The sequence below is a fragment of the Yersinia frederiksenii ATCC 33641 genome (assembly GCF_000754805.1).
Taxonomy (GTDB): Bacteria; Pseudomonadota; Gammaproteobacteria; order Enterobacterales; family Enterobacteriaceae; genus Yersinia; species Yersinia frederiksenii.
On the sequence record NZ_KN150731.1, the window covers coordinates 574,763 to 632,433 of the forward strand.

Consider the following 57,671-nt stretch of genomic DNA (forward strand, 5'->3'; position numbering starts at 1 on the left):
AATATTTCGGTACTAGTCGCTTGATATACTTCACCACGAAATTAACCAGCGTTCCTTTGGCCGTCGATAATTGATCACCCATGCGCGTCAAAATGACGTGCTTAACCTGGGTTTTGAACACGACTTTTTCCAGTGTGTGAGCAAAATTGGAGACAATAACAATGGCGGCGGCCCCACTGTCATTCAGCTGATGCTCCAGTTCTCGCGGGGTATACAGTGGGTTAACATTCACCACCACCATACCCGCGCGCAAAATACCAAACAGAGCGATAGGATATTGCAGCAGATTAGGCATCATCAAGGCTACCCGGTCGCCTTTTTGCAGCCCTAAACCTTGTTGCAAATAGGCGGCAAAAGCACGGCTACGCTCTTCCAGCTTACGGAAGGTCATCACCTCCCCCATATTGATGAACGCAGGTTGGTCCGCATAACGCAATGCCGCATTCTCAAACATTTCCACCAAAGAAGAATAGCGGTCCGGGTCAATCTCTGCGGGAACGTCCGCCGGATAGCGCTTTAGCCATACTTTTTCCAAGGTAGCACTCCTGAAATTATTATTGGTCGCCAGAGTAAGACTCAAATTCACATCATAACTTTAACAATATTTTAACTCAGCTTACCAGTTTGCTTTTAAACAATTTTGAGGTTGGGATATGCGTCACTATTTTCCGACTCTGAGATAACATAAATAAGCAAAACAGCGAATATGTCGGAGTCAATATCAATAAAATCAAATACTTTGATAAAATCGTGATGCTAATCTCCATAACCAATTGATTATAATGCAAAAAAGGCGCTAAATTTAGCGCCTTTCTCTTTTTTAATGCTGTACCGGTTATGCAACCAACTCGCTACTCCGTAACAATAGTCTGTATTGATGCGGGTCCAGGATTATACCAGCCGCCCCACCCTGGCCCCCACATTCCGGGGTTGCGATAACCCCATGGGCCCATAGTTGGCGGCATTATCACTTGTTGTGCAAGATTCCAGCGTTTGTAACCCGTGGCATTGATCACCACAAAGTCATACGGCGTCATACCAATTTTACCGGCCTCAACGCCGATAATCGGGCCGACGACGGTAACAAGATGCCCTCGGAAATCAACAGGTTCAAGGAAACCATTCACATAAGCAATCACTCGGCCTTGTGACGGTTCGCCCAAAATAGGTCTGGCCCCTGAATCCAAAGGGACGCTAGCAATTTCTAGCCGGGTACGGCTCTGTTCGTTGGTCACATTAATGACCGTGCCACCAAAGCGCGCTTCCTGGCCGACAAACACCTGCGGTGACGTTCTGACCAAATTCAGATTTTGCTGCGGTGTCGCGGTAGTACCTTGAATGACAGGTGGCACCGTGACACAACCAGAAAGTAGTAGCGCACCTAACCCCAGCCAGCCACACATCCATTTATGGCTGCTCTTTTGTCTAGATCGAGTTATTGTCATCGTTTGCTACTCCTTATTATTTCACAGCTATCCTGACATTTTAGACGCTAATCACGATAACAAGTTGCTAAGTTCTAGCGGCCAGGCAGTTTTTTCCACGTCACTTCATTGCGCAGATACACCGGCTCGGCATTTTCGACACTGACAACCAGCCCATTGCCCCATGATGATAAAGCCAATGGCAGCATATCTTCGGCGTGCGGCAAGGTAATTTCCCCGTCAGCCAGCACCACATTGCTGCCATTAATCATATCTGGATAAGTCTGCCAGCCAGTACCCACGGTGGCCCAATGACCACTCAGTGATTGAGCTCGCAGCAGTGTTTGTGCGGGGGTCATTACCGCCTCGGTTCCCTCACCAAACCAATGCTCTTGTGCATCGCGCTCAAACTCGCCCCAATAGACTTCCCCCATCCGCGCATCAATTGCCGCCAAGACTCGAGATGCCCCAGTCAGGCGAAATGCACCCTGAGCCATAGTTTGCAAGGTAGAAACACCGATCATCGGCAAATCCGCACCCAGTGCCAGCCCCTGACCAATACCAATACCAATGCGCACACCGGTAAAACTCCCCGGACCACGGCCAAAAGCCAAGGCATCAAGTTGTTGCAGTGTCAGGCCCGACTCAGCCAAAACTTGCTGCACCATCGGTAAGATTCGTTGGGTGTGTTCCCGTGGGCACAGTTCAAACAAAGCTTGAACTTCGCCGTTATTCCAGAGTGCGACAGAACAAGCTTCTGTTGCGGTATCGATCGCTAAAATTCGCGTGGACATGCCAACCTCGGCAGGAAAAGAGTATGAATTCAAACAGGGCGCGCATGATAGCACACCCCTCCTCACTTTTCCCTCAATCGCGCTGCTTGAGAAAAGCGATGGCTTTCGCCAGATCCCGGGTGCGGGGTGCTGGCGGCAGGCTATTGAGGAACATTGCGCCATAAGGGCGCATCACTAACCGGTTATCACAGATGACCAGCACACCGCGATCGTCAATATCACGAATCAGACGACCCACCCCTTGCTTCAGGGTAATGACGGCATCAGGTAATTGCACATCATTGAAAGGATCCCCACCACGCAACCGGCAATCTTCAATGCGTGCTTTTAGCAAAGGATCGTCAGGAGAAGTGAATGGCAGTTTGTCGATAATCACGCATGAAAGTGCGTCACCGCGCACATCCACGCCTTCCCAGAAACTGCTGGTAGCCACTAATAGTGCATTGCCCGCCGCCACAAACTGCGACAATAGCTGCCCTTTACTGGTTTCACCTTGAACTAATACCGGCAACGTCATACTGGCGCGGAATTCTTCTGCCAGGCCACGCATCATCTGGTGCGAGGTACAGAGGAAAAAACAGCGCCCTTGGTTCGCATCAATTAGTGGCTTTAGCATGGCGGCTAGTTTGCGCGCCGCACCCGGTTCATTCGCAGAGGGCAAATTACGTGGCACACACAACAATGCCTGATTGGCGTAGTCAAACGGACTGGGCAGCAGTAATGTTTTGGCGTTGGTCAGCCCCAGCCGCGCGGTAAAATGCGATAATTGGTCATTAACAGATAGCGTAGCTGACGTGAAGATCCAGGTTCCCGGTTTTTCTTCAATTAATTCACGGAAACGGTCAGATACTGAAAGTGGTGTGAGTGCCAATACAAAATGGCGCGAGTTACATTCATACCAATAGCTATAACCCGGAGTATTAACATCCTTTAAGCGTTTGAGGCGGTTACGATACACCGTCGCCCGCTCAAAAGCTGCATCGAGCATCGCCGAGCGCCCCAGTGACAGCTTCATCACGTCGTAGCAAAGCTCCAGTGCATCATCGAGCAACAATAATGCCCGCTGGATTGCCGGTTGCTCCATGACATCGCGCAAATTACCGCGATAGCCTGGGTCACCCAGTACTAAACGAAAATCTTGAGTGCTTTGTGTCAGCCGATCGGCACTCTTTTGCAATTGTGCAGCATCACGAACTTCAGTGCGATAAGCAATAATGATGTCTTTCGCCAGATCCATCAGTTGTCTGCTGGTCAGTTGTTGGCCGAAGTATTGGCTGGCAATATCGGGGATCTGATGGGCTTCATCGAAAATCATCACATCGGCGGTGGGGATTAATTCAGCAAACCCGCTCTCTTTCACCACCATATCAGCCAAAAACAGATGATGGTTAACCACCACTACATCAGCATCCATTGCCTTACGGCGCGCTTTCACCACAAAACAATCTTTATACAGTGGGCAATCACTACCCAGACAATTATCATTGGTGCTGGTCACCAACGGCCAGACAAAGCTATCTTCTGCCACCTGACCACAGGTGCTGATATCACCATCAACGGTTTCAGCTGACCAACCACGCAGGCGCACCAAATCAACCAACGTCTCACTGGCCAACTCCCCCCCCGCCAGTGATTGCTGTTCAAGCCGCTCCAAACAGAGGTAATTCGAACGCCCTTTGAGTAAGGCCAGCTTCCCTTTGTATTTTAAGGCGGTGGCAACTGTGGGCAGATCACGGGAATAGAGTTGGTCCTGTAATGCCTTGGAGCCAGTCGAGATAATCACTTTGCAGTCGGCCCGTAAAGCGGGTGCCAAATAGGCAAATGTTTTACCGGTCCCGGTGCCAGCCTCAACCACCAATTGCTGTTTGGCATCAATAGATTCACTGATGGCCGCAGCCATCTGACGCTGGGATTCGCGGGGGTTAAAACCTGTAATGGCCTGCGCTAGGGCGCCGTCTGTTGCAAAATCGTCTGTCACGCTTTCTCTTCCGGATGAAATCAGCAGTGATTATGCCAAGCCTCGCGCCTCGCGACCACACATTCTCGCCGCAAGCTATGTTACTCTAACGGCGAAACTGACATTGACATTCACACAAGGGAGTGAAAATGAGTATTGAGCGAATTAATCCAGAAAAACGATGGTCCGATGCAGTGGTATTCAACAACACTATTTATTATACCAGCGTACCGGAAAATCTGGATGCAGACGCCACGGCCCAGACCGCAAATACATTGGCGGCGATTGATATGATGTTGAATCAGCTCGGTTCTGATAAAAGCCGGATTTTGGATGCCACGATATTTCTGGCCGATAAAGCAGATTTCGCTGCAATGAATGCTGCCTGGGATGCCTGGGTGGTCGAAGGTAATGCCCCTGTGCGCTGCACTGTCGAGGCCAAGTTGATGAATCCAAAATATAAAGTTGAAATCAAAATCATTGCGGCGCTGTAGTTATAAGATAGAAAGTTATTCACCGCCCCTAATGATAAGGGTAGCCACTTGGCTACCCTTAAATTGATGTACTCGATACTGTTTATACCCGAAGTTGCTGGTTTTACACCAAAAACTAACAGAATCAGGACAGTTTGATCATCACCATGCCCGCCAGTAGCAAAATCAGGCCAATCCAGCCTTTATAGTTCAGCCGTTGGTTGAATAAAATCCAACCGGCAGCCACCGTCGCGGCAATACCAAACCCACCCCATAGTGCATAAGCCACTGATAATTCAATGCCTTTAACTGCCTGAGCCAAAGCGCTAAATGCCGCTAAAACTGACAGTAACGACAAGATACCCAACCATACACGGCGAAAACCATCTGACATTTTCAGCAAGATATTGGCAATGATCTCTAGAATGACGGCCAAAATCAGAAAAGCAATGTGATATAACTCAAGCTGTTGCATGATGCTCACCTGACTTGGTACTTATCTTGCTACTACCCGGTTTCTTTGGCTTACGGGTACCCGATTTCACTAACATGATGCCGCCGACCAAGGTGACTAAACCGGCTATTTTCAGTGGTGATAAACTTTCGTCAAACCACAGTACACTGAAGACGGTAATAATCAGGATGCCAATTCCTTCCCACAATGCATACGCCACCCCTAAAGCCACTTTTTTAACGGCCAGAGCCAGCAGAATGTAAGAACCGGTTATCATAAAATACATCACGATATGCCCGGTCATGTCCCCACTGACACTCGCGTATTTCATTGATAAGGTGCCGATAATTTCAGCAACGATAGCTAAGCCTAAAAATATCCAATAAATCATAATTCTTCTCCTAACATCCCTATACCCTATGGCTTTTAAGGTGTAGGAAGGCGGCAAGCGAGTGAATCCCGATGAGCTTACACAAGTAAGTAATTCGGATGAACAACCGTAGCCAACACACCTACAATTTAAAAGATGACGGGTAGAACGCACGCTAAGGTCTATTTGTTACGGTTTCCAATTCACTTGATATATACCCACAGACTTTGCGTTGCAGGTAGGCAGCAAGCGAACTCATCCCGATGAGCGAACGATGGTAAGTCATTCGGGTGAGTGAACGTAGCGAAAACCCCTGAAATATCAAATATGAAGGGCGTGCGCAGACCGTAAGAAATAGAAACTCACTTGGCGTATAAACTTTACTGAAGACGGAAGAAGAAAGACGCTATAGCTCGCTGCACCAGTGATGCTCACTGGCCAGAATGGCTGACAGGAAGAGTTGGCATGTAGAGTGTTTGAAAGTAATTCCATTAATTTTGATCATAATATATCTCTTTTTTTTAGCCACACCCGCTTTAGCCACATACTTGTTTGCCAAATCTAGTGTGATTCGCCTAAAACCCTCATCAAATTGGAATAATTAACTGCTGTATTTTTACCACAGTCAATTTTATAAAGCAAACCCTCTATTTGATAAATAGTTTAAAAAAAGAGTTTAAAAAATAATAAGTTAGTAAATATGAAAAAACAAAACCTCTGCATTGCAGAGGTTTTCTATTTGGCATGAATCTGCGCTTCTCTCATCAGTTCAGAGAGTTAGAGCAATTTATGCTGTGGCGCCCGCGACCGCTTGTTTCGCTAATTCAGTAATGCGAGCGTAGTCACCTTTTTCCAGCGCGTCAGCAGGCACCAACCATGAGCCGCCAATGCACAACACGCTTTTCAGCGCCAGATAATCGCGGTAGTTGTTCGGGGTAATCCCCCCGGTTGGGCAGAAGCGCACTTGCGAGAATGGGCCGCCAATAGCTTGTAATGCTTTAACCCCGCCGTTAGCTTCAGCCGGGAAGAATTTAAACTCACGCAGGCCATAGCTCATGCCAAGCATCAGTTCTGAAACTGTGCTGATCCCAGGGATCAATGGAATAGAACCTGCTGTCGCTGCTTTAAGAAGCTCATCAGTTAACCCTGGGCTAATAGCGAATTGCGCGCCAGCCTCAACAACTTCGGCCAACTGCTGTGGATTAAGCACAGTTCCTGCACCAATAATGGCTTCTGGGACTTCTTTGGCAATGGCACGGATAGCCTCAACAGCACAAGGGGTACGTAACGTCACTTCCAGCACCCGAACACCACCAGCCACTAAGGCTTTTGCCAGCGGTACCGCTTGCTCGAGTTTATTAATCACAATCACCGGGACAACTGGGCCTGCAGTCAAAACCTGTTCTGCGCTCGTTTTCCAGCTTTTCATCAGTTGTTATCTCCACTTATGCCGATTGGCATGTACTCACCCGAAGGTGTCAGTTGAAATATGGCTGGCGGAATACTCAGCTTTCCACCAGCCATAAAGGATCATGATGCGAGCTTGCTAACAGCTCTTTATTATTTACCGGCTTCCTGCCTCTAGCTGCCCGCCGATTTCCCTGACGGAAGTACGCCGCCAAAATATTATCTGGCAGCGCGTGCAACAATTAATCTTCGCAGATGAGCACGTTACTCGAACTCATTCCATGAACGGCCATCACGGGTGATCATGGCAACAGAGGCAACTGGCCCCCATGTCCCTGATTGATAAGGTTTTGGTGCCTCATTATCAGCAGCCCATGCATCCATAATGGAATCAACCCATTTCCAGGCTTCTTCAACCTCATCACGGCGCACAAACAGCGCCTGAATGCCACGCATGGTCTCCAGTAACAGACGTTCGTAGGCATCAGCAATATGTTGCTCGTTAAAGGTTTTAGAGAAACTGAGGTCAAGCTTGGTCGTTTGCAGGCGGTGCTTGTGCTCCAGACCAGGGACTTTATTCAGCACTTCAATTTCAATACCTTCATCGGGTTGCAGACGAATGGTCAGCTTGTTTTGCGGCAATTGCTGATAGGATTCGCGGAACAAGTTCAGTGCAGGGTTTTTAAAGTACACCACTACTTCAGAGCATTTACTCGGCAAGCGTTTACCGGTTCTTAGATAGAACGGCACCCCCGCCCAACGCCAGTCATCAATATCCACACGGATAGAAACGAAGGTTTCGGTATTACTGCTCTTGTTCGCCCCTTCCTCTTCCAGATAGCCTGGGACTTTATGACCCTGAACAAATCCAGCCGTGTACTGACCACGCACCGTGGTTTCTCGCACATTGGTGTGATCGATACGACGCAGCGAGCGCAGCACTTTCACTTTCTCATCACGGATACGGTCGGTACTCAAGTCTGCCGGTGGCGACATCGCAATCATGGTCAAGATTTGCAGCAAGTGGTTTTGGATCATGTCGCGCATTTGGCCGGCTTGATCAAAATAGCCCCACCGCCCTTCAATACCCACTTCTTCAGCCACAGTGATTTGCACGTGATCAATGGTGCGATTATCCCAGTTGGAGGCAAACAGTGAGTTAGCGAACCGCAATGCCAACAGGTTCAGTACCGTCTCTTTACCTAAGTAGTGGTCGATACGGTAAACCTGACACTCATTGAAATATTCCGCGACTTGATCGTTGATAACCCGCGAAGAGGCCAAATCTTTCCCCAGCGGTTTTTCCATCACCACCCGGCTTGGCTCTTTATTCAGCCCTGCCTCACCCAATCCTTTGCAAATAGCGCCAAAGGTATTCGGTGGCATGGCGAAGTAGTTAATGGTGGTGCGATTTTTTTGATCCAGCATTTTGCCCAACTTGGCAAAATGTTTGCTGTCGTTTACGTCCAGATTACAAAAGTCGAGACGAGAACTGAGCTTTTGCCACAATTCATCATCCAGCTTCTCTTTCATAAAGGTATCGAGGGCTTCCTTTACCACGGCTGTGTACGCGTCTTTATCCCAGTCGGCACGGCCTACGCCGATGATCCGAGTTTCAGGGTGGATGTGACCCGCTTTCTCTAATTGGTAAAGGGAAGGCAGCAGTTTACGGCGAGCCAAGTCTCCCTTAGCGCCGAAAATCACCAGATCACACGCCTGGGCTGCCTGGGCTGTATTAGTTACCGCCATGTTATTCTCCTCGTTGCAGGATATTTGTAATTTTCTTACATTACTAATGTACTCTCTTTGACTATAGCCAGTAAACCCAGATAAAAGTGGACCAAAAAAGGTTAAATAACACTCAATAGAACCGCAGACCGCGTCAAATCAGGCCGCGTAACTTTAAAATGTAATTTTATGACGTTTTTGACAACTATTTACCATTATGAAAATTAGACACAGGTCATATTCTGGTGAAAAAGTGTGACTTACCACCAGATGCCACTGCCAACGGGTCCCAGCACGTAGTATATTTTCATTAAACCGGCATAGATTTCTCCTTTAAATGAAATCGGTAAAACCCATGGGTGACTCTCGTTATATGAATACGCTGGAAAATATCCAAAATAATCTGGACCTCCTGAGCAAATCGGAAAGGAAAGTCGCCGAGGTGATCCTTGCTTCCCCACAAACTGCCATCCACTCAAGTATCGCCACACTCGCCAAAATGGCGAACGTCAGCGAACCCACGGTCAACCGTTTTTGCCGTCGATTAGACACCAAAGGTTTTCCTGATTTTAAACTTCATTTGGCACAAAGTCTGGCTAATGGCACACCTTATGTGAATCGAAATGTCGAAGAGGATGATAGTGTATCCGCTTACACTGGAAAAATTTTCGAATCGACCATGGCTAGCCTGGATATGGCGAAAAACAATTTAGATATTGCTGCGATTAATCGGGCGGTAGATTTATTGACCCAAGCGAAGAAGATTTCATTCTTCGGCCTTGGTGCATCGGCTGCCGTGGCTCATGATGCGATGAATAAATTCTTCCGCTTCAATATCCCAGTTATTTATTTTGATGACATTGTTATGCAACGTATGAGTTGTATGAATTCCAGTGAAGGTGATGTGGTGGTATTGATATCTCATACTGGGCGGACAAAAAGCCTGGTAGAACTGGCCCATTTAGCCCGTGAAAACGATGCCACTGTCATCGCGATTACCTCACGTGACACCCCGCTGGCGAACGAAGCAACATTGCCTCTGCTGCTGGATGTGCCAGAAGATACCGATGTCTATATGCCGATGGTGTCGCGCATTGCCCAACTGACATTAATTGATGTATTAGCCACCGGCTTTACACTACGCCGAGGGGCAAAATTCAGGGACAACTTGAAACGGGTCAAAGACGCCTTGAAAGAATCTCGCTTTGATAAAGGTTCACCCCGGGTCAATAATGGCGAATAATGTGAAAGCATGAATTGTATCAAAAAGTAAATGACATCTGCGGCAGAAGTCGCTTTGTTTTGTGTTAGCGCATCTTCTGCGATGAAAGATTGACGTATTATTGAAAAGTAATGCTCTTGATGGCTCAAATATTTATTGAGCAAATAAGTGGTAAATAGCTCGCTTTTGTAATGTTGTCATTGATGTAGAGACGATCTCCAGGAGGAGGCATCTTATGCATCAATCGTTTTACATCCGCAAGCGGATAACAGGTAAGACACTATGCTTTTGATAATGTCATGTTTTTGATAAGACTGTGTTTGCGACAAGATTATGTTTTATTTGCTAACTCTATTTTTCGTCAACATGTCGCCGTAAAATTTGTAGCTTAGTTACATTTTACTATCGGATTCATTATCCGCTGTTTTAACAACACCATGCTTCATCAGTCAACGGAGTAAGAGATGTCCAGACGGCTCAGAAGGACCAAGATTGTTACTACACTGGGGCCGGCTACTGACCGCGACAATAATCTGGAAAAGATTATTGCTGCGGGTGCTAACGTAGTCCGCCTGAATTTTTCCCATGGTAGCGCCGAAGATCATGAATTACGGGCCAATAAAGTCCGTGAAATTGCCGCCAGATTGGGGCGTCATGTTGCGATTCTTGGCGATTTGCAAGGTCCGAAAATCCGGGTATCTACTTTTAAGGAAGGTAAAGTTTTCCTTAACGTGCACGATAAATTCTTGCTGGATGCCAATATGGCAAAAGGCGAAGGTGATAAAGACAAAGTTGGTATCGATTATAAAGGCCTGCCTGCGGATGTGGTTCCCGGTGATATCCTGTTACTGGACGATGGCCGAGTACAACTGAAAGTGATTGAAGTTCAGGGGATGAAAGTATTCACCGAAGTAACGGTGGGTGGCCCTCTTTCCAATAATAAAGGCATCAATAAGCTGGGCGGTGGCCTGTCAGCCGAAGCGTTGACGGAAAAAGACAAAGCCGACATTGTGACCGCGGCTAAAATTGGTGTCGATTTCTTGGCAGTCTCTTTCCCACGTACCGGTGAAGATTTGCATTATGCGCGCCGTTTGGCTCGTGATGCAGGCTGTAATGCTCAGATCGTGGCAAAAGTTGAACGCGCTGAAGCCGTCGCAACCGATGAAGCGATGGATGATATCATTCTGGCCTCTGATGTGGTGATGGTGGCTCGTGGCGATCTGGGTGTTGAAATTGGCGACCCTGAGTTGGTCGGGATCCAGAAAAAACTGATTCGCCGTGCTCGTCAGCTTAACCGGGCGGTCATCACTGCAACCCAGATGATGGAGTCAATGATTACCAATCCAATGCCAACGCGGGCAGAAGTGATGGACGTGGCTAACGCGGTGTTGGATGGTACTGACGCAGTAATGTTATCGGCAGAAACCGCCGCTGGGCAGTATCCGGCAGAAACCGTGGCAGCAATGGCGCGAGTTTGTCTGGGTGCTGAAAAAATCCCAAGTATTAATGTGTCTAAGCACCGTCTTGATGTGCAATTCGACAATGTCGAAGAAGCGATTGCCATGTCAACCATGTATGCAGCCAACCATCTGAAAGGCATCACCGCCATTATCGCGATGACCGAATCGGGCCGCACGGCTCTGATGATGTCCCGTATCAGTTCTGGTTTGCCAATCTTTGCCATGTCACGTCACGACCATACTTTGAACCTGACGGCTATCTATCGTGGTGTTACCCCGGTTTACTGTGATACTCATACCGATGGCGTGATGGCGGCGAATGAAGCAGTCAATCGCCTGAAAGACAAAGGTTTCTTGGTATCTGGCGACTTGGTTATTGTGACCCAAGGCGATGTGATGGGAACGATTGGGACAACCAATACCAGCCGTATCGTTCGAGTTGAGTAATTGGTTTTAATTAACTCAAAGCAAAAGCCCGCTCATTAGAAGCGGGCTTTTTTTATGCTCAACAACATCAGCGCTTAATAAATATCCTTGCGGACATAAGGCTCTATCTCACCTTCTTTACGGGTTTTCAGCAGCTTAAGAATCCAGGTATATTGCTCTGGATTCGGTTTTACCAGCAGCTCAACTTCTTCATTCATCCGGCGAGCAATATAGGCATCATCGGCATCCGCTAAATCATCCATTGGTGGGCGAATATAAATATCAAGGCGATGCTCGCGATAATTGTAGACTGGGAACATCGGGACAATGGCCGCGCGACACACTTTCATCAACCGCCCTACTGCTGGCAATGTCGCTTTATAAGTGGCAAAGAAATCGACAAACTCACTTTGCTCAGGGCCATAATCTTCATCAGGTAAATAGTATCCCCAAAAACCCTGACGCACTGAGCTAATAAATGGCTTAATGCCACTCTCGCGTGCATGAATACGCCCACCAAAACGCAAGCGAGCGCTATTCCATAAATAATCAACCAATGGGTTACGTTGGTGATGGAACATCCCTGCAACGGGCTTACCCTGCTCGGCTAATAACATGGCTGGAATATCAATCGACCAAGCATGAGGGACTAACAAAATAACATTGCGTTCCTGTTGTTGCAGTTGGTCCAGAACCTCCAGGCCATGCCAGTGAACACGAGATAACACCTTCTTCGGATCGCGAAAACAGAGCTCCGCCATCATCATTAAAGGCTGTGCCGCAGTAGCAAACATTTGATCAATGATATGCTCGCGCTCTGCTTCTGGCAGTTCAGGCATGCAATAGAGAAGATTAATTCGAGCACGACGTCGAGCACTTTTGGCTAATTTCCCAGCGAAACGACCGATTCCAGCCAACAGTGGATCACGGAATTTCGGTGGAACATAAGCCATCGCCGCCATTGCTCCGGTTCCTAGCCATACCCCCCAAAAACGTGGATGTAGGAAAGATTTTTTGAATACTGGAATAAAACCAGCAGCGTCATTTTTCTCTTTTTGCATGGGGGAACTCTTAGAATTGGCAATGGACTAATAATAATGGCAGTCGATATATTTTGCAGACAATCTTTTAAAAAATAATCTGTTACGAAAGCGACTCTTTGCTGTTAACGTCCGGAAAAACACAGGCATCAGCGAAATAGCCAAACTAACCGACTAAAACTGAGCCGCCAGAGTGTCACCGCTGGCGGCTCAGAGATAATCAATCCGCTAGAAATAGCGACGGATAGCGGTTAATCCAGTTGCAGCTGCGGAATCACCTGTTTGGCAATAGCCAGATATTCGCTGCGGTCTTTACCACTTAAACCTTCGGAACGTGGCAATTTAGCCGTCAGTGGGTTAACCGCTTGCTGGTTCATCCAGAATTCATAGTGCAAGTGCGGGCCAGTAGAACGACCGGTGTTACCTGACAGCGCGATGCGGTCGCCACGTTTCACTTTTTGCCCCGGTTTGACCAGCAATTTCTTCAAATGCATATAACGCGTGGTGTATTGGCGGCCATGGCGGATAGCCACATAGTTGCCCGCCGCACCACTGTGCTTGGCAATAACAACTTCACCATCACCCACGGCAAGCACCGGTGTCCCAACCGGCATAGAGAAGTCTACCCCTTTATGCGGCGCGATACGCCCGGTGACCGGATTAAGACGGCGAGGATTGAAGTTAGACGATACACGGAATTGTTTTATCGTAGGGAAACGCAAGAAGCCACGCGCTAAACCAGAACCCTGACGATCATAGAACTTACCGTCGTCGGCACGGATAGCATAGTAATCTTTGCCGCCGGAACGCATACGCACGCCAACCAATTGGCTTTGTTCACTACGACCATCAAGTATCTCGCGCGACATTAACACCGCAAATTGGTCGCCTTTACGCAGCTTGGAAAAATCCAATTGCCACTGTAATGCTTTCGTCACTGCGCGAATTTCAGAATTAGTTAAACCGGCTTTTTTCGCACTGGTCACAAAACTGCCATCCAGCCGCCCCGTCAGAACCGAATTACTCCACTCACCTTTCTGGAGCTCTTTGGTTTCTTTGAAGTTATTACCCACGCGGTTATAAGTGCGAGTTTCACGACGCGACACTTCCCACGTCAGACTTTGCAAATCACCGGTATCGTTGACCGTCCAAGAGATTTGTTGCCCGATCTTCAGATTACGTAAATCACGATTCTGATTCGCCAATAACGAGACATCAGAAATATCGATACCATATTGGGTAAGAATGCTGCTCAGGGTATCCCCGGTTGATACAACATACTCATGGACGCCAGCGTCACTGACATCTTTGGTATCTAGCTCGTCTTGCGGGATTTCATCATCAGGTGTTGCCTGATCGATAGGTTCACTGGCTTCTGGTAATAAAATACGGGGTTGGCTGTTATCTAATACCACGCTTTTGGCGACAGGCTCATGTTCCGGATGATAAACAAAAGGCCGCCAAACAGCGACGGCCAGAGTCATTACGGTCAACGACCCCAACATAATACGGTGGGGGCGAGGGAGATTGTTATACGCCAAAGTGATAGTTCGGACTATCTGCTGCACTTATGAGTATCCTTTTAATCTTACTTCAGGCAGCTCACGTATTGGTTAGACAACTGAGACAAAAAGTTCACATAGCTGTCCTTGCCTAATACTATGCCACTCCCCAAGGGATCCAGTGTGCCAGAACGCACGTCTGTTCCTTTGGCGACAGCATTAATGACGGCCGGCCTGAATTGTGGCTCAGCAAAAACGCATACCGCTTTGTGCTCAACCAACTGTGTTCGAATTTGATGTAAACGCTGCGCACCAGGCTGTATTTCAGGATTGACTGTAAAATGCCCTAACGGGCTCAAGCCAAAGTGTTTCTCAAAGTAGCCATAGGCATCATGAAAAACGAAGTATCCCTTACCTTGGGCAGGCTTTAGCATAGTAGCAATATTTTTTTCATTTTGCGCTAGTTGATCCTCGAATCGGCGCAGGTTTGCATCTAATTTGTCCTTATTTTGTGGCATAAGTTCCAATAATCTGTCGTGAATAGCGATTGCAGACTGTTTTGCTATGGTTGGCGATAACCAAATATGCATATTATATTCGCCATGGTGGTGCTCATCACTGTGATTATCTTTAGCATGATCATGGTCATGCCCTACTTCTTCCTCTCCATGTTCATCATGTTCGACGTCTTTCATTAATAAAGGCGTAACAGAAGGTAACTCCGCCAGAGCTATCTGCTTATTATCAGCAACTTGCGTTAAAGGTTTCGCTAAAAATGCTTCCATTTCAGGCCCAACCCAGATAACCAGCTCAGCGCTACGTAACCGCTGGACATCTGATGGACGCAAGGCATAATCATGTGGTGACGCGCCATCAGGCAATAAAATTTCTGTTGGCAGCACACCATCCGCTATAGCGGCGGCGATAAAACCCAGTGGTCGCACTGATGTAACGACCGCAGCTGAGGCAATATTAAATGGGTTAGCAACAAAAATTGCGCTCGCTAACATTGCCCGCTGTAGCCATTTATTTTTATGTAACATAATACGAATTCTCGACGTTTTGATGAGTAAAGCGTAATATTATAACATTCACTCGGTTCTGCAAACGTAATCATAATGTCCACATTGGTCACTCTAAATAAGATATCCGTCACTTTTGGTAGTCGGCGGGTACTAAACGATATTTCCCTTTCTCTACGTCCGGGAAGAATACTCACCCTGCTTGGGCCTAATGGCGCGGGTAAATCAACCTTGGTGCGCGTGGTGTTGGGCTTAATTGCCCCCACTAGCGGCACACTGGTTCGAGAGCCGGGTTTACGTATCGGCTATGTCCCACAAAAACTCCATCTGGATGCAACTTTGCCACTCACTGTAAGCCGCTTTATGCGCTTGAAGCCCGGTGTCAAAAAAGCAGATATTCTGCCTGCCTTAAAACGGGTACATGCTGCTCATTTATTAGATCAGCCCATGCAGAAACTCTCCGGTGGCGAAAACCAGCGCGTACTGTTAGCGCGGGCATTATTGAATCGCCCACAGTTGTTGGTGTTGGATGAACCGACACAAGGTGTTGATGTTAATGGGCAATTAGCACTGTATGATTTGATTGAGCAATTGCGTAAAGAGCTGGGTTGCGCCGTCCTGATGGTTTCCCATGACTTGCATTTAGTGATGGCTAAAACAGATGAAGTATTGTGCCTTAATCAGCATATTTGCTGCTCCGGTGCACCAGAGGTGGTCTCGACCCACCCTGAGTTTATCGCCATGTTTGGCAATCGCGGAGCCGAACAACTCGCGGTTTATCGTCATCACCATAATCATCGTCACGATTTACACGGAAAGATTATTTTGAAGAGCAGTGGGAGTCGTGACGCATGATTGAATTATTGCTGCCAGGCTGGTTAGCTGGCGTATTGCTGGCAACGGCGGCTGGCCCACTGGGATCTTTTGTGGTTTGGCGTCGAATGTCCTATTTTGGCGATACTTTAGCTCACGCCTCTTTGCTTGGGGTGGCATTCGGTTTACTGCTAAATGTGAATCCATTCTATGCCGTGATTGTAATGACCATGGTATTGGCGCTGATTTTGGTATGGCTAGAACGTCGTCCGCAACTGGCGGTCGATACCCTACTAGGAATTATGGCTCATAGCGCATTATCACTGGGTTTAGTGGTGGTCAGCCTGATGCACAATGTGCGGGTTGATTTAATGGCCTATTTGTTTGGCGATCTGCTGTCCGTAACATTGAGTGATATCTGGCTGATTGCCGCTGGTGTGGTTGTGGTACTGGGTGTTCTATGCTGGCAATGGCGCGCACTGTTATCAATGACCATTAGCCCAGAGTTAGCCCATGTGGACGGGGTTAATCTGGAGCGAGTACGTATGCTGTTGATGTTGGTGACCGCACTGACTATAGGGTTGTCGATGAAGTTTGTCGGTGCGCTGATTATCACTTCACTGCTGATCATCCCCGCAGCAGCAGCACGCCGTTTTGCCCGAACACCCGAGCAAATGGCTGGAATTGCCATAGGTATTGGCATTATTGCCGTGACCGGCGGTTTAACATGCTCCGCGTTATATGACACACCCGCCGGGCCTTCAGTGGTACTTTGCGCGGCGGTGATGTTTGTTCTTAGCCTGTCACAAAAAGCACGCGGGTAATCACGTTTCTCGGGGTTTATATTGATAAGCCCCATTCTCTTCACACCCAGCCTCACGGCTATTCTTAATGATATTGAGCTTGTCATCCTTTGATTTTCTTTCAATAAGCATCCATTCTGCATTTTATATTTTTATTAGTGTGATCAACCACAAATACAATAAATAAGCAGTGTAATACTCTGCAATCATCTCAAACCAATGAGCATTATAAGGATTATGCAGTCACTTTTACGTTTCTGCGTGGGCTTTGTACGCTCCTAATTTTCGCAGCATGATTATTGCGTAGAGGCGACCTATCATGGATAGAACCACCCCCACAGGTTTACTTCAACAACCTAAACCGTTCTTTATGATCTTCTTTGTCGAGCTATGGGAAAGGTTTGGCTATTACGGTGTTCAGGGGATTCTTGCTGTTTTCTTCGTCAAGGAGTTAGGTTTCTCGCAGGAGCAGGCATTTGTGACTTTTGGCGCTTTTGCGGCATTGGTTTACGGCTTGATTTCGATTGGCGGATACGTTGGCGACCATCTATTAGGTACCAAACGCACCATGGTTTTAGGCGCAGTGGTGCTGGCTATCGGCTATTTCGCCACCGGTCTATCATTGTATCAACCCAACTTAATTTTCTTCGCACTAGGTACCATTGCCGTAGGTAACGGTTTGTTTAAAGCTAACCCGGCAAGTTTACTGTCGAAATGTTATCCGCCTAAAGATCCACGTCTGGATGGGGCTTTTACACTGTTTTATATGTCGATCAATATTGGCTCCCTACTGTCGCTATCATTGGCACCCGTTATTGCTGAACGTTTTGGTTACACCATCACCTATTACTTATGTGGTATTGGTTTGATTTTTGCCCTGCTGGTTTACTTCTGCTGCCGCCATATGGTGCGACACATTGGTTCAGAGCCAGATGCAAAACCCTTAAATTGGCGAAATCTATTCTTGGTGCTAGCCGGGACGGCGGTGATGATATGTGTCTGCGCCTGGTTGATGAACCATGTGATTATTGCCAATCTGGTGCTGATCGTCTTATCGCTAATTGTGGTCTTTATCTTCTTCAGAGAAGCATTAAAACAGGACCCACTGGGTCGCAATAAAATGTTCGTGGCTTTTATTCTGATGATTGAAGCCATTGTGTTTTATGTTCTGTATGCACAGATGCCTACCTCATTAAACTTCTTCGCTATCAATAATGTTCATCATGAAATTCTTGGGTTCAATATCAATCCGGTCAGCTTCCAAGCATTGAACCCATTCTGGGTGGTGGTTGCCAGTCCAATTTTAGCCTCGATTTATACCCGTTTAGGCAGTAAAAACCGTGACTTATCCATGCCTGCAAAATTCACTTTAGGGATGTTTTTATGTTCACTGGGTTTTCTGACTGCGGCGGCAGCCGGGATGTGGTTTGCTGATGCTCAGGGTCTGACATCCCCTTGGTTTATTGTTCTGGTTTACTTATTCCAGAGCCTAGGGGAATTGATGATCAGTGCGCTAGGTTTAGCCATGGTGGCCGCACTGGTTCCGCAATATCTAATGGGTTTTATTCTGGGGATGTGGTTCCTGACACAAGCGGCATCATTCCTGATTGGTGGCTATGTCGCGACCTTTACTGCCACACCAGAAGGGGTAACTGACCCACTGGAAACATTGCCTATCTACACCGACGTGTTTGGCAAAATTGGTATGGTTACCTTGGTCATAGCGTTGGTTATGGCGTTACTTATCCCATGGCTTAACCGAATGATTAACACACCGGTGGCGGAGAAAACAGCCGCTTGAGAATAGTCACGAACAGGGCTGATACTGGTTCAGCCCTGTATTTAAGAAAACTTACTCTTCGCGAGTGATACCGAAATGTTTATATGCATGGTTGGTGGCAATACGCCCACGCGGTGTCCGCTGAATAAAGCCTTGTTGGATTAAGTATGGCTCCAAGACATCTTCAATGGTTTCGCGCTCTTCACCAATAGCGGCAGCCAGATTATCTAACCCCACCGGGCCGCCCATAAACTTATCAATAACCGCTAGTAAGAGCTTGCGGTCCATGAAATCGAAACCTTCGGCATCAACATTCAACATATCTAGAGCTTTCATCGCAACATCACCGTTAATCGCGCCATCGGCCCTGACTTCGGCAAAATCTCGCACGCGGCGTAGCAAACGGTTAGTTATACGTGGTGTTCCCCTTGAGCGGCGCGCCAATTGATGCGCCCCTTCTGCGGTTAACTCCAGCCCCAAACACTTGGCACTGCGCGAAACGATATGTTCTAAATCAGCGACTTGATAAAACTCTAGCCGCTGGACAATACCGAATCGATCGCGTAATGGAGAGGTCAATGACCCTGCACGCGTCGTCGCGCCAATCAGAGTAAAAGGCGGCAAATCAAGTTTGATTGAGCGCGCAGCCGGGCCTTCACCAATCATAATATCCAGCTGATAATCTTCCATCGCCGGATAGAGAATTTCCTCAACAACTGGTGATAAGCGGTGGATTTCATCAATAAACAACACATCATGTGGCTCCAGATTGGTCAGCATGGCGGCCAAATCCCCTGCTTTCTCCAACACCGGGCCAGAGGTTGTCCGTAGATTTACCCCCATCTCATTGGCTACGATATTCGCCAGTGTGGTTTTACCTAGCCCTGGCGGGCCAAATATCAGCACATGGTCCAGTGCATCGCCACGCTGTTTAGCCGCCTGAATGAAGATTTCCATCTGCTCGCGGACGTGAGGCTGCCCGACATATTCTGCCAATAGTTTTGGGCGAATAGCCCGGTCAATACTCTCTTCATCACTGATAACACCCGCAGAGATCAGGCGGTCTGCTTCAATCATCCTTAGCCCCTATTCTTTCTATAACGCAGCGCGCAGCGCATCACGAATTAGGGTTTCACAATCTGCACCCGGTTTAGCAATTTTGCTGACTAAACGGCTAGCTTCTTGTGGTTTATAACCTAACGCCACCAGCGCAGAAACCGCTTCGGCTTCAATATCAGCATCGGGAGTCTGTGAAGCACTCGGTAACTGAATATCACCGGTATTATTGAACAAATCACCATTGAGGCCTTTAAAGCGGTCTTTCATTTCGACCACTAGCCGCTCAGCAGTCTTCTTACCCACACCCGGTAACTTCACCAATGTAGTGATATCTTCTCGTTCAACTGCGGCTACAAACTGCTGTGCCGACATGCCAGACAGAATGGCCAACGCAAGTTTTGGCCCGACACCATTAACTTTGATCAATTCTCGAAAAAGAGCCCGCTCCTGCTTGTCATTAAATCCGTACAGCAATTGAGCATCTTCGCGCACCACAAACTGGGTGAAGATAATGGCTTCCTGCCCCAAATCTGGCAGCTCATAAAAGCACGTCATCGGCAATTGGACTTCATAGCCAACACCGTTTGTTTCCAGCAACACCAGTGGTGGCTGTTTTTCCAAAATGATACCTCTGAGGCGCCCTATCACGTTGACTCTCTCCTCGATTACCCACATTAGGGTATGAACATAATGGCTGTTTATAGCATAAAAAAGGCTGGATGGATATCCAGCCCACAATAACAGTTAACCTGCTCGCATAAAATACCGGCTAGCGGATTCTACCGCGCGCCAACGTCATCTGCTCATTACCCAATCGCAGGGTATTTTGGCTAAGATGGCAATGGGTAATAGCAATTGCCAATGCATCAGCGGCATCAGCCTGTGGGTTCGCCGGGAGTTTTAACAGCGAGCGCACCATGTGTTGAACCTGACTTTTCTCTGCCGCCCCAGTCCCTACGACAGTTTGTTTAACCTGACGCGCGGCATATTCGGAAACGGGCAAATTCAGATTTACCGCAGCGACAATCGCCGCGCCACGCGCCTGCCCCAGCTTTAAGGCTGAATCCGGATTTTTCGCCATAAACACTTGTTCGATGGCAAAAAAATCGGGTTGAAACTGGGTGATAATTTCAGTCACGCCAGCATAAATTAACTTCAGGCGAGTAGGCATATCGTCAACAACCGTGCGGATACAGCCGCTGCCCAGATAGGTGAGCTGACGACCTTGCTGGCGGATCACGCCATAACCGGTAACACGAGAACCGGGATCGATGCCTAATACGATCGCCATACCAGCTTATTTACCTTTTCACATCAGAAGCTCTGGCCACCAATGTGGCCAGAGAGGATTCCAGATACATTTAAAGAGTAGGATGAGCTAGCGCCGGTTTACAGGGTGGCGGCAACTTCATCAGAGATTTCACCGTTATGGTAAACCTCTTGCACATCATCCGAATCTTCTAGCATATCAATCAAACGCAGCAGTTTAGGTGCCGTTTCAGCATCCAGATCCGCTTTAGTAGATGGAATTAAGGAGACTTCAGCCCCCTCAGCGACCAGACCAGTAGCATCCAGTGCATCTTTCACCGCACCCAGCGATTCCCAGGCAGTGAACACGTCAATCGCGCCGTCATCATAGACCACGATATCATCCGCACCCGCTTCTAGCGCCGCATCCATCACTGCATCTTCTGCCAAACCCGGTGCATAAGAAATAACACCTTTCTTGGTGAACAGATAAGAAACCGAGCCATCAGTCCCCAGGTTACCACCAGTTTTGGTAAATGCATGCCGGACTTCAGATACAGTACGGTTACGGTTATCACTCAAGCACTCGACCATTACGGCTGTACCGCCTGGGCCATAACCTTCGTAAATAATGGTTTCCATGTTGTTATCTTCGTCACCACCAACACCACGGGCAATCGCGCGGTTCAGGGTGTCGCGTGTCATATTATTCGACAGCGCTTTATCGATAGCTGCACGTAAACGTGGGTTTGCCCCCGGATCACCACCACCCAGACGTGCGGCAGTAACCAATTCACGAATGATTTTAGTGAAAATTTTACCGCGTTTGGCATCCTGTGCCGCTTTGCGGTGCTTTGTGTTGGCCCATTTACTATGACCTGCCATAAATAAGTATCTCCAAAATAGCCTAATTATCCCCTTCGGACTTGAAGCCACAGTGGTGTTAGCTGCCCTCACGCACCCGAATTACCGACTCATGTACGCTAATCAGGACTCGTTCTGTGGTCGCCTACCTATAACCTCAATGACCGTTGGGGATAGACGGTAATGAAATAACAAACTCTTCAATCGCTTGACGATTACTCCAGGACTTGGTCGCTGGTGCGGCATCCGCAGCAGCTAACCACTGATAAGCAAGATGCTCGGTAATGGCCACATCCCGCTCTTCAGGTAACGCCAGACAGAACCAATGTTCTTTATTCCGCGTAACGCCCGGTGCATAGCGATGGCGAAAATGCATAAAAATTTCAAATTCCACGCAGCGTTGGCAGTCGATCAACTCAAGATTTTCACCCAGTATATCAATGCCGACCTCTTCCTTTACTTCGCGCTGCGCAGTTTGCAACGGAGTTTCTCCCTCTTCCAGACTGCCGGTCACCGACTGCCAGAAATCAGGGTCATCACGCCGTTGCAACATCAGCACCCGACCACTCGACCTGGCGTAGATAACCGCCAGTATCGATTCGGGGCGTTTATAACTCATTACTGCTCTTCTTCCACGCTATCCGTCGCCCCTTTCTTCGCCACAACGCTGATAGACAGCTCTTGCAGTGAAGCAGGATTAGCAAAACTTGGCGCATCAGTCATCAGACAAGCCGCAGCCGTGGTTTTCGGGAAGGCAATAACATCACGAATGTTATCGGTGCCGGTCAGCAGCATCACCAGACGGTCCAGGCCAAAAGCTAAGCCTGCATGTGGTGGGGTACCGTATTTCAATGCATCCAACAAGAAGCCAAACTTCTCACGTTGTTCATGTTCATTGATACCCAGAATACCAAACACTTGCTGTTGCATTTCAGTACGGTGGATACGCACAGAACCGCCACCCACTTCATAGCCATTGATGACCATATCGTAAGCATTGGCGATAGCCGTAGTCGGTGCCGCAGCCAATTGTTCTGGGCTCATATCTTTAGGGGCCGTGAACGGGTGGTGCATAGCGGTCAAGCCACCTTCGCTGTCATCTTCAAACATTGGGAAGTCAACCACCCACAGTGGTGCCCATGTCCCCAACTGAGTCAGTTGCAGGTCGCGGCCCACTTTCAGGCGCAGTGCGCCCATGGCGTCAGTGACAACTTTGTCGCTATCTGCGCCAAAGAACAGGATATCGCCACTTTCTGCCTGAGTACGAACCAGGATCGCTTCCAGCACGTCAGCACTGAGGAATTTCGCCACCGGGCTTTGTACACCTTCAATACCTGCAGCACGGTCATTCACTTTCAGCCATGCCAAGCCTTTCGCACCATAAATGCTAACAAACTGAGTATATTCATCAATTTGCTTACGAGTCACTTGAGCGCCACCCGGAACACGCAGTGCTGCAACACGGCCTTTGGCATCATTGGCTGGGCCGGAGAAGACTTTAAACTCAACATCTTTAACCAAGTCAGCGACATCCACCAGCTCTAGTGGGTTGCGCAGGTCTGGCTTATCGGAACCATAGCGCCGCATCGCTTCGGCAAACGTCATCACCGGGAAATCACCCAGTGAGACACCTTTGGTTTCCTGCCACAATTCACGAACCAGTTTCTCCATCACTTCACGCACTTGATCGGCGGTCATGAAAGAGGTTTCTACATCGATCTGAGTAAATTCAGGCTGACGGTCAGCACGCAAATCTTCATCGCGGAAGCATTTTACAATCTGATAATAGCGGTCAAAACCAGACATCATCAGCAACTGTTTGAACAGCTGTGGCGATTGTGGCAAAGCATAGAATTTGCCTTTATGTACCCGGCTTGGCACCAGATAATCACGGGCTCCTTCAGGGGTTGCTTTGGTCAACATTGGGGTTTCGATATCAAGGAAACCATGGCTGTCCATAAAGCGACGGACGAAGCTGGTAATTTTAGCGCGAGTTTTCAGGCGGTCGGCCATTTCCGGGCGACGCAGATCCAAATAGCGATATTTCAGACGCTGCTCTTCACTGTTGGTCTGATTAGAGTCCAGCGGCAATGGCTCGGAACGGTTGATAATATTCAGCGTGTGGGCAAAGATTTCTACTTCACCGGTAGACATATCTTTATTGATTTGGCTATCAGGACGCGCGCGTACAGTACCGGTAATCTGAATACAGAACTCATTACGCAGCTCAGAAGCTTGTTCATAAGCGGCCTTATGGTCCGGGTCGAAGAATACCTGAACAATGCCTTCGCGATCGCGCATATCAATAAAAATCAGGCCACCCAAGTCACGACGACGGTTAACCCAACCACAAAGAGTCACTTCTTGGCCCACGTGGGACAGATTCAACTGCCCGCAATATTCAGTACGCATACAATATCCTTTTACTCAGCCGATGCCGCACGCGTTATCTACTGTCCGTGCGGCTGTTTTCTGATGAGCCCTTAGTTGAGCCTCAGCTACTACTGTCTGGTTTACTCTTATTATCTGATTTGTTCTTACTGCCCGGCTTGAAATCTGTCACGTACCAACCGGTGCCTTTCAGTTGAAAGCCGGCCGCAGAGATAAGTTTCGATAACGCGGGCTGATGACACGCAGGACATTGAGTCAATGGCGCGTCGGAAAATTTTTGTAGTTTCTCTAATCGATGGTTGCAAGCACTACACGCCCTATCTTATCCCTAAAAAAGTCATAGATTGGCATAGGTATCTATAGATTAAAGAGTATTGAAAAAAGGGAACCATTATAAAGGAATTTCGTGGCATAGATAAGAGCGAACGCACAGCTCAGAGACGACAAAATCCCTTTCGGTGATGTTTTAACACATCATTTAACAAATTTGTTCCCTCGTAAGGACTACCCGATAACATATGTTGGCATAAACTGGTCAGCAGATTGAGCCTACCATTCCGGCTCTCCCCCATGATATAGAGGCGCAACCCTATGAAACTTGATGCAAAAACCACCGCTCTGGTACTGATCGATTTGCAGCAGGGGATTTTACCCTTTGCCAAAGCCCCTTATAGTGCTGAGCAGGTTATTGCCACCAATGCTCGTCTGGCTGATAAATTCCGCAAATCTGGTGCAGCGGTAGTTTTCGTGCGTGTGGGATGGTCCAACTCATTTGCTGATGCGCTCAAACAACCGGTTGATCAACCCAGCCCAACTCCCGCGGGCGGTTTACCTGCATCATGGTGGACGTTCCCTGAAGAATTGGCGGTAACCGATGGCGATATTAACGTCATAAAACATCAGTGGGGAGCATTCTACGGTACAGATTTAGACTTACAGCTGCGCCGCCGGGGGATTAAAACCATCGTATTAGCCGGAATTGCTACCAATATTGGTGTTGAGTCCACCGCCCGAACAGCCTGGGAATTGGGCTATGAATTAGTCATTGCCGAGGATGGTTGCAGCACCGCAAGTACCGAAATGCAGCAGTTTGCGGTTAACAATATCTTCCCACGGATATCCCGTGTGCGCAGCAGTGGCGAAATTCTTGCAGCCCTAGCCGAGTAACGATAAATTCTGTCGAGAAAATATCGCTAATGCAAATTAATGCTCACTGTGATTAGGCTGTTGGGTACGAAAGTCATATCCAAACTAATGGGTGGTGCGGCCAGGCGGTAAATAAATAAGCCCCGATGAACTGACATCGGTCAGTGATTCGGCTGAATGAATGCAAATAACAACGCCGTGGCAGTAAATAAGAAGGGTAAACATGTATATAGGACTGCCGCAATGGCAACACCCAACTTGGAACCGATTGGGTATCAAGGATTTGGCCGATTACAGCCGTTATTTTAACTGCGTCGAAGGAAACACCACTTTCTATGCATTACCCCGCTTAGAAATCGTGCAACGTTGGCGTGATATGACGCCCGATAGCTTCCGCTTCTGTTTTAAGTTCCCCGCCACTATTAGCCACCAAGCCGCCCTGCGCGACTGCGATAAAGAGCTACAGGCTTTCTATCAATGCTTAGCACCGCTACATGAGCGTATTGGTCAATTATGGATACAACTCCCCGCCGCTTTTGGGCCCAATGAGCTAAAGCTTTTATGGCAATTTATCGATAAATTACCCGCAGGTTTTCATTACGGCGTAGAAGTCCGCCACCCGGAGTTTTTCGCTAAAGGTTCTGCGGAACTGGCTCTCAATCAGGGTTTACATCAACGAGCCGTCAATCGCGTGATGTTGGACAGCCGCCCTATTCATGCAGCCAAACCACTCACCGCCGCAGTGCGTGATGCGCAAAGTAAGAAACCGCGCCTGCCAGTACATGCTATCGTCACCGGCGGCCAGCCTTTGGTGCGTTTTATTGGTGGCGATCAACTGGATGAAAATTTAGCCCTATTCGCACCTTGGTTACAAAAACTGCCGCAGTGGGAACAGCAATATCAACCTTATGTCTTCATTCACACACCAGATAACAGCGACTCGCCGCAGCAGGCACAAAAGATTTGGCAACAATTAGCCACAATAATAACAACCTTACCGCCAGCACCTGACTGGCCAGAACAAGACTTACTATTTTAAGGATATTGGCGCTTTTTTCGCCCAAAGCGATGACTATTGCCGAGTAACGCCATAATGTATGCGCAAGCTTATCTTTCCCAACATGAAAATGTGTATTAAGAATTGTGCTTCCATCCACTTTTTCTAGCGACAGTTACCCGGTAGGCGGTTATCATTATTCAGCCAGTTGATGGTTGGGCAATGGAGTTAAAAATGGTTAGCTCGCTTTATGTCGTGTTGGGCGCACTGTTATTGATCAAGCTTTCATTTGATGTTGTTAAATTGAGAAATCAGTATCGCGTCGCTTATGGCGATGGCGGTTTTTATGAATTACAAACCGCCATCCGTGTACATGGTAACGCCGTAGAATATATTCCTATTGCTGTCATTTTACTCATTATGATGGAAATGAATGGCGGTGAGATATGGATGGTCCATATTTGTGGCTTAATGCTGATAGTCGGTCGTTTACTGCATTATTATGGTTTACGTCATCGCGAAATTCGCTGGCGTCGCTCCGGGATGAGCGCTACCTATGTTTCTTTAGTATTGATGATTATCGCTAATATTTATTATTTACCTTGGGATCAGATTTTCAGTCTGACCTAATCACTATGATTATCTTGTCGGTTCCAAAGCCACACCACCGGAACCTTGTTACTCTAGGCGGTGTATCACCGCCTTCATGTCCGTCTTTACCTATCTGATACCCTACGCTCGCTTTATCGCGCTTATCTGCTCAGTTTTCTGTTATAATATGCGCCTTTAATTTCTTGTTAATGCCAATGACAGTCATGCCAAATCGCGACACTCAATCTCAAAACGATGCACCGCGCCATCAGTCTGGGGCAACAGAGCCACAGCGTGATAGCCTGTTTGCTGCCCCTATCGCCAAATTAGGTGACTGGACCTTCGACGAAAAAGTCGCTGAAGTATTCCCTGATATGATTCAGCGATCGGTGCCTGGTTATTCCAATATCATTTCGATGATAGGTATGTTGGCAGAGCGTTTTGTGCAACCCAATAGTCAAATTTATGATCTGGGCTGCTCGCTGGGTGCTGCCACACTGTCAATGCGCCGTAATATCAAAGCAGCAGGCTGTAAAATTATTGCCGTGGATAATTCACCAGCGATGGTTGAACGCTGCCGTCGTCATATTGATGCTTTTCGGGCAGCCACACCGGTGGAGGTGCTGGAGTCAGACATTCTCGACATCAAGTTGGAAAACGCCTCCATGGTGGTGCTTAACTTCACACTGCAATTCCTTGAACCAGCAGACCGCCAGCGGTTACTTAATCAGGTCTATCAAGGGTTGCGCCCCGGTGGAGCCTTAGTACTGTCTGAAAAGTTTAATTTTGAAGATAACGATATTGGTGAGCTGTTATTCAACATGCACCTCGATTTTAAGCGTGCTAACGGTTATAGCGAGCTTGAGATTAGCCAAAAACGCAGCATGCTAGAGAATGTGATGTTGACCGATTCCGTTGAAACCCATAAAGAGCGTCTGCGTCAGGCCGGTTTTGAACATGCTGAAGTGTGGTTCCAATGCTTTAATTTTGGTTCACTGATTGCCCTGAAATCAGGAGAGGCTCAATGATTGAATTTGGCGATTTTTACCGGCTGATAGCCAAAGGCCCATTAAGCCCATGGCTAGATACCCTGCCCGCTCAGCTCAGTGCCTGGCAGCGCGAATCATTGCACGGTAAGTTTAAAACCTGGTTTAACGCCGTCGAACATTTACCGGCACTCACCCCCACGTCATTAGATTTGCGCGAAGGCGTGCGGGCAGAAATGTTCCCACCCATTTCTGCCGGTCAGCGTGAAGGGATGGAAAATATGTTGCGCGCCCTAATGCCATGGCGCAAAGGCCCATTCTCATTGTATGGGTTGGAAATTGATACTGAATGGCGCTCCGACTGGAAATGGCAGCGAGTATTGCCACACATCAGCCCACTGGCTGGGCGCACGATTCTGGATGTCGGTTGTGGCAGCGGTTATCACTTATGGCGGATGGTCGGTGAAGGTGCTCATCTGGCGGTCGGTATTGATCCAATGCAGCTGTTTTTATGCCAGTTTGAAGCCATTCGCAAGTTGTTAGGTGGTGACCAGCGCGCTCACGTACTGCCGCTGGGTATTGAGCAACTGCCTGAGCTGGCAGCCTTCGATACTGTATTTTCAATGGGCGTGCTCTATCACCGCCGTTCGCCATTGGATCACCTCTACCAACTGAAAAATCAGTTAGTCAGCGAGGGGGAACTGGTGCTCGAGACCTTAGTGGTTGAAGGTGATAGCCAGCAGGTACTGGTGCCAGGTGACCGTTATGCACAGATGCGCAATGTGTACTTTATCCCGTCAGCACCGGCGTTAAAGGCCTGGCTTGAGAAATGCGGTTTTGTCGATGTGAGAATCGCGGATATGGCCGTGACCAGCACTGATGAACAGCGCCGCACCGACTGGATGACCAGTGAGTCATTGGCAGAGTTCCTGGATCCAAATGACCCGAGCAAAACAGTGGAGGGCTACCCAGCCCCACTCAGAGCCGTATTAATCGCGCGGAAACCATAAAAAAACCCGGCCTAAGTGCCGGGTTTTTAATAAGCTGACATCAGTCAGTGATGCGGGTGAGCGAATGCCGCTAACAACGCTGTAGCACCAAGGCCGCAGGGTCTAAGCTGACTGCGGTAAAGGCGCGCCCATCACCAACAAACTCTTCATCGCTTCAACCACTTCACCATCGACACAATAATGAGCGAACTCATCAACATCACTGTCTGCGCACATGGTGACACCTGCTTTACGGTATTTCATGCTTGAGGGGACAAGGCGCCCGGCTGAACTGTGGAGCTCGCGGATACCGGCATCAATAAATTTCTGCATATTGGTCAGGCGCACCCCCGCCCCAGCCATAATAACGGGCCCTTGATCTTTGGTTGCAGCCACTAAATCTTTCAATAATGCCAACCCCAGCTCCGCATTCTGCTGCTGGCCGGAGGTTAAAATCCGCGCCACGTTAAGATCGGCTAATTGCTGTAACGCCACCATTGGGTTTTGGCACATATCAAATGCGCGATGGAACGTGACCGCCAATGGCCCGCTGATTGACATAATTTCCCGCATCCGAGGCATATCAATGTGACCATCTATATCCAGCAATCCCACCACAACCCCTGCGAAACCCATATCGCGAATTCGGGCTATATCATTCTTAATGATGGCAAAATCATTATTGCTATAACAAAAATCGCCACCACGAGGACGGACGATCGGGTGGACAGGGATAGTGACCGTCTCTCTGGCTTGCATTAGAGCACCGATACTCGGCGTCAAGCCCCCTTCAGACTGGCCGCAGCATAATTCAATCCGGTCGGCTCCTGCCTTTTCTGCTATTTGCGCACAATCTACGCTATAGCAACAAATTTCCAATGTAGTCATTCTCTCCCCCGTTTGATGGATGCCACTGCGACAGGCATATATCCATATTATTTCTGAACATATAAATAGACATTCAACAATTACACTGTTGAATAAATAAAATACTGAATATATCGTTCACGCTAAAACAGAATGTAAGCAAAGGTGCTGAAGCATTTACTATGGCACTCATTTTGAATCCATGAGTAGATGTCAGTCACAGTGATAACCATAAGTGATAGTCGGTATTGAAATAAATAACCCATATACGTTAGTCATTGCGTTCGCTATCCACTATTTGCCACAAAGTGTAAGGGTGAAACTTAATGGTTATCTCGCCATCACTCACCGCCAGTGTCGGGTTAGCCAAGCGCTCATGCTCCCCTTGTGGTGAACTAAACTTGGAAGAAATCCCTTCTGGCAATGTGGCGGGTAATAAGGCCAGCGCACGTTGGTGTAGCGTCTGCGGGTCACCAGGCAATACCAGCTCAATGTGCTCCCACCCTTCATGAGGATAGTGAGTCTTCCCCGGATATGGCAATTCAACACAATCTATTTGCCATGGCCCGACGGCGAGTGGTTGCGCCAATTTGAACAGGCAAATCGGTCGCCCATTAATTTGCGACTCGGACATCAAATGACCACACTGCTCTAATCCACTGCGCCATCGTTGCGCGGTTTCCGTCTGATGGCAGCGCAATGAAATATGATCAGCACTGAATTGCGTCAAATCCAGCGTTAATTTCGCTGCGAAAATAACCAACTTTTGTTCAAAACACGGTAAGTCAGTTAATAAGTCCTGTAATTCGACAATACTTCTCAGGCCGCTCATCTTATTTTCCTTTTAAACTGTTATTTCCCGCATCGAAGCGGCCATAATCTACCGTTATTAACGTTAATCAGCCATATTTAATCTGATTGTTTTATGACTTTACATTATTCATTGCTAATAAAATTGTCTGCTGCGTTTTTGTCGAAATAACCACCTCAAATAGATTAGCCGCAACCGTAGGCCTGATGCTGACGTCGGGGGGCAAATATGGTATAAATCTTGCCATCTTGTGACTAACGTTCTGTCAGACCATCACGCCACCGGTCATTCTTTTGTGGTGTCATGTTTTGGCTCCGTTTGAATTAACTGGCACACAGATGCTCTTGTGTGTCTTTTGTGCGTAATTAAGGTAACCCGGTGAATATTCAGGCTCTTCTCTCAGATAAAGTCAGCCAGGCGCTGATTGCAGCAGGTGCTCCAGCAGGCAGCGAAGCTCAAGTTCGCCAATCTGCTAAAGCACAATTTGGCGATTATCAAGCTAACGGTGTTATGGCCGTTGCCAAAAAACTGGGTATGCAACCCCGACAACTGGCAGAAAAAGTCATTGAACTGCTCGATCTTGATGGCATTGCCAGCAAAGTTGAAATTGCCGGTCCCGGTTTTATCAATATCTTTCTTGATCGCCAATGGGTTGCCAGTAAGGTAGAACACGCGCTGACGGCACCAAAACTGGGCGTTGCACCGGTCGAACCGCAAACTATCGTGGTGGACTATTCGGCGCCTAACGTGGCAAAACAGATGCATGTGGGCCACCTGCGCTCAACGATCATCGGTGATGCGGCGGTACGAACTTTAGAGTTCTTGGGCCACAACGTCATTCGTGCTAACCACGTTGGTGACTGGGGTACCCAGTTTGGTATGCTGATTGCCTATCTGGAAAAAATGCAGAACGAAAATGCCAGCGACATGGGCTTATCCGATCTGGAGCTTTTCTATCAACAGGCCAAGAAAACCTATGATGAAGATGAAGAGTTTGCCCAGCGCGCCCGTGCCTATGTGGTAAAACTGCAAGGCGGCGACGAATATTGCCGTCAAATGTGGCGTAAATTGGTGGATATCACCATGGCGCAAAACCAGATTGCTTATGACCGCCTGAATGTCACCTTGACCAAAGATGATGTAATGGGTGAAAGTTTGTATAACGCTATGCTGCCGGGCATTGTTGCCGACTTGAAAGCCAAAGGTCTAGCGGTGGAAAGCGACGGAGCAACCGTCGTATATCTGGATGAGTATAAGAACAAAGATGGTGAACCAATGGGCGTCATCATCCAGAAAAAAGATGGCGGCTACCTCTACACCACCACTGACATTGCTTGTGCCAAATATCGTTATGAGACACTCGGTGCAGACCGTGTGCTCTACTACATCGATACCCGTCAGCACCAGCATCTGATGCAGGCCTGGACTATCGTGCGAAAAGCAGGCTATGTCCCTGAGTCCGTGCCACTTGAGCACCACATGTTTGGTATGATGTTAGGTAAAGATGGCAAGCCATTCAAAACCCGCTCCGGTGGTACCGTCAAACTCTCTGATTTGCTGGATGAAGCCATTGAGCGTGCGGGTAAACTGATTGCAGAGAAAAACCCGGACATGCCTGCGGATGAACTGAAGCAGGTTGTTGAAGCCGTCGGTATCGGTGCGGTTAAGTATGCCGACCTGTCAAAAAGCCGTACCACTGACTATATCTTCGACTGGGATAACATGCTGGCGCTGGATGGTAATACGGCACCTTACATGCAATATGCTTATACCCGTGTAGTCTCGATATTTAAGCGCGCTGGTATCGATGAAAACAGCCTGACACTGCCATTGGTCATTACAGAAGATCGTGAAGCCGCACTGGCAACCCGGCTGCTCCAGTTTGAAGAAGTCATCACGACCGTTGCCCGCGAAGGCACACCGCACGTGATGTGTTCTTATCTGTATGACCTGGCCGGTCTGTTCTCCAGCTTCTATGAACATTGCCAGATCCTGAATGCAGAAAGCGAAGAGAGTCGTCAGAGCCGCCTGAAGCTAGCTATGCTGACAGCAAAAACCTTGAAACAGGGGCTGGATACCTTAGGCATTCAGACTGTTGAGCGCATGTAGTTTTCATTGTGACGCACAACAAAAAAGGCCCCTAGGGGCCTTTTTTTATCGCTGAAAGATTCAGTTGGTTCTGCGCGCAAAATCACGCAGTTTAAAGCCAAGTAAAGCCAGTGCCCCGAAGTAGGCAATGACCCCCGCCACCACGATGGCAGCCAGTCGCAACAAACGATATGCCATACCGCCAATATCCCAAGCAGGCATCACCCATAACAATGCAAGCAACACTGCAGACATCACCACAACACCAATAACCAATTTCGTTAGGAACACCGCCCAGCCTGGTTGCGGCTGGAAGATATCCTGCTTACGCAATTGCCAATATAGCAAGCTAGCATTCAGACAAGCCCCTAGGCCAATCGACAGTGATAAACCCGCATGTTTAAGTGGCCCGATGAAAATCAGGTTCATCACCTGAGTTAATATCAGCGTGATAATGGCAATCTTGACTGGCGTTTTAATGTTCTGGCGCGAGTAGAACCCCGGAGCCAGCACTTTCACCACAATTAGCCCCATTAAACCGACGGAATAGGCCACCAGCGCACGTTGTGTCATCATCGCATCAAAAGCGCTGAACTTCCCATACTGGAATAACGAAACCACCAACGGCTTCGCTAAAATGCCCAAGGCGACCGCACTGGGTAGCGCCAACAAGAAGCACAGACGCAGGCCCCAATCCATCAGTTTGGAGTATTCATCATGGTTACCGCTGGAGAAACTTTTGGCCAACGAGGGCAACAGAATTGTCCCCAAAGCCACCCCCAAAACACCGGATGGGAACTCCATTAATCGGTCAGCATAATACATCCATGACACTGAACCTGAGACCAAGAATGATGCAAAAATAGTATTGATAATCAGTGAGATTTGGCTAACTGACACCCCGAGTATCGCCGGCCCCATTTGGCGCATCACTCGCCAAACACCCGCGTCACGCAATGACAAACGCGGCAATACCAACATCCCTATTTTTTTCAGATGGGGCAGTTGATAACCCAATTGCAATACACCACCGACCACCACAGCCCAGGCCAGTGCCATCACTGGCGGATTAAAATAAGGGGCGGCAAATAGCGCAAAACCTATCATGCTGATATTGAGGAAGGTGGGCGCAAAAGCCGGGATGGAAAAACGGTTCCAGGTATTAAGAATTGCCCCAACTAATGATGCCAGGGAAATCAGCAAGATATAAGGAAAAGTGACCCGCAAAAGCGCAGAAGTTAACGCAAACTTATCCGGTGTATCAGTAAAACCTGGGGCAGTAATAAAAATAACCCAAGGGGCTGCCAGCATCCCTAACAGCGTGACGACCGCCAGAATTAAGGTCAACAGACCAGAAACGTAGGCCACAAATGTCCGAGTGGCTTCCTCACCCTGCTGGCTTTTATATTCAGCCAAAATAGGCACGAAAGCCTGTGAAAATGCGCCTTCAGCAAAGATACGGCGCAGCAAATTAGGCAATTTAAATGCCACAAAAAAGGCATCCGTTGCCATACCCGCACCAAAAACCCGAGCCACAATCGCATCACGAGCAAAGCCTAATACGCGGGAAAACATGGTCATAGAACTGACAGCAGCCAGTGATTTCAATAGGTTCATAGATTTTTCTAATAGACTTGAATGACAAAACTGGCGCTAGTCTACGTAATCAATACTGAATAGCCACTGATAGATGTAACAAATTAATGGCCCATTATTATTTACGCTTATATAGCTATGGTTGCAAAATACGCTCAATCATCCGTTGCGCATAAATAGCCTGCTCACCAGAGACTAGTGGCGCGGTTTGGTTACTGACGGCGGCAATAAAGTGCTGCACTGCGCCACTAAACCCTCGCTGTTCCAGAGTTGTTTGCCACCCCGGAGCTGGCAGGCTGGTCACTTGTCCCTCAGACTCCTGCTGCCACTGGCGCATATCGATAATCTGATAACAGGTTCCGGGGCTGACTGACTGCACACTTTCTCGCTGGGTACCTGCATGTCGGTGCATACTGGTCGTTATGAAGCAATTACCCGCCTGAAAGTGGTGCTCGGCATAGAGCATTTGCCCCTGCTCATTGGCTTGCACTGCTCCACTCAATAATATTGCCGCCTCGCCACCCAACCATAGTGCAGTATCGACCACATGCAGATAGTCATCAAGCAGCGTAAACCGTACATCATGTGGCCCAATACCATTGTGACGATGTTTCTCCATACGCAGGGAGGCCGGTTGGTTCATGTTTTGTTTAATCTGCTGATATAAAGGTGCAAAACGGCGATTAAACCCGACCATAAGAGCCAAGCGTTGCTGCTCAGCCAGCGTGATCAGTTGCTCAGATTGTTCGAGAGTATCGGCCAGCGGTTTATCGACATAAACATGAATACCCGCCCGCAATAACTCACTCACCACCTGAAAATGGCTGGCGGTGCTACTGTGGACAAAAATAGCATCACAATCTGCGGCCAAAGTGTCCAGTCGTGAAAAATAACGCATCCGATAACTGTCACACACCGGTTGTGCTTTGACCTGATTCGGGGAGAAGGCTCCCACTAACTGCCAGCCCATCTCTTGAGTCAAGATGGGCAAATAGGCCTTTTGCGCAATTCCGCCAAGGCCAACCATGCCAACACGCAGTTTTTTGCCAATAGAAGGCTTTTTCATAGCATCCTTATTAATCATCCAGTTGCAATAGCACTTCATCCAAACGTCGTGTTAGTACAATCACCTGCTGCTCAAGCTGAGCCACGCGAGCCTCAAGAGCGGTGGTGCCCCCCTCAGCACTCTCGTCAACTGGCAACGTTGGCGCAATATCACCACTGAATAGATGCATAAAGCGGCTTTCACGCTTACCCGGCTCACGAGCCAAACGCACCACAAATGGCCCATCTTCGCGTAATGACAACTGAGTGAGAACCTCTTCAGTTTCAGCCACATCAGCAAACTCATACATCCGATTGGTTCGGGTACGTAATTCACCTGGCGTCTGTGCGCCACGCAGTAATAATGTGGTGATCACCGCCAATTCAGCCGGTGAGAATTTAAGGTTACCAAACTCAGAGTTACAAAAACGATGTTCGTACTTCATTACCCGATTACCACTTTGGGTGCGGATAAGATGCTTTTTCAGTAGGAAATCCAGCGTCTGTTGCACTTCTGATTCAGACAACTCCATCACCGGCTCACGGTTAGTTTTCTGATTACAGGCAATCGTTACGCCGTTAAGCGACATTGGATATTGCTCCGGCGTCGTCACTTGTTTTTCCAATAAACAGCCTATAACTCTGGCTTCCAGTGCATTTAAACTGTGTTTCATCCTGACCTCAGCGAGTTGGCGTCCATTCTTTGTTAGTCAAAGCCGTCAATACATGATCACGCCATTGACCATCGATCAATAAATAATCTTTCGCGTAACCTTCGCGCTCAAAACCAAGGCGCTCAAGTAAATTACCACTGCGATGATTATGCGGCATATAGTTAGCCATAATACGGTGCATCCGCTCTTGGCGTTGCATATAACGAATCAGCGGCTGCAGTGCTTCAAACATTAAGCCCTGGCCTTGCCAGCGTTCACCTAATGAATAGCCCAGGAAGCATGCATGGAATGAGCCTCGCAGTACATTGCTAAAATTTGCCACGCCACGCACTTCTTTTTCTTCTGGGTCTAACAAAATAAAATAGTAGGCGCTGCCCTGTTTTTGCAGCTCCATAATCATTCCTAGCCGTGCCTGCCAACCAGAAGGCATACAGTGGCTTTGATCGCGCACCGGCTCCCACGGTTTTAGAAAAGCCTGATTCTCCGCATAATACTCTGCCATACGGTAAGCATCACGTTCGTTAACCAGCCGCAGTGTCATACGGTCAGTCGCCAAGCGTATTTTAGGTGTTGCTGAATGATAGCCGAACATCTGCTCCCCTTGAGATATGCGCCGTACTTAATTTCGCGACAAATTTATCCTTCAATATACCTGTTGCGTCGTTGCCGCGTAAAACCACGCTTGCGCTCTTCCCACACATCATTACAACAAAATGCCCCGATAAAAGGACTTAAATGGCATTTTATTATGAAATTGCGGGTGAGGTAACGTATTGACGATAAAAAAATATTATCAATCTAGCCTCTATCGTTTCCGACAATTTGGGTACAAACTATAAGCGTAATTTCCACTCCCTCCTTTTTTAATGTCTGACGGTGAAGCATGGCCTTGGTATCACAAGCCCGCAGCTTGGGTAAGTACTTTTTATTGCTCGATAACTTATTAGTTGTGTTGGGTTTCTTCGTTGTCTTCCCACTCATATCTATCCGATTCGTCGATCAATTGGGCTGGGCTGCGGTTCTCGTCGGGTTGGCGTTGGGATTAAGGCAATTGGTCCAGCAAGGGTTGGGTATTTTTGGTGGTGCTATTGCTGACCGCTTTGGCGCTAAACCCATGATAGTCACCGGCATGCTAATGCGCGCGGCAGGTTTTGCTCTCATGGCCATGGCGAATGAACCTTGGATTCTGTGGTTGGCTTGCGCGCTATCCGGCTTAGGTGGCACCTTATTCGATCCCCCGCGTACGGCGTTAGTGATTAAACTCACTCGCCCACATGAACGTGGCCGCTTCTATTCCATACTGATGATGCAAGATAGCGCCGGTGCAGTGATTGGCGCATTGATCGGCAGTTGGCTGCTGCAATATGATTTCCATTTTGTCTGCTGGACGGGCGCGGCTATCTTTATATTGGCAGCAGGCTGGAATATGTGGTTACTGCCCGCCTATCGCATCTCCACCGTACGTGCACCAATGAAAGAGGGCTTGTTGCGAGTATTGCGTGATCGGCGCTTTGTGACCTATGTGCTAACACTGACCGGCTATTACATGCTATCAGTTCAGGTGATGTTGATGTTACCTATCATGGTCAATGAGATTGCCGGTTCACCTGCCGCAGTGAAATGGATGTATGCCATCGAGGCCGCACTTTCACTCACACTGCTCTATCCGATTGCTCGTTGGAGTGAAAAACGTTTTCGCCTTGAACAGCGTTTGATGTTTGGGTTGTTGATCATGACGTTAAGCTTGTTCCCGGTTGGTCTGATTAGCCATCTGCAAACCCTGTTTATGTTTATTTGCTTCTTCTACATGGGCTCCATTATCGCCGAACCGGCACGCGAAACCCTGAGCGCTTCACTGGCAGACTCCCGTGCTCGTGGCAGCTATATGGGCTTTAGTCGTCTTGGTCTGGCTTTGGGTGGCGCTATTGGCTATACCGGTGGTGGTTGGATGTATGATACCGGTCGCACCCTTGAAATGCCGGAGTTACCTTGGTTCTTGTTGGGTGTAATTGGATTAATCACACTAGCCGGGCTGTACTGGCAATTCAATCAGCGTCGTATCGAATCGGCGATGCTCAGCGGAAGCTAATCAGTTATTTGCCGGAGCAGCTTTATCTCCGGCCCTAGCCTCTTTTTTCAAGATCCTCTGATTCAGGGTTATCTGATTGGCAATGGCCTGATACTGCCGCATTATCGTCCACCATCCCAAACCGCTATTGAACAAACACGGTTAATAATACAAAACAACTGATTAACCCGTTACTATTGAGCAAATTCGTTTTGTTTGATGTGATGAGTGCATATTGCTACGAGGCTTTAATGAATAAATTAATGTGGGGCGCAGCGGCGCTGATTGTGACGGCAACACTGGTTGGCTGCAACCAACTGACTCAGTACACCCTGAGCGAACAGGAAGTTAATGACTATCTGCAAAAGCATAATAACTATGAAAAGCAAATTGGCATTCCGGGTCTGGTGGATGCCCATATTACCCTGACTCAATTGCAGAGCCAGATTGGCCGAGCTGAACCCGGTAAAGTGACCTTGACCGGTAATGCTAAAGTCGATATCACCTCAATCCTTGGTCCACAAACGGCCGATATGACGCTGACGTTAAAAGCGCAGCCAACATTTGACCGTGAAAAAGGCGCTATTTTCCTGAAAAATATGGAATTGACTGATTACCAGGTCAAACCAGAAAAGATGGATTCAGTGATGAAAATGCTGGCACCTTATTTAAATCAGTCGTTGAAATCATATTTTGATCAACAGCCGGCCTATGTGTTAGACGGTGAAAAGAGTAAAGCAGAAGCGATGGCGAAAAAACTGGCGAAAGGTTTAGAAGTTAAGCCGGGGCAATTAGTCATCCCACTGACTGACTAATTCTGCGGCCGGCTTATTCGCGCCAGATTAACTCGGGAGGAGCTCGAAATCACTCCTCCGGGTTATCTGCCTCAGACAACTCATCCCACATTGCCTGCAATGCTTCGCGGCTTAACTGTGCCAACGTGCGATAAAAACCGCTGGTGGCATGGGCTTCAACTTTACCCAGAAAACGGCCGCACCATGGCAGCAAATAATCATTAAACAGTGCCATTTGCGCCGCCACTTCATCTTCCGCGGCTTGGTCCTCCAGCCAGGATGCCGCAAGTAATAACCCACCAAAATGGTCAGTTGGTCCATCACCCAAAGGCATACCGCGCTGTTGCAGAAAAGCCCTAACTTCCGGTTCTGCGCAGGCATCCTCATAATCCGAGCCATAAGGTGAAACGCTACGATCTTCCCCCACGAACAGGGCATTATAATCTGCGTTCAAGAGTTCCGGCTGATACTCTTGCTGTAAGCGAGTCAGTAATTCACTTTGCTCCAGCGGCCAATGCTGTTCCAACTTCCCCTGGCTTATTAGTGCAAAAAGAGGTTCCAACAGCGGGTCTTGTGGCTGGCGATAAAACAGTGAGCCAAGGATGCGGCACACCAGAGAAAAATCATTCATTCACATTTTCCTGTTTCTTATACGTTTTAAAATCCATTTGTGACAACGTCACAATAAAAGCTACAATTCTGCTAACTCAGGGATCGCAGGACGGCCACGTTGCTCAAGATAATTCAGTAAACGACGTGGACTGACATTCAAAATCCGCTCTTGTGGAAAATTCACCTCAGCAATGATACGTTCGCAATGCTCAAAGATCCCCAATGAATAAGCAATATGGGAATCAGAACCCAGCGCCAACCAGCCGCCAGCATCTCGCACCGCAGCCGCGATCGCACGGCAATTAGTTTCACTCCCTTTGCGCGAATGTGTGAAAGATGAGTTGTTCAACTCCAAAGCCACATTGTAGTGGGCGGCGGCTTCGGCAATGGCTTTAATATCAACGGGATATTTAGGGTTTCCGGGATGGCTGATGATATGCACATTGCCCTGCGCCATGGTGGCAATCATGGCTTGGGTATTGGCAGCCTTATCTTGTGGTGGGAATACCGGCTCATGGAAACCAGCAATCAACAGATCGATAGCATCGAACATGGGCCCGGTGCAATCAATGTCCCCTTCGAGATTTTTAATATTCGCTTCGATACCGCGCAAAATCCCGACACCGTCAACCAATCGTGGCCATACCCGCATATTCATAAAATGCCAATAATGGGGAGCATCAGCCATGTCCGGGCCGTGGTCAGTAATGGCAAACAGTTTGATATTTTTCAGCTTAGCTTCGGCGATATAATCGTGCAGGGTACTATAAGCATGAGTGCTGGCGATGGTATGCATATGTAAATCAACAGGATACATGACTACTCCACAAAGTCTTTTAAGGCGAGATAGATTTTTTGCAGGCAAAGCATAGTCCGCTAATGATAGCAGGAATTCTTCTCATCTACAGCGCTAAAAACCTCACCTGCCAACCACTCCCCAGTAAACTCAGGAGCCCTCAAATCAATATCCCCGCACCACATCAACCAACCCGACCGGTTCCCTGCCCGCTTCAATAGCATGGATGTTAGCGACCACCTGATCCATTGCCGCTTCAGGTAAGGTTACTGCGGCAATGTGCGGCGTAATGGTGATCCGCGGATGGCTCCAGAAAGGATGCATCGATGGTAAAGGCTCCTCGGCAAACACATCTAATGTCGCCGCCGCTATTTTGCCCGCACTCATCGCTGCCAATAAATCTCGCTCTAGCAGATGTGCACCGCGAGCAATATTGATGACATACGCATTAGCATTCAATTGTGAAAAGAGTGACCGATTAAGAATACCGGCCGTTTCTGGGGTATTCGGTAGCAGGTTAATTAACAATTGTGTCCCTTGAATGAACGCGGGCAACTTCTCTTTACCGGCAAAACTAGCCACACCATCAATATTTTTGGGTGTTCGGCTCCAACAACGCACCGTAAAACCAAACTCAGCCAGTTTGTGAGCAACACTTTTGCCCAATACTCCTGCACCGAGAATACCTACTGTAAATCGGTCGTGCCGGTGCGGTTCCAGGGGCTGCCACTGTTTCTGTTGTTGTTGCAACTGATACTCATCCATTCGCCGAAAATAGCGTAAGACATTGGCAACGACATATTCCTGCATTTGCAACGACATTCCGGTATCTTCCAGCCGAATTAATGGCACTCCGGCAGGCAGTGTCCCTGGATAACGCCGTTCTTGATCCAAGATAGCATCCACACCGGCACCCAGAGCAAAAACCCCTTTTAGCTCAATACGCTTTGCCAGCATTTCTTGCGGGGGTTGCCAAACCAGTGCGTAATCCGCAGGTTGCGTATCACCACGTCGCCATTGCCTGATATTGGCTGTCGGTAGGCGAGATCGCAGCCCTAATAGCCACGGTTTTGCATCAACAAACGGATGATAAAAAATAATATTCATTATTTGCCAGCTCCTTGCGAAAGTGTCTGTTAGATTTCCGCGATTATGGTTGAGATGCAAGTGCTACTCGCCAGAAATGCCGATGAAATCAGCAAACTGCTGCAACTTTAACTAAACAGCAATAAAGCGTGCATAAGAGGGTTGACGCTGGGCGCACTTTTGCCTACATTACGCCGGTCAACGACGCATAGCGTGGTTGTAGTAGTAACACGGTGAGGTGTCTGAGTGGCTGAAGGAGCACGCCTGGAAAGTGTGTATACGCGTAAGCGTATCGAGGGTTCGAACCCCTCCCTCACCGCCATATTAAAGTCGTCAATAAGCGGCAATCGATGGCAAGCTTGGTGTTTTTCCCCAAGGCCTGTTATTCAGATTGCCGTTTTTTTTCTTTCTCCGCTCTCCTTTCTTGACATGCTCGGCTATTCCAAACCTTCCCTTGTTATTCCATATAAAGTTCACTCTAAACTAGCAACAACCTACCCTATCCATTCTGTATCCCATCTATTATTAATTGACTATGCTGGCGGCCAAAATTACATGCTACAAGATAGTTTATATCCCCCAAAAATATAAACTGCAAAGGTATAAAGCATGAAGCTATATATGAGTTCACTATTATTAATATTTGGTTTTAGTTCTGTATTTGCCTCCCCGCTGATTGTTGCCCATCGGGCAGGAACCGCTGACCATCCAGAAAATACTCATCACGCCATCAGTATGGCACTACATAATAAAGCCGATGTTGTGTGGCTAAGCATTCAATTTAGTCAAGAAGGTATTCCCGTGTTATATCGTCCCAGTGACCTCAAAGAACTGACTAATGGCCACGGGCGGGTCTCTAGCTATTCTTGGCAAGACTTACAGCAATTAGATGCTGCCTATACCTTTAATATTCAAGGTCAATACATTTATCGCGGACGAGGAATAAACATACCGTCATTACGAGAAATAATGCTGTCCTATCCCGATACAAATTTTATTCTTGACATTAAATCACCGGATGCGGATCCCGCCATCATAGCGAAAACACTCGAAAATTTAATAATAGAGACTCGCGCTCTTGATCGGGTGACTTTCTACTCCACCGAAAAAAAATATCTCATGGCACTGCCTGAATACATTAATAAATATGAATTCCGTAATCTGACCAGAAAAATATTGACTAATGCCATTATGGCCGATGACTGCAAAATAATGAAAATACCAGAAGGCACATTAAACGATGGTGCAAATAAGCATCATGCATTTGAATTAAAACGTGATGTCAAAGTTGTCGAAAAGTTTACCCTGGGCAGAGGTTCATCACGAGCACAGCTGATTTGGAATCAACAAGCCATGGCCTGCTTTAAAATAAATAATGACACTAAAGTTCTGCTGATCGGCATAAATTCTAATGAGGACTACCAATTAGCTGCTGCACTGGGAGCCGATTATGTAATGGTGGACTCTCCTGCTGCCGCCAGATATTGGCGTTAAGTGAGCATAATTCGCCTGTGAAATCTTCTATATGAGTGCAGAATAACCAGATGACAAACAACGAATAAATACTACTTGACCATCCGGCTGCTGGTCACTATAGTACCGCCCCGTTGCAGTGCTTAGCGCGGTAACGTACGGTGAGGTGTCTGAGTGGCTGAAGGAGCACGCCTGGAAAGTGTGTATACGCGTAAGTGTATCGAGGGTTCGAACCCCTCTCTCACCGCCATATTCGAGCGAAAGGCTCTGACGAAAGTCAGAGCCTTTTTCTTTACTTCCCAACCTAATATCCGCGCAATCATGACGGACGTCGGCGCTTCTCTTTCGCAATACGATCCCCCAGTGGGGAAAATGGCATTAAGCGGCTATAAACCACTTGATTGCGGCCTTGATTCTTCGCTTGATACAGTGCCTCGTCGGTCATTTTCAATGCTTTTAACATCGACATTCCAGGCAAATACAGAGACGCGCCAATGGAAATGGTCACCTTAATCTTTCGCCCATCAGGCACTTCTACCGTTAAATCCTCAACGCGCTGCCGAATACGCTCAGCAACCACTTTAATTGCCTGCGGCTCATGGCGATGAGTGATAATAATAAACTCCTCACCGCCATAGCGACCAACAAAATCCTCATCCCTAACCGTTGTCATTAATAACTTGCCAACCGCTGTCAGCAATACATCACCGCCGTTATGTCCATAGGTATCATTCACTGATTTAAAATGGTCAAGATCTAAAATCATCAAGCCACACGCCTGACGACGGTTGTGAATGGCTTTCAACCGATAATCAACACTAGCTCGGTTATTCAATTGAGTTAATTTGTCGATATTGACCCGGCTCTTCATCGAAAAATAGGCGTAGATATGCCGCTCTTTAAAATTCAATGCATGATAACAAATAGACAAACAGAGCACTGAAATCAGTTGATATACCATGACCTGAGCCCAGGTAAGTGATTGTGGCACTAATAAATAAGCGGCGATCATTCTGTAAATCGCAATTAAAATAATCGTCATGTAAAAGATACGACTATTTTTACTTTCCCATACCTTGGAGAATAAAAGAGGAATAAAAGCTATTGTTATTAGAATGTTATCTAAGGTAACCCAACCGGTAAAGGCAAAATTCATTGCCAGTGCCGTCAAGCCACTGAGCCAGCCACCATAAAATGTGACCAAAATAATCGGGATCAACTCGAAACTGTAAAAGAATGAACCGGAAATAATCCATTGGTCTTGATTAAGATAGAGTGAAACAAACCCTGCAACAAGGCCAAACACAATGCGTTTCCAAATGTCACCATCGTAAGAAAAAGCACTATTTTTACTTAAGGCAAAGTAACTAATAGAGAGTGTTGCATAGATTACACAAGCATCTCGATATAGCGTTGACAGAGAGTCTAATTCACTCATGGCGTCGCTGCAGTCCATTGAATTTTAAGTGTTGATTTTGAAAGATATTGATGTTGCCAACTGACCACTGACATGAGTTCGCTTTTTAATTTGAAGTCATCCATTAGAATCCCTAAATATTTAATGTGGAAATAGCTCTAGTTCTAATCTAAATTTTAGCTGCGAGATAGCCTTTATTCCCAAATAATTTCATTATGCAACTTACTTCTATCTTTAGGTAACAAGATATCTCCTAATCACTCAATTCTCATCTGGCAGCGCCTGGTTTAACAGTACTTAATGCTTATTATTCAGTTTCTGTCATTTGAGGCGGATAAACAGTGCTATAGGGGATAATAGCTACTTTTGATTTAGTCATAGCGGAAATTCTCTTGCCAGCGGTGAATATGTTCATTTAAACCCGGTTATAAAACCGGCAGTTATCTAAATTTCTGTCAGAGATTGATATACATCTAGATCTGATCCTGAGAATTGGCGTATCGTTGCTATTAGCTACTCGAGACGGACCCATATTGGCCCGCCATTTATTTTGTCTTTTCTTTATTTGGTTTGCACCTTAGATGAAAACGCACGGAATTAACGGCATTAGGCCGTTCAGCGCGCTTATTGACGCTTGCTGGCGAGAAAAATATACATTTCAAAGACTTATCAAAGATATAATTGCCGGTGTTACCGTCGGTATTATTGCCATCCCCTTGGCTATGGCACTGGCGATTGCCAGTGGTGTCCCCCCACAATACGGTTTATATACCTCGGCTATCGCCGGGATTGTTATTGCTGTCAGTGGGGGGTCGCGATATAGCGTATCGGGCCCGACTGCCGCCTTCGTGGTTATTCTTTATCCCGTTTCACAGCAATTTGGTTTGGCCGGTTTATTATTGGCCACATTAATATCAGGGATATTTTTATTATGCATGGGATTAGGGCGACTCGGCCGCTTAATCGAATATATTCCATTGTCTGTGACTCTGGGTTTTACCTCAGGAATTGGTATCACCATTGCGACCATGCAAGTGAAGGACTTCTTTGGTCTACACATGGAGGAAGTGCCTGAAAACTATGTTGGCAAAGTTACAGCACTCGCACAATCACTGCCAACCATCAACGTCAGTGATACGTTAATTGCCACAGTCACATTGATGGTATTGATTTTGTGGCCACGATTAAAATTAAAGTTACCGGGTCACTTACCCGCTCTGGTCGCGGGTACTGCCGTTATGGGTCTGTTATCACTGTTTGATCATCAGGTTGCCACTATCGGTTCACGTTTTGGCTATTTGCTGGCTGATGGCACCCAAGGCCACGGCATCCCCCCTATTTTGCCGCAGTTTGTCCTACCCTGGCACCTTCCTGCCGCCAATGGGCAAGAATTTGTCCTGAACTGGGCCACCTTATCTGCACTACTCCCGGCGGCCTTTTCGATGGCCATGTTAGGGGCGATTGAGTCATTGTTATGTGCAGTGGTACTTGATGGCATGACAGGGCAAAAACATCATTCAAATAGTGAATTGGTGGGACAAGGATTGGGCAACATGGTCGCACCGTTCTTTGGCGGCATCACCGCCACCGCGGCCATTGCACGCTCAGCGGCCAACGTCCGCGCGGGGGCAACGTCACCAGTTTCCGCTATTGTCCATGCCCTGCTGGTGTTGCTGGCTTTACTGGTTCTGGCGCCGATGCTGTCTTATCTGCCATTAGCAGCCATGGCTTCTTTGCTGTTAATTGTGGCCTGGAACATGAGTGAGGCGCACAAAGTTGTCGACTTACTGCGGCGTGGCCCCAAAGATGACATCATCGTGATGCTGCTGTGCATGAGTCTGACGGTATTATTCGACATGGTGATTGCCATTACTGTGGGTATTGTGTTGGCCTCATTGCTCTTTATGCGCCGCATCGCTCGTATGACGCGCCTAAGTGAAATACCGGCAGAGTTGAATGAGCACACCTTGATCTTGCGGGTTAATGGGCCACTATTTTTCGCCGCCGCGGAGCGCATATTTAGCGAGTTATTGAGCCGTAGTGAACATTACGAAACGATTATTCTGCAATGGGATGCCGTACCGGTTCTGGATGCCGGTGGTCTAAATGCGTTCCTGCGCTTCACTGAGGCCCTGAATGAAAATCAGCAACTCATCATCACAGATATACCTTTCCAGCCGCTAAAGACGCTGGCAAGAGCTAGAGTACAGCCGATTGAAGGTAAGTTGAGTTTCTATGGCTCACTGCCAGAAGCCTTGGACGTATTACGCGCGAAGGCTGAGTCCGTTTAACGCCATTGTTATGGTGATCAAAAAAGGCAGTGTAGATAGCTACACTGCCTTTATTTATTCACCCAGGCATAATCGCCGAGGATATAAGGTTATTTACTGGTATCAAGCTCTGGGAAATTTTTGACCAAATCATCAATCGCTTTCATCTGCACCAGGAAAGGTTCCAGCTTGTCTAATGGCAGAGCGGATGGGCCGTCGCATTTAGCGCTGTTAGGCTCTGGGTGTGCTTCAATAAATAACCCAGCCAAACCAACAGCCATCCCCGCGCGGGCGAGTTCAGCGACTTGGGCACGACGACCGCCTGATGCTGCGCCAAATGGGTCACGGCATTGTAAAGCATGGGTCACATCAAAAATAACTGGATGACCGCCGGTTGATTGCACCATGACATTGATGCCTAACATATCAACCACCAGATTGTCATAACCGAAATTGCTACCGCGATCGCAAAGAATAACCTGATCATTACCGGCTTCTTTAAACTTCTCAACGATATTACCCATTTGACCCGGGCTGACAAATTGAGGTTTCTTAACGTTGATAACCGCACCGGTGCGAGCCATTGCTTCGACTAAATCAGTCTGACGAGCCAAAAATGCCGGTAACTGGATAACATCGACCACCTCGGATACTGGCTGAGCCTGGCTAGCTTCGTGTACGTCAGTGATAACTTTTACGCCAAATTGCTGCTTCAGTTCCTGGAAAATTCGCATTCCTTCTTCCAGGCCTGGACCACGGTAAGAGTGAATTGAAGAACGGTTGGCTTTGTCAAACGAGGCTTTAAAAACGTAAGGAATACCCAGTTTTTGGGTCACAGTTACGTAATGCTCGCAGATGCGCATCGCCAGATCACGGGACTCAAGCACATTCATGCCACCAAACAGCACGAAAGGCAGGTCATTCGCTACCTTGATATCGCCAATGCTAACCACTTTCTGTTTCATACTAATACCTTTATAAAGGGTAAATCGAGATTAATGACAGCAGCCTGGCCGCACAAATGGCGCAATACATCTGCGGCCCCATGCAGCGCCACAGCCACTGTAGAAAAGAGAATCAGTGCAATGTCACTCGCTGTTGTTCAATGGAATGGATCTGCATTTTTATCATTTCAGCGATAGGGTCTTCCGGGCACTGTTCAACAAAATAGCTTAAATCCGAGATAGCAATGTGATTGCAATCCAGTTGGGCATAAATCAGGCCGCGGTCGCGGATTTCATACGGGTCATCGGGATCAAAAGCCAACACCGCTTCACTGGCCCGCAAGGCCAGCTCCATCTGCTTCTCTTCCATTAACGCCGCTTTCAACGTGTCGAGCATTTTGCGTACAATCAGTGTATTTTCCGCTTCCTCCAAATCTTCATCTTCCAATTCGGCACTCAGCCCCAGATTACCCTTGATCCACACTTCCAGCACATGCTCGTTCAGTGTTTCACCGTTCAGTGGGTTAATCAGCCACATCTCTTCATCTAGCCAATCGGCACGAAGAATTAATTGGGTTGGGAAAATCACAGGCATCAGCGGTAAGTCCAACTGATGCGCAATATGCAAGAAAATAACCCCCAGCGACACCGGAGTCCCCTGCCGTTTATCCAGCACTTTATCCAGCCAGATGGCATCAGACAGGCGATAAACACCCCCTGCACCGCCAAATTTCCATTGGCGGTAAAACAGATCGATAAGCACTTCTAATTGCTGATCCTGATTGAGCCCCTCGGGCATCGCAGCCTTGGCATCATCGACCAGCTGTTGCAGTTGATTGCGCACATCAGCCAGTGGAAAATTCTGTCGAATCTCCTGGGTAACCAGTAGCACCCCCTCACACAGGGACGCGTTGTTAAATTCGAAATCAGCAATGCGACTCATAGATATCCCATCAGCAGTGGTAACTTAGTTGTTGCCAGTTTGACAATTAAATACAGGCAACCCAATGCGAGTATAAAAGCAAGCCAGCGACTTTTCTGGCTGCGGGTTCGCTTACCTAATGCAACATAGCCAAGCAGGATATAGATAATAACGCCAAACAGCTTTTCAGTCAGCCATGTTCCTTGCGGACTGAAAGGATAAAATCCGGTAATAAAAATTAATACAATGCCGCTGACAAACAGCAGCGTATCATTGATATGCGGCGTTATCTTTACCCAGCGTTTATCCATCATCGCTGAACCACGACATTTCCAGAAGAAACGTAGCACGAACAACGTAATACTGATGACCACAGTGAGTAAATGCAAATACTTCATGGCGATGTAATCAATCCACATGACTTCGCTTCCTTATTTTACCCATATTGATTGGTATTGCAGCCATCTCAGCCGCCTTACTCGTGACATTGGGTATATGATAATTATTCATCGCTGTTTATGTATTCAGTACAGAAATTCGCTTTTAATGGCAATGTTCTTGATTAACCCGCCACTGCCCAAGTGTGACACGATCATTATTACCATAATCTTTATACGTCATTACAGCACTAAATCCGGCATTCTTAAGTAATTTCTGTACCGCCTGCGCTTGCTGCCAACCATGTTCCAGCATCAACCAGCCTCCCGCCTCTAAATATGCCGGTGACTGACGAATAATCTCAGCCAAATCTGCCAGCCCTTCAGCAGGGGCCACCAGTGCGCTGTGCGGTTCATAGCGAACATCACCTTGGTTAAGGTGGGGATCATTAGCATCAATATAAGGGGGATTACTGACAATCAGCGTAAATAGTCCGCTCACTGATTCAAACCAGCTACTTTGCAGAAAATGCACATTATTGATTGCGAGTTTTTCGGCATTATGCCGAGCCAGCGCCACGGCATCGGCTTTAATATCACCGCCGACCACTGAGCAATCTGGGCGCTCGCTGGCGATCGCTAAAGCAATAGCGCCGGTGCCGGTGCCTAAATCCAAAATGCGGCAAGGCGTGGCGGGTAGATGAGCCAACGCCTGCTCCACCAAACATTCGGTATCCGGGCGCGGAATCAATGTGGCGCAGGAGACACTCAATGGTAGCGACCAGAATTCGCGCTCGCCAACCAAATAAGCTACCGGCTCCCCCTGCTCACGACGCGCAGCCAATGGCTCCAATACTGCTAATTGCTCAGTCGTCAGCACTGTTTCACCGAAAGCCAACAAATAGGTGCGCGGTCGCCCGGTGACAAAACTCAACAGAATTTCGGCATCGCGCTTCGGGCTGTCACTTTGGTTAAAACGGGCTGCCGCTAACGACAGCCACTGCTGATAATCCATTAGTCTTGCTCAGACAACGCAGAGAGCTGATCAGCTTGATATTCCTGCACAATTGGCTGGATCAACATATCCAATTTACCTTCCATCACTTCATCCAGACGATACAGTGTCAGGTTGATACGATGGTCAGTGACACGCCCCTGCGGGAAGTTATAGGTACGATTGCGGTCTGAACGATCGCCAGAACCTAACAGGTTGCGACGTTCAGAAGCTTCCGCCAACTGACGTTTTTGCATTTCTGCCGCACGGATACGTGCGCCCAACACTGACATTGCCTTAGCTTTGTTCTTATGTTGCGAGCGCTCATCCTGGCACTCCACCACAATCCCGGTTGGAATATGGGTAATACGAATGGCCGAATCCGTGGTGTTAACATGCTGACCACCGGCACCTGACGAGCGGAAAGTATCAATACGCAAATCACCGGCGTTGATCTCTGGCATCTCCGCTTCAGGAATAGCAGGCATCACCGCAACAGTGCAGGCCGAGGTATGAATACGGCCTTGTGATTCGGTTTCGGGTACACGCTGGACACGGTGACCGCCAGACTCAAATTTCAACTGGCCAAAGACACCGTCACCGGAAACCTTGGCAATGACTTCTTTATAACCGCCATGCTCACCTTCACTGGCGCTCATGATTTCAACTTTCCAACGGCGCGCTTCGGCATAACGGCTATACATACGGAACATGTCACCGGCAAAAATGGCCGCTTCGTCACCACCGGTCCCGGCGCGAATCTCCAGGAAGCAATCACGTTCATCATCAGGGTCTTTGGGTAGCAATAACAGTTGTAATTGTTGTTCCAACTCTTCACTACGCGCTTTGGCTTCTTTTAGTTCTTCCTGTGCCATTTCACGCATTTCAGGATCTTCGAGCATCATTTCTGCGGCGTCGAGATCATCTTGCACGCTGCGCCATTCTTTAAAACAGCGAGTGACATCCGTCAATTGCGCATATTCACGTGATAACGCGCGGAAACGGTCTTGATCGGCAATAACGCTGGCATCGCCAAGGTGCGCCAACACTTCTTCGTGGCGCTCTTGTAACGCTTCCAGTTTGGCAACAATAGAAGACTTCATCCGTGGTTTTAAACCCTGTAATTAGAGGAAACTAGTGCTGATCCAGCCCAAGGCTGTCGCGTAATAATTGCAACCGCTCCATATCGCCATCGCTGGCAGCTTGCTGGAGGGATTTGGTGGGTGCATGAATCAGGCGGTTGGTTAGCTTATGGGCCAGTTCGTTCACCACCTGTTCAACATCAGCCCCTTGTTCAATAGCGGCTAAAGCTTTCGCCGTTATTTCACTGCGAACCTGCTCGGCCTGAGAGCGATAATCACGAATGGTTTCAACCGCCCCCTGCGCACGCAGCCAAGTCATAAAATTCATGCTTTCTTGTTGTACTATGGACTCAGCCTGAACTGCTGCCGCCTGACGCTGCGCCATATTGTGCTGAATAATCGCCTGTAAATCATCAACACTGTATAAATAGGCATTCGACAGTTTACCGACCTCGGGCTCGATATCCCGTGGCACGGCAATATCAACAAACAGCATTGGCTGATTACGACGACTTTTCAGCGCGCGTTCTACCATGCCTTTACCAATAATTGGCAGCGGGCTGGCCGTTGAGCTAATAATAATATCGGCATCCGCCAGCCGGGCATCAATCTCCGGTAAAGTAATGACCTCGGCCCCCACTTCGGTGGCCAATGCTTGAGCGCGCTCACGGGTTCGGTTAGCAATAATCATATGCTTAACTTGGTGCTCGCGAAGATGACGCGCTACCAGCTCAATGGTTTCACCGGCACCGACCAGCAACACATTCAGTTCAGAAAGTGATTCAAAGATTTGGCGCGCCAGCGTGCAAGCGGCAAAAGCGACCGAGACCGCACTGGCACCAATTTCAGTTTCAGTACGTACCCGTTTAGCCACTGAGAATGACTTTTGGAATAAACGCTCCAGTTCACCAGAAAGTGATTGGCCACGTTGCGATTCAGCAAAGGCTTTTTTCACCTGCCCCAAGATCTGCGGTTCGCCTAAAACTAACGAGTCCAGACCACTGGCAACACGCATCAAATGGCTGACTGCATCATTGCCATGATGCCAATATAGGCTTTTTTTCACTTCGTCCGGGCTAAGCTGATGATAATTACACAGCCAGCCGATAAGTTGTTCGTGCAGATTTTCTTGCTGTTCTACGCTGAGGTATAACTCAGTTCGGTTACACGTAGACAACACGACACCGCCCTGCACCAACGGCTGTTGGAGCAAGCTAGCAAGTGCCTGATCGATAGATTCCGGTGAAAATGTCACGCGTTCACGTAGCGATACAGGTGCAGTTTTGTGGTTAATGCCTAATGCAAGCAGAGTCATGAGAACGGCTTCGAGTAATACTGATGTTAGTATGGATTCTCGTCTGAACCGCATTCTACTTGATGCGCGGCATCAATAAAAGTCGCAGTGCATCATACTAAGTATTATCCCAAAATATGTTCATAAATTGATTATATGATGTACAAACTCGAACAAGATATTGACGCTCAGCCCTCAGGTCGTTAGCGTGAGCAGCAATAATGCCGATTTAAGATGCATCAAATACAACACATCAAAACGATTTGCTTTATTATTAAGTTGCTTCATTGAAAACGTGCCGCCAGTGAAAACCCTGCGACCGATAGGATTTATACCCATATGCCTCAGCGCAAAATCAGTTTTTATCGTCTGCTGCCATTAGCTACCTTGCTGTTGGCTGCTTGTAGCACCACGCCGCCAAGCGGCCCTGCCACTAGCCCTACATCGCCACAATGGCGTCAGCATGAGCAACAATTACAGCAACTGAGCCAATTCCAAACCCGTGGTGCTTTTGCTTATATTTCTGATAAACAAAAAGTTTATGCCCGTTTCTTCTGGCAACAAACGACCCCTGAACGCTATCGCCTGCTGCTCACTAACCCGTTGGGTAGCACCGAACTTGAATTAGTCGTGCAGCCGGGAGTGACTCAGTTAACGGATAATCAGGGTAAACGCTATGTCAACGATGATCCGCAAGAGATGATTCAGAAATTGACCGGCATGTCCATTCCGCTGGAGAGCTTACGCCAGTGGATTCTGGGCTTACCGGGAGAGACCACTGACTTCATCCTTGACGATAAATACCGTTTGAAACAGTTGACATACCAGCAAGATGGTCTGACGTGGGTAGTGGATTATCAGGAATACAATACTCAGGTAACTCCACCATTGCCTAGCCGTATGGAATTAAGCCAAGGTGGGCAGCGCATCAAGCTAAAAATGGATAACTGGACGGCCAAATAGCATGACTATCACCAATCCGTATGTCTGGCCGTCGCCCGCAAAGTTGAATTTATTTCTGTATATCACCGGGCGACGTGCTGATGGCTACCATCAGTTACAGACCTTGTTCCAGTTTCTCGATTATAGTGATGAACTCACTATCGTGCCGCGAGATGATGACCAAATTCATTTGTTAACGCCGATAGAGGGTGTGGAAAACGAGCAAAATCTGATAGTTAGAGCGGCTCGTTTGCTACAACATCATCACAAACATTCCAATGCAGCAAATGTCCCCCGTGGCGCGGATATTAGTATTAAGAAGCGCTTGCCAATGGGCGGTGGCCTGGGGGGCGGTTCTTCCAATGCAGCCACTGTACTGGTAGCGCTCAATATCTTGTGGCAATGTGGTCTTTCTGATGAAGAATTAGCCACTCTAGGCCTCACCTTGGGTGCCGATGTGCCAGTATTTGTGCGCGGACATGCCGCCTTTGCCGAAGGAATTGGTGAAAAATTACAACCAGCAGAGCCGGCAGAGAAGTGGTATTTGGTCGCACACCCCGGTGTTAGCATCCCAACACCGATTATTTTTGCCGATCCTGAATTAAAAAGAAATACGCCAATTCGCCCACTGGCGGCGCTTTTAAGCACTCCGTACGCAAATGATTGCGAACCGATCGCAAGAAAACGTTTTCGCGAGGTTGAACAGGCTCTTTCATGGCTGTTAGAATATGCCCCGTCACGCCTTACCGGAACCGGCGCTTGTGTGTTCGCAGAATTCGACACTGAGTCTTCGGCCCGAGAGGTGTTAAGTATTGCCCCTGAGTGGTTGCACGGTTTTGTCGCCCGTGGCGTGAACGTTTCGCCATTGCATCGTGTACGCTTTGGGAAAATTGAAAGTAGTGAGTACAGATAACGATTTACAGCGTTATGTAAGGTCGAAGTAATGGCCCCACAGACCTTGAGTTCTGAAATACTTGTCTCACTTGATTGAAAGCCGGTTCATAATGCTGTTTTAGGTTTGATGTGTTTTGGCTTTAAATACCCGTATGTATATTGCAGTCAGTATGTATTAATCGCCCCTGATTACTGATTTGACAATATCTTCTCTGGACGCATGCCTGAGGTTCTTCTCGTGCCTGATATGAAGCTTTTTGCTGGTAACGCCACCCCGGAACTAGCACAACGTATTGCCAACCGTTTGTACACCAGTCTTGGTGACGCCGCTGTAGGTCGTTTTAGCGACGGCGAAGTGAGCGTGCAAATCAACGAAAATGTACGCGGTGGTGATATTTTCATCATCCAGTCCACCTGCGCACCCACGAACGATAACCTGATGGAACTGGTTGTCATGGTTGATGCCCTGCGTCGCGCCTCCGCAGGACGAATTACTGCTGTTATTCCTTACTTCGGTTACGCCCGTCAGGATCGCCGTGTGCGCTCCGCTCGTGTACCGATCACTGCCAAAGTTGTTGCCGATTTTCTCTCAAGTGTTGGGGTTGACCGCGTATTGACAGTGGACCTTCATGCTGAACAGATTCAAGGCTTCTTTGATGTTCCGGTTGATAACGTATTTGGTAGCCCAATTTTGCTGGAAGATATGTTGCAGCAAAATCTGGAAAACCCTATCGTTGTCTCTCCAGACATCGGCGGCGTTGTTCGTGCCAGAGCTATAGCAAAACTGCTGAATGATACTGATATGGCGATTATCGATAAACGTCGTCCGCGCGCTAACGTGTCTCAGGTGATGCACATCATCGGTGACGTGGCTGGCCGTGACTGCGTATTGGTTGACGATATGATCGATACCGGTGGCACGTTGTGTAAAGCAGCTGAAGCCTTGAAAGAACGTGGTGCCAAGCGTGTATTTGCTTACGCAACTCACCCGATCTTCTCTGGCAATGCGGTTGAAAACATCAAACATTCCGTCATCGACGAAGTGATTGTTTGTGACACCATTCCGCTATCAGCTGAAATCAAAGCATTGAAAAACGTTCGTACTCTGACACTGTCCGGTATGTTGGCTGAAGCTATCCGCCGTATCAGCAATGAAGAGTCAATCTCTGCAATGTTTGAGCATTAATCAGTATTAAGTGATGAATCTGCGGTGCTGGCTGGCCGCAGCACTTGGCGCGATGAGCCACGTTCAGGGCATTGCATTAGGTTGTTTGTGACTTTTTGATATTGTGCGATGAGATAACTAAAGCAGATAAAGAAAAACCCGTTGAAGCAGATGCAACAACGGGCTTTCTACTCTTGATCGATAGGTTCGTGATCAATTGATTCTAGACTAACAGATTTTTGAGCCGCCATTTACCCCTCCCTAACATCAGCTCATTAAAAAGCCGTGACGATAGGTTCTGTATTTACTGCCTTTACCACCGTAACGCTGTCAATAATAGCTAAGCACGCTAATGGTTAAGAGTGACGCTGGTTACGATTGCAACGTTTATCAAAGTGTTTAACCCACCAATAGCGGTCAGCCACTTCTTCACGCCCGCCAATACGCGCACCGACGAGCCATAACAGTGCACCCACAAAAATACTCATCACTGCACCGTGGGCAAAGAATTGTGGTAAACCCAGTTGAGTTACCTCAGTGAGTATGGAGTAACCTACCCCACCGACCATGGTCACCAAACCCAGCCCCATCAGCACATTACCGAGTATTGCTGCGTTTTTACGTTTCATATGCCACCTCCACTTAGGTTGCCAATAAATAATCGCCCAGCGGCGTATCCAAACTGTTTGCTGACTACGATTATTCATGTCCACTTAATAACCAAGTATAGTCAGGGTGGAGGCAAAGGTATTGCGTTTGCGATCACAACTGGCAAATATATTCTAACAAATCTTTACGTTATCCAGCCATTTGGCACTAAATTTGAATTATACAGCTAGGTAATTATTTACATTGCAAATCACTTTACTTGTTATCTGTACCGAAAGTAATTTGTCACGCTGGACTGGTGGCAATCTCAAGTAGCGAGTATATAAACCTTGGTTTTGTTATTACGCGCCATGACAGGTAAACTGTCCCACTTTAATTCCTTTAGTAATAGCGAATGACGACGTGAGCAGTATTAAATTAATCGTTGGGCTGGCAAATCCGGGCGCTGAATATGCCCAAACCCGTCATAATGCGGGAGCTTGGTATGTGGATTTATTGGCAGAACGCCATAATCAATCACTGAAAGAAGAGAGCAAATTCTTCGGTTATACCGCGCGGTTAAATCTGGCAGGCCAAGATGTTCGCTTGCTGGTGCCCTCTACCTTTATGAATTTAAGCGGCAAAGCTGTTGCGGCAATGGCTGGGTTTTACCGCATTTTACCAGAAGAAATCTTAGTCGCTCACGATGAACTGGATATCCCTCCGGGTGTGGCAAAATTGAAGCTGGGCGGCGGTAATGGTGGTCATAACGGCCTGAAAGATATTCAGAGCAGACTCGGTAATAACCCGAACTTTTATCGCCTGCGTATCGGTATCGGTCATCCTGGCGATAAAAGCAAAGTCACCGGTTTTGTTCTCGGTAAACCACCGGCGAGCGAACAAACGTTAATTGACGATGCCATCGATGAATCCATTCGCTGTACTGAAGTACTATTGAAAGAAGATATCACCAAGGCAATGAATCGCCTGCACTCCTTCAAGGCTAGTGCATAACCATTTGCTCGGTTCCCCGGTTAGCTAACATGCATCGGGGAACCTAATATTGGCTTTATTCATTTCGATTGCACAATGCATTGATCCCCTGTTGCCCTTCTGCCGTTAGTACTACCCCACCAACAATCACCTGCACTCGCCCAAGAAAATTATTGCTCTTAGCATCATATTCTCCAGCAATCTCTTGTAGCTCGTCAGTGCAAAAAAGGGATGCCCAATCCGCCGCCTTTTTCTTATTTTCCACCAACTCATGACCACGCTCGAATTTGTCATTTATGGCGGTAAATGTCAGTTGAACGCTATCAAAATCCTCATAGAGTGGTTTTTTTTTGTAGCCAACATATCTCACACTTTTGCCAGATTTGTTTTCTATTTCTACACCATACTGGTCAACAAGCAGCGAAAAAGTGGGGCCTGCTGGCTCAATATCGGCCGTCAGAAAGCGCATTCCTGCAATACCTAGCGCTCCCCCAAACAGAATAACTAACAGCCATTTATAGATGCTCATTTCCATGGAAATTATCCAAATTCATATACAAATTCTAATGACTTGTTATCGGACATTAACCAGAAAACTTCAGATGGCAGAAGTGTGATCTCTAGCCCAGAGTTAGAAAAATCAATTACCTACCGGCTTTAATCGCAAAAGTGATTTCTGCAACGTAAGAGCATGATCGAGATAAATCGTCATTATGTGTATAATGGCGGCATAAATTTTGATTACATCGGCCTGTTAAACCTAACGAGCTGATTTTTAAGTTATTTAAGGTGATATAAAACATGGGATTCAAATGCGGTATTGTGGGCCTGCCTAACGTTGGTAAATCCACCCTGTTCAACGCGTTGACACAAGCGGGCATCGAAGCAGCTAACTTCCCGTTCTGCACCATTGAACCCAATACGGGTGTGGTGC

At 47.7% G+C, this 57,671-nt stretch carries 56 protein-coding genes, 2 tRNA genes and 1 pseudogene (2 of these 59 running past the window's edge); 23 read left to right on the top strand and 36 right to left on the bottom strand.

All coding sequences use genetic code 11. From position 1 onward, the window contains the following. The 4 genes from fadD to yoaA all read right to left on the bottom strand — a co-directional run. Positions 1–535, bottom strand: the 5' end (the start) of a protein-coding gene (gene fadD / locus DJ58_RS18825; RefSeq protein ID WP_032910862.1) for a long-chain-fatty-acid--CoA ligase FadD. Its footprint begins 1,163 nt before the window's first position; only the first 535 of its 1,698 coding nucleotides appear in the window; it begins with the start codon at positions 533–535; the stop codon falls past the left edge of the window. 316 nt (positions 536–851) lie between these two features. After that, positions 852–1,445: a Slp family lipoprotein gene (locus DJ58_RS18820; RefSeq protein WP_032910863.1), complete on the bottom strand. Its 594-nt coding sequence runs from the start codon at positions 1,443–1,445 to the stop codon at positions 852–854. Between the two features lie 74 nt (positions 1,446–1,519). Continuing rightward, entirely contained in the window at positions 1,520–2,218 is a 699-nt protein-coding gene (tsaB, locus tag DJ58_RS18815; protein ID WP_004708488.1) for a tRNA (adenosine(37)-N6)-threonylcarbamoyltransferase complex dimerization subunit type 1 TsaB, read from the bottom strand. 73 nt (positions 2,219–2,291) lie between these two features. Further along, a complete protein-coding gene (yoaA, locus tag DJ58_RS18810) occupies positions 2,292–4,196 on the bottom strand; it encodes a DNA repair helicase YoaA (RefSeq protein WP_032910864.1) in 1,905 nt (634 codons plus the stop codon). 128 nt (positions 4,197–4,324) lie between these two features. Between yoaA and DJ58_RS18805 the strand changes: the two genes are divergently transcribed. After that, a complete protein-coding gene (locus DJ58_RS18805; RefSeq protein ID WP_032910865.1) occupies positions 4,325–4,669 on the top strand; it encodes a RidA family protein in 345 nt (114 codons plus the stop codon). Between the two features lie 124 nt (positions 4,670–4,793). Here DJ58_RS18805 and mdtI read toward each other — a convergent pair whose 3' ends face one another. The 4 genes from mdtI to zwf all read right to left on the bottom strand — a co-directional run bounded on the left by mdtI (position 4,794) and on the right by zwf (position 8,628). After that, complete coding sequence (gene mdtI, locus DJ58_RS18800; RefSeq protein ID WP_032910866.1) at positions 4,794–5,123, bottom strand: multidrug/spermidine efflux SMR transporter subunit MdtI; 330 nt, start codon at positions 5,121–5,123, stop codon at positions 4,794–4,796. Then, the gene (gene mdtJ, locus DJ58_RS18795) at positions 5,110–5,493 is read right to left on the bottom strand and encodes a multidrug/spermidine efflux SMR transporter subunit MdtJ (RefSeq protein WP_004708497.1); all 384 of its coding nucleotides are present in this window, start codon (positions 5,491–5,493) and stop codon (positions 5,110–5,112) included. Before mdtJ ends, mdtI begins: the two co-directional genes overlap by 14 nt. A gap of 766 nt (positions 5,494–6,259) precedes the next feature. Beyond that, the gene (locus DJ58_RS18790; RefSeq protein ID WP_004708500.1) at positions 6,260–6,901 is read right to left on the bottom strand and encodes a bifunctional 4-hydroxy-2-oxoglutarate aldolase/2-dehydro-3-deoxy-phosphogluconate aldolase; all 642 of its coding nucleotides are present in this window, start codon (positions 6,899–6,901) and stop codon (positions 6,260–6,262) included. A 242-nt stretch (positions 6,902–7,143) separates the two neighbouring features. Continuing rightward, a complete protein-coding gene (gene zwf, locus DJ58_RS18785; protein ID WP_004708504.1) occupies positions 7,144–8,628 on the bottom strand; it encodes a glucose-6-phosphate dehydrogenase in 1,485 nt (494 codons plus the stop codon). 352 nt (positions 8,629–8,980) lie between these two features. Here zwf and DJ58_RS18780 point away from each other — a divergent pair, with 352 nt between their 5' ends. Together DJ58_RS18780 and pyk are read left to right on the top strand one after the other, a co-directional pair. Next, the gene (locus DJ58_RS18780) at positions 8,981–9,850 is read left to right on the top strand and encodes a MurR/RpiR family transcriptional regulator (protein ID WP_032910912.1); all 870 of its coding nucleotides are present in this window, start codon (positions 8,981–8,983) and stop codon (positions 9,848–9,850) included. Between the two features lie 443 nt (positions 9,851–10,293). Further along, a complete protein-coding gene (gene pyk / locus DJ58_RS18775; protein WP_004708508.1) occupies positions 10,294–11,736 on the top strand; it encodes a pyruvate kinase in 1,443 nt (480 codons plus the stop codon). A 74-nt stretch (positions 11,737–11,810) separates the two neighbouring features. Here the strand turns inward: pyk and lpxM are convergent, their stop codons facing one another. The 3 genes from lpxM to znuA form a co-directional block, all read right to left on the bottom strand. Then, the gene (lpxM, locus tag DJ58_RS18770) at positions 11,811–12,776 is read right to left on the bottom strand and encodes a lauroyl-Kdo(2)-lipid IV(A) myristoyltransferase (protein WP_004708509.1); all 966 of its coding nucleotides are present in this window, start codon (positions 12,774–12,776) and stop codon (positions 11,811–11,813) included. A 230-nt stretch (positions 12,777–13,006) separates the two neighbouring features. Next, positions 13,007–14,323 (bottom strand): murein DD-endopeptidase MepM, encoded by a 1,317-nt coding sequence (gene mepM / locus DJ58_RS18765; RefSeq protein WP_032910868.1) that lies wholly within the window; start codon positions 14,321–14,323, stop codon positions 13,007–13,009. A gap of 20 nt (positions 14,324–14,343) precedes the next feature. Beyond that, positions 14,344–15,300, bottom strand: coding sequence for a zinc ABC transporter substrate-binding protein ZnuA (gene znuA / locus DJ58_RS18760; protein WP_004708514.1), 957 nt, complete (start codon positions 15,298–15,300; stop codon positions 14,344–14,346). 75 nt (positions 15,301–15,375) lie between these two features. Here znuA and znuC point away from each other — a divergent pair, with 75 nt between their 5' ends. The 3 genes from znuC (at position 15,376) to dtpB (ending at position 18,696) form a co-directional block, all read left to right on the top strand. Beyond that, positions 15,376–16,134 (top strand): zinc ABC transporter ATP-binding protein ZnuC, encoded by a 759-nt coding sequence (gene znuC, locus DJ58_RS18755; protein ID WP_004708517.1) that lies wholly within the window; start codon positions 15,376–15,378, stop codon positions 16,132–16,134. After that, complete coding sequence (gene znuB / locus DJ58_RS18750; RefSeq protein WP_032910869.1) at positions 16,131–16,916, top strand: zinc ABC transporter permease subunit ZnuB; 786 nt, start codon at positions 16,131–16,133, stop codon at positions 16,914–16,916. The genes znuC and znuB overlap by 4 nt, the downstream gene beginning before the upstream one ends. A gap of 298 nt (positions 16,917–17,214) precedes the next feature. Next, the gene (gene dtpB / locus DJ58_RS18745) at positions 17,215–18,696 is read left to right on the top strand and encodes a dipeptide/tripeptide permease DtpB (RefSeq protein ID WP_032910870.1); all 1,482 of its coding nucleotides are present in this window, start codon (positions 17,215–17,217) and stop codon (positions 18,694–18,696) included. Positions 18,697–18,747: 51 nt separating this feature from the next. Here the strand turns inward: dtpB and ruvB are convergent, their stop codons facing one another. From ruvB to DJ58_RS23805, 7 genes and pseudogenes are all read right to left on the bottom strand, one after another. Next, on the bottom strand, positions 18,748–19,752 hold the full coding sequence (gene ruvB, locus DJ58_RS18740) for a Holliday junction branch migration DNA helicase RuvB (RefSeq protein WP_004708521.1): 1,005 nt from the start codon (positions 19,750–19,752) through the stop codon (positions 18,748–18,750). An 18-nt stretch (positions 19,753–19,770) separates the two neighbouring features. Next, entirely contained in the window at positions 19,771–20,382 is a 612-nt protein-coding gene (ruvA, locus tag DJ58_RS18735; RefSeq protein WP_032910871.1) for a Holliday junction branch migration protein RuvA, read from the bottom strand. A 121-nt stretch (positions 20,383–20,503) separates the two neighbouring features. Next, a complete protein-coding gene (gene ruvC, locus DJ58_RS18730; RefSeq protein WP_004708525.1) occupies positions 20,504–21,025 on the bottom strand; it encodes a crossover junction endodeoxyribonuclease RuvC in 522 nt (173 codons plus the stop codon). Positions 21,026–21,123: 98 nt separating this feature from the next. Further along, entirely contained in the window at positions 21,124–21,867 is a 744-nt protein-coding gene (locus DJ58_RS18725) for a YebC/PmpR family DNA-binding transcriptional regulator (protein WP_004708527.1), read from the bottom strand. A 136-nt stretch (positions 21,868–22,003) separates the two neighbouring features. Next, positions 22,004–22,465: a dihydroneopterin triphosphate diphosphatase gene (gene nudB / locus DJ58_RS18720; RefSeq protein ID WP_032910872.1), complete on the bottom strand. Its 462-nt coding sequence runs from the start codon at positions 22,463–22,465 to the stop codon at positions 22,004–22,006. Beyond that, positions 22,465–24,258, bottom strand: a complete 1,794-nt coding sequence (gene aspS / locus DJ58_RS18715; RefSeq protein ID WP_004708530.1) for an aspartate--tRNA ligase — start codon at positions 24,256–24,258, stop codon at positions 22,465–22,467. Before aspS ends, nudB begins: the two co-directional genes overlap by 1 nt. Before the next feature lie 82 nt (positions 24,259–24,340). Then, positions 24,341–24,541 (bottom strand): annotated as a pseudogene (locus DJ58_RS23805) (FmdB family zinc ribbon protein); the annotation flags it as partial. Positions 24,542–24,828: 287 nt separating this feature from the next. Here DJ58_RS23805 and DJ58_RS18710 point away from each other — a divergent pair. From DJ58_RS18710 to cmoB, 5 genes are all read left to right on the top strand, one after another. Further along, positions 24,829–25,404, top strand: coding sequence for a hydrolase (locus DJ58_RS18710; RefSeq protein ID WP_004708534.1), 576 nt, complete (start codon positions 24,829–24,831; stop codon positions 25,402–25,404). 202 nt (positions 25,405–25,606) lie between these two features. Then, positions 25,607–26,422 (top strand): DUF72 domain-containing protein, encoded by an 816-nt coding sequence (locus DJ58_RS18705; protein WP_004708535.1) that lies wholly within the window; start codon positions 25,607–25,609, stop codon positions 26,420–26,422. Between the two features lie 192 nt (positions 26,423–26,614). After that, entirely contained in the window at positions 26,615–27,010 is a 396-nt protein-coding gene (locus tag DJ58_RS18700; RefSeq protein ID WP_032910874.1) for an MAPEG family protein, read from the top strand. Between the two features lie 185 nt (positions 27,011–27,195). Beyond that, positions 27,196–27,999 (top strand): carboxy-S-adenosyl-L-methionine synthase CmoA, encoded by an 804-nt coding sequence (gene cmoA / locus DJ58_RS18695; RefSeq protein ID WP_032910875.1) that lies wholly within the window; start codon positions 27,196–27,198, stop codon positions 27,997–27,999. After that, positions 27,996–28,967, top strand: coding sequence for a tRNA 5-methoxyuridine(34)/uridine 5-oxyacetic acid(34) synthase CmoB (gene cmoB, locus DJ58_RS18690; protein ID WP_032910876.1), 972 nt, complete (start codon positions 27,996–27,998; stop codon positions 28,965–28,967). Before cmoA ends, cmoB begins: the two co-directional genes overlap by 4 nt. A gap of 102 nt (positions 28,968–29,069) precedes the next feature. On the opposite strand, the gene cutC is transcribed toward cmoB, so the two are convergent. Beyond that, positions 29,070–29,834: a copper homeostasis protein CutC gene (gene cutC / locus DJ58_RS18685; protein WP_032910878.1), complete on the bottom strand. Its 765-nt coding sequence runs from the start codon at positions 29,832–29,834 to the stop codon at positions 29,070–29,072. Between the two features lie 250 nt (positions 29,835–30,084). After that, positions 30,085–30,645, bottom strand: a complete 561-nt coding sequence (locus DJ58_RS18680; protein ID WP_004708546.1) for a VOC family protein — start codon at positions 30,643–30,645, stop codon at positions 30,085–30,087. Positions 30,646–31,002: 357 nt separating this feature from the next. Between DJ58_RS18680 and argS the strand changes: the two genes are divergently transcribed. Further along, complete coding sequence (argS, locus tag DJ58_RS18675) at positions 31,003–32,733, top strand: arginine--tRNA ligase (RefSeq protein ID WP_004708548.1); 1,731 nt, start codon at positions 31,003–31,005, stop codon at positions 32,731–32,733. Between the two features lie 60 nt (positions 32,734–32,793). On the opposite strand, the gene murJ is transcribed toward argS, so the two are convergent. The 4 genes from murJ to rimJ form a co-directional block, all read right to left on the bottom strand. Beyond that, complete coding sequence (gene murJ / locus DJ58_RS18670) at positions 32,794–34,329, bottom strand: murein biosynthesis integral membrane protein MurJ (protein ID WP_004708550.1); 1,536 nt, start codon at positions 34,327–34,329, stop codon at positions 32,794–32,796. A 115-nt stretch (positions 34,330–34,444) separates the two neighbouring features. Then, complete coding sequence (locus tag DJ58_RS18665; protein WP_032910880.1) at positions 34,445–35,392, bottom strand: Gfo/Idh/MocA family protein; 948 nt, start codon at positions 35,390–35,392, stop codon at positions 34,445–34,447. After that, positions 35,385–36,026 (bottom strand): YceH family protein, encoded by a 642-nt coding sequence (locus tag DJ58_RS18660; RefSeq protein ID WP_004708554.1) that lies wholly within the window; start codon positions 36,024–36,026, stop codon positions 35,385–35,387. Before DJ58_RS18660 ends, DJ58_RS18665 begins: the two co-directional genes overlap by 8 nt. A gap of 7 nt (positions 36,027–36,033) precedes the next feature. Further along, positions 36,034–36,618: a ribosomal protein S5-alanine N-acetyltransferase gene (rimJ, locus tag DJ58_RS18655; RefSeq protein WP_004708555.1), complete on the bottom strand. Its 585-nt coding sequence runs from the start codon at positions 36,616–36,618 to the stop codon at positions 36,034–36,036. A 291-nt stretch (positions 36,619–36,909) separates the two neighbouring features. On the opposite strand from rimJ, the gene mdtH reads away from it, so the two are divergent. Both mdtH and DJ58_RS18645 read left to right on the top strand, forming a co-directional pair. After that, on the top strand, positions 36,910–38,115 hold the full coding sequence (gene mdtH / locus DJ58_RS18650; protein ID WP_004708557.1) for a multidrug efflux MFS transporter MdtH: 1,206 nt from the start codon (positions 36,910–36,912) through the stop codon (positions 38,113–38,115). A gap of 230 nt (positions 38,116–38,345) precedes the next feature. After that, the gene (locus tag DJ58_RS18645; protein ID WP_004708562.1) at positions 38,346–38,909 is read left to right on the top strand and encodes a lipoprotein; all 564 of its coding nucleotides are present in this window, start codon (positions 38,346–38,348) and stop codon (positions 38,907–38,909) included. Between the two features lie 49 nt (positions 38,910–38,958). Here the strand turns inward: DJ58_RS18645 and DJ58_RS18640 are convergent, their stop codons facing one another. From DJ58_RS18640 to ghrA, 3 genes are all read right to left on the bottom strand, one after another. After that, positions 38,959–39,519, bottom strand: a complete 561-nt coding sequence (locus DJ58_RS18640; protein ID WP_004708564.1) for a TorD/DmsD family molecular chaperone — start codon at positions 39,517–39,519, stop codon at positions 38,959–38,961. 60 nt (positions 39,520–39,579) lie between these two features. Beyond that, the gene (locus DJ58_RS18635; protein ID WP_004708565.1) at positions 39,580–40,317 is read right to left on the bottom strand and encodes a phosphatase; all 738 of its coding nucleotides are present in this window, start codon (positions 40,315–40,317) and stop codon (positions 39,580–39,582) included. 144 nt (positions 40,318–40,461) lie between these two features. Beyond that, positions 40,462–41,403: a glyoxylate/hydroxypyruvate reductase GhrA gene (gene ghrA / locus DJ58_RS18630; RefSeq protein WP_004708567.1), complete on the bottom strand. Its 942-nt coding sequence runs from the start codon at positions 41,401–41,403 to the stop codon at positions 40,462–40,464. A gap of 211 nt (positions 41,404–41,614) precedes the next feature. Here ghrA and DJ58_RS18625 point away from each other — a divergent pair. From DJ58_RS18625 to DJ58_RS18615, 3 genes are all read left to right on the top strand, one after another. Further along, positions 41,615–41,704: transfer RNA gene (locus DJ58_RS18625), tRNA-Ser, on the top strand. 287 nt (positions 41,705–41,991) lie between these two features. Further along, a complete protein-coding gene (locus DJ58_RS18620; protein WP_032910881.1) occupies positions 41,992–42,876 on the top strand; it encodes a glycerophosphodiester phosphodiesterase family protein in 885 nt (294 codons plus the stop codon). A gap of 139 nt (positions 42,877–43,015) precedes the next feature. Further along, positions 43,016–43,105 (top strand) — tRNA-Ser (locus DJ58_RS18615). 69 nt (positions 43,106–43,174) lie between these two features. Here DJ58_RS18615 and DJ58_RS18610 read toward each other — a convergent pair. Then, positions 43,175–44,293, bottom strand: a complete 1,119-nt coding sequence (locus tag DJ58_RS18610) for a GGDEF domain-containing protein (RefSeq protein ID WP_032910882.1) — start codon at positions 44,291–44,293, stop codon at positions 43,175–43,177. Between the two features lie 560 nt (positions 44,294–44,853). Between DJ58_RS18610 and dauA the strand changes: the two genes are divergently transcribed. Beyond that, positions 44,854–46,563, top strand: coding sequence for a C4-dicarboxylic acid transporter DauA (gene dauA, locus DJ58_RS18605; protein ID WP_032913186.1), 1,710 nt, complete (start codon positions 44,854–44,856; stop codon positions 46,561–46,563). 89 nt (positions 46,564–46,652) lie between these two features. On the opposite strand, the gene kdsA is transcribed toward dauA, so the two are convergent. The 6 genes from kdsA to hemA form a co-directional block, all read right to left on the bottom strand. Beyond that, positions 46,653–47,507, bottom strand: coding sequence for a 3-deoxy-8-phosphooctulonate synthase (gene kdsA / locus DJ58_RS18600; protein ID WP_004708576.1), 855 nt, complete (start codon positions 47,505–47,507; stop codon positions 46,653–46,655). Between the two features lie 112 nt (positions 47,508–47,619). Beyond that, positions 47,620–48,429, bottom strand: coding sequence for an invasion regulator SirB1 (gene sirB1 / locus DJ58_RS18595; protein ID WP_032910883.1), 810 nt, complete (start codon positions 48,427–48,429; stop codon positions 47,620–47,622). Next, positions 48,426–48,827, bottom strand: a complete 402-nt coding sequence (locus DJ58_RS18590; RefSeq protein ID WP_004708579.1) for a SirB2 family protein — start codon at positions 48,825–48,827, stop codon at positions 48,426–48,428. Before DJ58_RS18590 ends, sirB1 begins: the two co-directional genes overlap by 4 nt. Before the next feature lie 124 nt (positions 48,828–48,951). Continuing rightward, positions 48,952–49,800 carry a peptide chain release factor N(5)-glutamine methyltransferase gene (prmC, locus tag DJ58_RS18585; protein ID WP_032910884.1) on the bottom strand — a complete coding sequence of 283 codons (849 nt, stop codon included), beginning with the start codon at positions 49,798–49,800 and terminating at the stop codon, positions 48,952–48,954. After that, positions 49,800–50,882, bottom strand: coding sequence for a peptide chain release factor 1 (gene prfA, locus DJ58_RS18580; protein WP_004708580.1), 1,083 nt, complete (start codon positions 50,880–50,882; stop codon positions 49,800–49,802). Before prfA ends, prmC begins: the two co-directional genes overlap by 1 nt. Positions 50,883–50,913: 31 nt before the next feature. Then, positions 50,914–52,176, bottom strand: coding sequence for a glutamyl-tRNA reductase (hemA, locus tag DJ58_RS18575; RefSeq protein ID WP_004708582.1), 1,263 nt, complete (start codon positions 52,174–52,176; stop codon positions 50,914–50,916). Between the two features lie 318 nt (positions 52,177–52,494). On the opposite strand from hemA, the gene lolB reads away from it, so the two are divergent. From lolB to prs, 3 genes are all read left to right on the top strand, one after another. Then, the gene (lolB, locus tag DJ58_RS18570) at positions 52,495–53,118 is read left to right on the top strand and encodes a lipoprotein insertase outer membrane protein LolB (protein ID WP_004708586.1); all 624 of its coding nucleotides are present in this window, start codon (positions 52,495–52,497) and stop codon (positions 53,116–53,118) included. A 1-nt stretch (position 53,119) separates the two neighbouring features. Continuing rightward, on the top strand, positions 53,120–54,010 hold the full coding sequence (gene ispE, locus DJ58_RS18565; protein WP_032910885.1) for a 4-(cytidine 5'-diphospho)-2-C-methyl-D-erythritol kinase: 891 nt from the start codon (positions 53,120–53,122) through the stop codon (positions 54,008–54,010). Positions 54,011–54,229: 219 nt separating this feature from the next. Further along, positions 54,230–55,177, top strand: coding sequence for a ribose-phosphate diphosphokinase (prs, locus tag DJ58_RS18560; protein ID WP_004390739.1), 948 nt, complete (start codon positions 54,230–54,232; stop codon positions 55,175–55,177). A 335-nt stretch (positions 55,178–55,512) separates the two neighbouring features. Here the strand turns inward: prs and ychH are convergent, their stop codons facing one another. Continuing rightward, entirely contained in the window at positions 55,513–55,785 is a 273-nt protein-coding gene (gene ychH, locus DJ58_RS18555; RefSeq protein WP_004708591.1) for a stress-induced protein YchH, read from the bottom strand. Between the two features lie 382 nt (positions 55,786–56,167). On the opposite strand from ychH, the gene pth reads away from it, so the two are divergent. Further along, a complete protein-coding gene (gene pth / locus DJ58_RS18550; protein WP_004708594.1) occupies positions 56,168–56,758 on the top strand; it encodes an aminoacyl-tRNA hydrolase in 591 nt (196 codons plus the stop codon). A gap of 55 nt (positions 56,759–56,813) precedes the next feature. Here the strand turns inward: pth and DJ58_RS18545 are convergent, their stop codons facing one another. Continuing rightward, on the bottom strand, positions 56,814–57,272 hold the full coding sequence (locus DJ58_RS18545; protein ID WP_004708595.1) for a hypothetical protein: 459 nt from the start codon (positions 57,270–57,272) through the stop codon (positions 56,814–56,816). A gap of 266 nt (positions 57,273–57,538) precedes the next feature. Between DJ58_RS18545 and ychF the strand changes: the two genes are divergently transcribed. After that, positions 57,539–57,671, top strand: the 5' portion of a protein-coding gene (ychF, locus tag DJ58_RS18540) for a redox-regulated ATPase YchF (RefSeq protein WP_004708598.1). The gene runs 959 nt beyond the window's last position; only the first 133 of its 1,092 coding nucleotides appear in the window; it begins with the start codon at positions 57,539–57,541; its stop codon lies off the right edge, out of view.

What these genes read in the sequence shown, in the direction of transcription:
- mdtH (WP_004708557.1), top strand. Translation starts at nt 36,910, where the DNA reads ATGGCCTTGGTATCACAAGCCCGCAGCTTGGGTAAGTACTTTTTATTG.
- DJ58_RS18545 (WP_004708595.1), bottom strand. Translation starts at nt 57,272, where the DNA reads ATGGAAATGAGCATCTATAAATGGCTGTTAGTTATTCTGTTTGGGGGA.
- DJ58_RS18590 (WP_004708579.1), bottom strand. Translation starts at nt 48,827, where the DNA reads ATGTGGATTGATTACATCGCCATGAAGTATTTGCATTTACTCACTGTG.
- ruvC (WP_004708525.1), bottom strand. Translation starts at nt 21,025, where the DNA reads ATGGCGATCGTATTAGGCATCGATCCCGGTTCTCGTGTTACCGGTTAT.
- DJ58_RS18635 (WP_004708565.1), bottom strand. Translation starts at nt 40,317, where the DNA reads ATGTATCCTGTTGATTTACATATGCATACCATCGCCAGCACTCATGCT.
- cmoB (WP_032910876.1), top strand. Translation starts at nt 27,996, where the DNA reads ATGATTGAATTTGGCGATTTTTACCGGCTGATAGCCAAAGGCCCATTA.
- ispE (WP_032910885.1), top strand. Translation starts at nt 53,120, where the DNA reads ATGACTATCACCAATCCGTATGTCTGGCCGTCGCCCGCAAAGTTGAAT.
- znuC (WP_004708517.1), top strand. Translation starts at nt 15,376, where the DNA reads ATGTCCACATTGGTCACTCTAAATAAGATATCCGTCACTTTTGGTAGT.
- DJ58_RS18780 (WP_032910912.1), top strand. Translation starts at nt 8,981, where the DNA reads ATGAATACGCTGGAAAATATCCAAAATAATCTGGACCTCCTGAGCAAA.
- pyk (WP_004708508.1), top strand. Translation starts at nt 10,294, where the DNA reads ATGTCCAGACGGCTCAGAAGGACCAAGATTGTTACTACACTGGGGCCG.
- DJ58_RS18725 (WP_004708527.1), bottom strand. Translation starts at nt 21,867, where the DNA reads ATGGCAGGTCATAGTAAATGGGCCAACACAAAGCACCGCAAAGCGGCA.
- DJ58_RS18805 (WP_032910865.1), top strand. Translation starts at nt 4,325, where the DNA reads ATGAGTATTGAGCGAATTAATCCAGAAAAACGATGGTCCGATGCAGTG.
- DJ58_RS18710 (WP_004708534.1), top strand. Translation starts at nt 24,829, where the DNA reads ATGAAACTTGATGCAAAAACCACCGCTCTGGTACTGATCGATTTGCAG.
- lpxM (WP_004708509.1), bottom strand. Translation starts at nt 12,776, where the DNA reads ATGCAAAAAGAGAAAAATGACGCTGCTGGTTTTATTCCAGTATTCAAA.
- murJ (WP_004708550.1), bottom strand. Translation starts at nt 34,329, where the DNA reads ATGAACCTATTGAAATCACTGGCTGCTGTCAGTTCTATGACCATGTTT.
- znuA (WP_004708514.1), bottom strand. Translation starts at nt 15,300, where the DNA reads ATGTTACATAAAAATAAATGGCTACAGCGGGCAATGTTAGCGAGCGCA.
- DJ58_RS18620 (WP_032910881.1), top strand. Translation starts at nt 41,992, where the DNA reads ATGAAGCTATATATGAGTTCACTATTATTAATATTTGGTTTTAGTTCT.
- cmoA (WP_032910875.1), top strand. Translation starts at nt 27,196, where the DNA reads ATGCCAAATCGCGACACTCAATCTCAAAACGATGCACCGCGCCATCAG.
- DJ58_RS18680 (WP_004708546.1), bottom strand. Translation starts at nt 30,645, where the DNA reads ATGAGCGGCCTGAGAAGTATTGTCGAATTACAGGACTTATTAACTGAC.
- lolB (WP_004708586.1), top strand. Translation starts at nt 52,495, where the DNA reads ATGCCTCAGCGCAAAATCAGTTTTTATCGTCTGCTGCCATTAGCTACC.
- prfA (WP_004708580.1), bottom strand. Translation starts at nt 50,882, where the DNA reads ATGAAGTCTTCTATTGTTGCCAAACTGGAAGCGTTACAAGAGCGCCAC.
- DJ58_RS18665 (WP_032910880.1), bottom strand. Translation starts at nt 35,392, where the DNA reads ATGATTAATAAGGATGCTATGAAAAAGCCTTCTATTGGCAAAAAACTG.
- DJ58_RS18790 (WP_004708500.1), bottom strand. Translation starts at nt 6,901, where the DNA reads ATGAAAAGCTGGAAAACGAGCGCAGAACAGGTTTTGACTGCAGGCCCA.
- zwf (WP_004708504.1), bottom strand. Translation starts at nt 8,628, where the DNA reads ATGGCGGTAACTAATACAGCCCAGGCAGCCCAGGCGTGTGATCTGGTG.
- hemA (WP_004708582.1), bottom strand. Translation starts at nt 52,176, where the DNA reads ATGACTCTGCTTGCATTAGGCATTAACCACAAAACTGCACCTGTATCG.
- DJ58_RS18660 (WP_004708554.1), bottom strand. Translation starts at nt 36,026, where the DNA reads ATGAAACACAGTTTAAATGCACTGGAAGCCAGAGTTATAGGCTGTTTA.
- ychH (WP_004708591.1), bottom strand. Translation starts at nt 55,785, where the DNA reads ATGAAACGTAAAAACGCAGCAATACTCGGTAATGTGCTGATGGGGCTG.
- ruvB (WP_004708521.1), bottom strand. Translation starts at nt 19,752, where the DNA reads ATGATTGAAGCAGACCGCCTGATCTCTGCGGGTGTTATCAGTGATGAA.
- znuB (WP_032910869.1), top strand. Translation starts at nt 16,131, where the DNA reads ATGATTGAATTATTGCTGCCAGGCTGGTTAGCTGGCGTATTGCTGGCA.
- nudB (WP_032910872.1), bottom strand. Translation starts at nt 22,465, where the DNA reads ATGAGTTATAAACGCCCCGAATCGATACTGGCGGTTATCTACGCCAGG.
- DJ58_RS18820 (WP_032910863.1), bottom strand. Translation starts at nt 1,445, where the DNA reads ATGACAATAACTCGATCTAGACAAAAGAGCAGCCATAAATGGATGTGT.
- DJ58_RS18700 (WP_032910874.1), top strand. Translation starts at nt 26,615, where the DNA reads ATGGTTAGCTCGCTTTATGTCGTGTTGGGCGCACTGTTATTGATCAAG.
- ghrA (WP_004708567.1), bottom strand. Translation starts at nt 41,403, where the DNA reads ATGAATATTATTTTTTATCATCCGTTTGTTGATGCAAAACCGTGGCTA.
- DJ58_RS18610 (WP_032910882.1), bottom strand. Translation starts at nt 44,293, where the DNA reads ATGAGTGAATTAGACTCTCTGTCAACGCTATATCGAGATGCTTGTGTA.
- prmC (WP_032910884.1), bottom strand. Translation starts at nt 49,800, where the DNA reads ATGGATTATCAGCAGTGGCTGTCGTTAGCGGCAGCCCGTTTTAACCAA.
- dauA (WP_032913186.1), top strand. Translation starts at nt 44,854, where the DNA reads ATGAAAACGCACGGAATTAACGGCATTAGGCCGTTCAGCGCGCTTATT.
- DJ58_RS18645 (WP_004708562.1), top strand. Translation starts at nt 38,346, where the DNA reads ATGAATAAATTAATGTGGGGCGCAGCGGCGCTGATTGTGACGGCAACA.
- cutC (WP_032910878.1), bottom strand. Translation starts at nt 29,834, where the DNA reads ATGACTACATTGGAAATTTGTTGCTATAGCGTAGATTGTGCGCAAATA.
- mdtI (WP_032910866.1), bottom strand. Translation starts at nt 5,123, where the DNA reads ATGCAACAGCTTGAGTTATATCACATTGCTTTTCTGATTTTGGCCGTC.
- dtpB (WP_032910870.1), top strand. Translation starts at nt 17,215, where the DNA reads ATGGATAGAACCACCCCCACAGGTTTACTTCAACAACCTAAACCGTTC.
- aspS (WP_004708530.1), bottom strand. Translation starts at nt 24,258, where the DNA reads ATGCGTACTGAATATTGCGGGCAGTTGAATCTGTCCCACGTGGGCCAA.
- DJ58_RS18705 (WP_004708535.1), top strand. Translation starts at nt 25,607, where the DNA reads ATGTATATAGGACTGCCGCAATGGCAACACCCAACTTGGAACCGATTG.
- rimJ (WP_004708555.1), bottom strand. Translation starts at nt 36,618, where the DNA reads ATGTTCGGCTATCATTCAGCAACACCTAAAATACGCTTGGCGACTGAC.
- mdtJ (WP_004708497.1), bottom strand. Translation starts at nt 5,493, where the DNA reads ATGATTTATTGGATATTTTTAGGCTTAGCTATCGTTGCTGAAATTATC.
- tsaB (WP_004708488.1), bottom strand. Translation starts at nt 2,218, where the DNA reads ATGTCCACGCGAATTTTAGCGATCGATACCGCAACAGAAGCTTGTTCT.
- sirB1 (WP_032910883.1), bottom strand. Translation starts at nt 48,429, where the DNA reads ATGAGTCGCATTGCTGATTTCGAATTTAACAACGCGTCCCTGTGTGAG.
- DJ58_RS18640 (WP_004708564.1), bottom strand. Translation starts at nt 39,519, where the DNA reads ATGAATGATTTTTCTCTGGTGTGCCGCATCCTTGGCTCACTGTTTTAT.
- kdsA (WP_004708576.1), bottom strand. Translation starts at nt 47,507, where the DNA reads ATGAAACAGAAAGTGGTTAGCATTGGCGATATCAAGGTAGCGAATGAC.